Raw genomic sequence first — 55709 nt, forward strand, 5'->3', positions numbered from 1 at the left:
CCCGTGAAGCCCATGCTGAAGGCAACAACATTGCCCTGCTCGGTGCCGGTGCCAGCTCCGATGCGCACCATATCTCGGCGCCAGAGCCCGGCGGCAAGGGCGCCTTGCAGGCCATGCGCAAGGCGCTGGACAATGCCTGCCTGCAATCACAAGACATCGACTACCTGAACCTGCACGGCACCGCCACCCGGCACAACGACGCCATGGAAAGCCTGGCCGTGCATGAACTGTTTGGCAGCCAGCTGGCCTGCTCGTCGAGCAAGCCGATGACCGGCCACACCCTGGGCGCCGCCGGTGCACTGGAAGCGGCGTTCTGCTGGCTGAGCCTGGCCGCCGGCAATACTGAAGGGCGCCTGCCGCCGCATGTCTGGGATGGCGTCGATGACCCGCAGTTGCCAGCCCTGAACCTGGCCGATGCCAGCCAGCGCCTGCCGGCCAGCGGCCCGCGACGCCTGATGAGCAATTCGTTCGCCTTCGGTGGCAACAATGTCAGCCTGATTCTCGGAGACACCCCATGATCACCTGGCCACTGGCCGAACTGCTGCCGCACGCCGGCGACATGATCCTTATCGATCAGGTCGAGTCGTTCGATGAAGAGCAGATCCATACCCACCTGACCGTACGCCCCGGCGGCCTGTTCAACCGCGCCGACGGCAGCCTGCCGGCCTGGGTCGGCATCGAGCTGATGGCCCAGAGCGTGGCCGCCTATGCCGGTTGCCGCGCGCGCCAGCAAGGCCGGCCGGTGGAGCTGGGCTTTTTGCTCGGCACGCGTAAATTCGAATGCAATGTCGAACATTTCCCTGCCGGTGCCCACTTGCGCATCCATGCCCTGCGCTCGCTCGAAGACGACAACGGCATGGGCGTGTTCGAGTGTCACCTGCGCGGCCCGGGCATCCATGCCATGGCCCGTTTGAACGTTTTTCGCCCGCCGCAGGTGGCCAGCTACCTGGCCGAAGCGGGCCCTGAGGAGTCCCCCCATGACTGACACCATCCTGGTCACCGGTTCCAGCCGTGGCATTGGCCGGGCCATTGCCCTGCGCCTGGCGCACGCCGGTTTCGACCTGGTCCTGCATTGCCGAAACGGGCGCAGTGAAGCCGACGCCGTTGCCGCAGAAGTCCGGGGCCTGGGCCAGCAAGCCCGCGTGCTGCAGTTCGACGTCGCCGACCGCGCCGCCTGCGCGGCCATCCTCACTGATGACGTAGAAACCCACGGCGCCTACTACGGTGTGGTCTGCAACGCCGGCCTGACCCGCGACGGCGCCTTCCCGGCGCTGACCGAGGACGACTGGGACCAGGTGCTGCGCACCAACCTCGACGGTTTCTACAACGTCCTGCACCCGCTGATGATGCCGATGATCCGCCGGCGCAAAGCCGGGCGCATCGTCTGCATCACCTCGGTGTCGGGCATGATCGGCAACCGTGGCCAGGTCAACTACAGCGCCTCCAAGGCCGGCGTCATCGGCGCCGCCAAGGCCCTGGCAATCGAGCTGGGCAAGCGCAAGATCACCGTCAACTGCGTTGCCCCGGGGTTGATCGATACCGCCATGCTCGATGAGCACGTACCGGTTGAAGAGCTGCTGAAGATGATCCCGGCACAACGCATGGGCACCCCGGAAGAAGTCGCCGGCGCGGTGAACTTCCTGATGTCGGCCGAAGCCGCCTACATCACCCGTCAGGTGCTGGCGGTCAACGGAGGCCTGTGCTGATGAAACGTGTGGTCGTCACCGGCATGGCCGGTATCACCTCGCTGGGCAGCGACTGGCAGACCATTGCCGGCAACTTCGCCAGCAACCGCAGCGGCATTCGCCGCATGGATGAATGGGACCGTTTCGAGGAGCTCAATACGCGCCTGGCCGGCCCCATCGACGATTTCAAGGTGCCGAGCGGCTGGACCCGCAAGCAGCTGCGCAGCATGGGTCGGGTCTCGCGCCTGGCCGTGGCGGCAGCGCAGAACGCCCTGGGCGACGCCGGCCTGCTCGACGACCCGTCGATCCGCGACGGGCGCATGGGCGTGGCCTGCGGCTCGTCCACCGGCAGTACCGACGAGATCAAGGCGTTCGGCAACATGCTGCTCAACTCGGTGGCCGAAGGCCTCAACGCCAACTCCTACGTGCGCATGATGCCGCACACCACCGCAGCCAATATCAGTATCTTCTTCGGCCTCACCGGGCGCCTGATCCCGACCTCCAGCGCCTGCACCAGCGGTAGCCAGGGCATCGGCTATGCCTACGAAGCGATCAAGTTCGGCCGCCTGCCGCTGATGCTCGCCGGCGGCGCCGAAGAGCTGTGCCCGACCGAGGCTATGGTCTTCGACGCGCTGTACGCCACCAGCCTCAAGAACGACACCCCTCACAAGAGCCCGAGCCCCTACGACAGCGGTCGCGATGGCCTGGTGATCGGCGAAGGCGGCGGCATGCTGGTGCTCGAAGAGCTCGAGCACGCCCTGGCCCGGGGCGCGCACATTTATGCCGAGATCGTCGGCTTTGGCAGCAACGCCGACGGCCAGCACACCACCCGCCCGGAGCAGGCGACCATGCGCCGGGCCATGGAGCTGGCGCTGGAAGACGCAAACCTCACGCCGGCTGCCATCGGCTACGTCAACGGCCACGGCACCGCCACCGAGCAGGGCGACATCGCCGAAACCCTGGCCACCAGCAGCCTGTTCGGCCCGCGCATGCCGATCAGCTCGCAAAAAAGCTTCCTCGGCCACACCCTCGGTGCTTGCGGCGCGCTGGAGTCCTGGTTCAGCATCGAGATGATGAACAGCGACCGCTATGTGCACACCCTCAACCTTGAGCACATCGACCCGCGCTGCGGCGAGCTGGACTACCTGTGCGGCGAGTTTCGCAGCATGAGTCACGACTACGTGATGAACAACAACTTCGCCTTTGGCGGGGTCAACACCTCGCTGATTTTCCGCCGCTGGACCTGACCTCAAACCTGCTGGAGAGAAAGGAATGTCTTCATTGATTCGCGCCGCTGTCCTCGGCCTGGCCCTGGCGGGCCTGGCTGGCTGTACCTCAAAGCCGGTACTGACCCCGCAAGAGCAACTTGTGGTCGGCCACAACTACAGCCACGAGCAAGTGCAGCAGGCCATCCTCAAGGCCGTCGCCGAGCGCGGCTGGACCGCACGCACGGTCAGCCCGAACCTGATCCAGGCCGACATCCTGGTGCGCAATACCTTCTATGCCGCCATCGACATCCGCTACAGCGTCAGCAACTTTCGCATCAACTACCGCGACAGCCGCGAGCTAGGTTACAAGAACGGCAAGATTCACCGTAATTACAACCGCTGGGTGAACAACCTCGACAAAAGCATCCTGCAAGAGCTGAACAGGATGGAAGCGCAAAACATGGTGCAACGCGCCATCAACGAACAGCACTCGAACACTGTCAAATAATCAAGGAACGACACAATGCGTCTGAAAACCTGGACCGCCACCGCCACTTTGCTGCTCTGCGCCCTGCCCGGCCTGAGCCAGGCTCGCGACACCACTCACTACCTGCCGTTCGAGAAAGTCGTGGCGCAGATGACCGCCGAGAACAAGCTCGACGGTTCGGTGAAGTTCTACCTGGCCGGCGTGCAGCCAAAAGGCAAGGTCACCGTGGTCAGCCCGGCGGCGATCACCAACAAGAAGACCAACGCTTTCAACAAGTCTGATGAAGCAGCCTGCGAATGGGCCCTGCAATCGGCGCTGCTGACCATGCAGGACGCCGCGCGCAAGGTCGGCGCCAACGCCGTGACCAACATCAGCAGCTACTACAAGCGCAACGAGCGCAAGGACGCCACCACCTACGAATGCCACGCCGGCGCAGTCATGGCGGGCGTTGCACTGAAGGGCGACCTGGCCAAGGTCCAGTAACTCAGCTGCGTTACAGGGCTTGCCGGGTCAACAGCTCGGCAAACGCCCTGGCCATCGCCGACGGCGCAGCGCGGCGCTGCACCAGCCATACCGCCGTCACCGCGTCGTCGTCGAGCAAGGTCCGGTACACCACGCCATCGATACGCATGCGCTGGAACGAAGCCGGCAACACCGATACCCCCAACCCCGCAGCCACCAGGCCGATGATGGTCATCGCCTCCCCCGCCTCCTGGGCAAAATGCGGACTGAACCCGGCCTGACGTGCCAGGCTCAGCAGTTGCGCATGCAGGCCACTGCCGTAGCTACGCGGAAAAAACACAAAGGGTTCGTGGGCCAGCTCGGCCATGTGCACCCCGGCTTCGCTGCCCTCGGCCAACGGGTGAGCGGCATTGATCACCGCCACCAGCGGCTCGCGAAACAGCTCGACGGCATTCAGGCTCTCGGGCAACGCCAACGGCCGCATCAGGCCGACTTCGATCGACTCGTCGAGCAAGGCATCGGCCACGTCGCGGCTGCTCATTTCCTTGAGGTTCAGGTGCACGGCCGGGAAGCGCTGGCGAAAGGCGTGAATGGCCTTGGGGATGCTCGAATTGAACGGCGCCGACGAAGTGAAGCCGATCTTCATCTCGCCCAGCTCGCCCAATTGCGCGCGCCGGGCGACATCGGCGGCCTTGTCGACCTGCGCCAGTACCAGCCGTGCCTCTTCAAGGAATAGCCGCCCGGCCTCGCTGAGCTCGACCCGACGATTGGTACGCTCGAACAGGCGCGCCCCCAGCTCCTGCTCCAGGGCCTGGATTTGCTGGCTCAACGGTGGTTGGGAGATCCCCAGGTTCTGCGCCGCCCGGCCAAAATGCAGCTCTTCGGCGACGGCAATGAAGTAGCGCAGGTGACGCAATTCCATGGCGGCTCCAATAGGTCGTAAAACCTCTTAAACAGGTCGAACAATATATTGGAAATGATCATTAGCCAGCTATATGCTTTTTTCACTGCCTGACAGGCCGTAGCGCCCCCGAGGTCACCCGTGAAAACTGCTGTTGCGCCACACGCCCACGAATTGCCGCCTGCTCCGCTCGACGAAATCGTCGCCACCCTCAATGAAAGCTGGATCGAAAAAGGCACCCCGGCCTTTTTGCGCACCGTACTGGCGCTGTTCTGCGGCGGCTTTGCCACCTTTGCCCTGCTGTACTGCGTACAGCCAATGATGCCGCTGCTGTCGCAGGAATTTTCCATCAGTGCCGCGCAGAGCAGCCTGATCCTCTCGGTGTCCACCGGCATGCTGGCCTTCGGGCTGCTGATCACCGGGCCGATTTCCGACCGCATCGGGCGCAAGCCAGTGATGGTCTTCGCCCTGTTCTGCGCCGCGCTGTGCACCATCGTCAGCGCCCTGATGCCCAGCTGGCAGGGCGTGCTGCTGACCCGCGCGCTGCTCGGGTTGTCGCTCAGCGGCCTGGCGGCGGTAGCCATGACGTACCTGAGCGAAGAGATCCACCCCCAGCACATTGGCCTGGCCATGGGCCTGTACATCGGTGGCAATGCCATCGGCGGCATGAGCGGGCGGTTGATCACCGGGGTGCTGATCGACTTTGTCAGCTGGCACACGGCGATGTTGGTGATCGGTGGCCTGGCGCTGATTGCTGCGGCGGTGTTCTGGAAGATCCTCCCCGAATCGCGCAACTTCCGCCCGCGCTCGCTGCACCCGCGCAGCCTGCTTGATGGATTCACCCTGCACTTTCGCGATGCTGGCCTGCCGTGGCTGTTCCTCGAAGCCTTCCTGCTGATGGGCGCGTTCGTCACCCTGTTCAACTACATCGGCTATCGCCTGCTGGCCGAACCCTATCACATGAGCCAGGCGCTGGTCGGGCTGCTGTCGGTGGTGTACCTGTCGGGCATCTACAGCTCGGCGCAGATCGGCGCCCTGGCCGACAAGCTGGGCCGGCGCAAGGTGTTCTGGGCAACCATTTTGCTGATGTTCAGCGGCTTGTTGATGACCCTGCTCAGCCCCTTGGCGCTGATTATCGTCGGCATGCTGGTGTTCACCTTCGGCTTTTTCGGCGCGCATTCGGTGGCCAGCAGCTGGATCGGCCGCCGGGCGACCAAGGCCAAGGGCCAGGCGTCGTCGTTGTACCTGTTCAGTTACTACGCGGGGTCGAGTGTGGCGGGTACAGCGGGCGGGGTGTTCTGGCATCAGGCGGGGTGGAACGGCATCGGCCTGTTCATCAGCAGCTTGCTGGTGGTGGCGTTGCTGGTGGCAGTGCACTTGAGCCGGTTGCCGGCCAAGGCTTGAGCTCAGGGCCGCTGCGCGGCCCATCGCCGGCAAGGCCGGCTCCCACAGGAGCTGGCCTGCCACTGGATCAGTTGATCACTTCAACCAGATCAACATCCACTTCACGGCTCATCAGGTGCTTTTCGACTTCTCCGGTCAGCTTGACCTTGGTCTTGTCGTTGAAGGCCACCGGCGGCAGGTCTTCGTCATCGATCTCGACGGTGATGGTGCCGGTGGTGTCCTTGAACTCGTACTTGTCATCGTTGTTCACTTTCTTGATGACGTAGCCTTGCAGCACAACCGGGGTGTCGTCAGCGGCGTCGTTAGCGGCGGCCACCGTGGTCACCGACTGGGCGCCAGGGCCGGTGTAGCCGGCGGCCAGGGCAGCGGTGCTGAACAACGGGGCAAGCAGCAGAGCGAGGTAACGGGTTTTCATGGTGAAGATCCTGTCTGGGTTTCGATGGAGCCAGATTACCCAGGCAGGCTGAATTGAACCTTAATGGCTGTGGGAGCGGGCTTACCCCGCGATTGCGCTGGTTCAGTCAGGTCGCAATCGCGGGTCAAGCCCGCGCCTACTAGTGGTATTGCGCCGACAGCTCGTGCACAGCGTTGATGAACGCGCCGGCGTGCTCCGGATCAACCTCGGGGGTGATGCCGTGGCCAAGGTTGAACACATGACCGCTGCCCTTGCCGTAGCTGGCGAGGATGCGCCCGACTTCGGCACGAATGGCCTCTGGCTTGGCGTACAGCACGGTCGGGTCCATGTTGCCCTGCAGGGCAACCTTGCTGCCGACGCGCTGGCGCGCTTCGCCGATGTCGCAGGTCCAGTCCAGGCCCAGGGCATCAGCGCCGGCATCGGCGATGCTTTCCAGCCACAGGCCGCCGTTCTTGGTGAAGAGAATGACCGGCACCTTGCGCCCTTCGTGCTCGCGGATCAGGCCGCTGACGATCTTGCGCATGTAGGCCAGGGAGAACTCCTGGTAGGCCGCCGCCGACAGGTTGCCGCCCCAGGTGTCGAAGATCTGCACCGCTTGTGCGCCGGCGAGGATCTGCCCGTTGAGGTAGCTGATGACCGACTGCGCGAGTTTGTCGAGCAGCAGGTGCATGGCCTGCGGATTGTCGTAGAGCATGGCCTTGGTCTTGCGGAAGTCTTTCGACGAGCCGCCTTCGACCATGTAGGTGGCCAGCGTCCAGGGGCTGCCGGAGAAGCCGATCAGCGGCACGCGGCCGTTGAGCTCGCGGCGGATGGTGCTGACCGCGTCCATGACGTAGCCCAGGTCCTTTTGCGGATCAGGGATCGGCAGCGCCTCGATATCGGCCAGGGTGCTGACGACCTTCTTGAAGCGCGGGCCTTCGCCGGTTTCGAAATACAGGCCCTGGCCCATGGCGTCGGGGATGGTGAGGATGTCCGAGAACAGGATCGCGGCGTCCAGCGGGTAGCGGTCCAGCGGCTGCAGGGTGACCTCGCAGGCAAACTGCGGGTTCATGCACAGGCTCATGAAGTCGCCGGCCTTGGCGCGGCTGGCGCGGTATTCCGGCAGGTAGCGGCCGGCCTGGCGCATCATCCACACCGGGGTGACGTCTACGGGTTGCTTGAGCAGGGCGCGCAGAAAACGATCGTTCTTCAAGGCAGTCATGTCGGCATCCGGAAAAAAAGTGGGGGCATTTTCTCAGAGCCCAACGTAAAAGGCACGGTATCAACCGTGCCTTTTGTCTATCGACTTGTGACAGGTCAATAGATTTTGTTGAATTCATCGCGGGTCAAGCCCGCTCCTACACAGGTTCTGTAGGAGCGGGCTTGTCCCGCGAAGCTGTTTCAGACGCCCAGGTAATCCAAGATCCCCTCGGCGGCATTGCGCCCCTCGAAGATCGCCGTCACCACCAGGTCGGAACCGCGGACCATGTCGCCACCGGCGAAGATCTTCGGGTTGCTGGTCTGGTGCTTGTAGGTGTTCTTCTCCGGCGCCACCACGCGGCCCTGGCTGTCGGTCTGGATGCTGAACTGCTCGAACCACGGCGCCGGGCTCGGACGGAAACCGAAGGCGATGACCACGGCATCGGCCGGGATGATCTCTTCGGAACCCGGGATCGGCTCGGGGCTGCGGCGGCCACGGGCGTCCGGCTCGCCGAGACGGGTCTCGACCACCTTCACACCTTCGACCTTGTCTTCCCCGACGATCGCGATCGGCTGGCGGTTGTAGAGGAACTTCACCCCCTCTTCCTTGGCGTTCTTCACCTCTTTGCGCGAGCCGGGCATGTTCGCCTCGTCACGACGGTAGGCACAGGTCACGGCCTTGGCGCCCTGGCGGATGGAGGTGCGGTTGCAGTCCATCGCCGTGTCGCCACCACCGAGGACCACGACCTTCTTGCCCTTCATGTCGACGAAATCTTCCGGCGACTTTTCAAAGCCCAGGTTGCGGTTGACGTTGGCCACCAGGAAGTCCAGGGCATCGTGCACGCCCGGCAGGTCTTCACCGGGGAAGCCGCCCTTCATGTAGGTGTAGGTGCCCATGCCCATGAACACCGCATCGTATTCCTCGAGCAGTTGCTCCATGCTGACATCCTTGCCCACCTCGGTATTGAGACGGAACTCGATGCCCATGCCGGTGAAGACTTCGCGGCGATTGCTCAGCACGGTCTTTTCCAGCTTGAACTCGGGGATGCCGAAGGTCAGCAAGCCGCCGATTTCCGGGTTGCGGTCGAACACCACCGGGGTTACCCCGCCGCGCACCAGTACGTCGGCGCAGCCCAGGCCGGCCGGGCCGGCGCCGATGATGGCGACGCGCTTGCCGGTCGGCTTGACCTTGGACATGTCCGGGCGCCAGCCCATGGCGAAGGCGGTGTCGGTGATGTACTTCTCCACCGAACCGATGGTCACCGCGCCGAAGCCGTCGTTAAGGGTACAGGCACCCTCGCACAGGCGGTCCTGCGGGCACACCCGGCCGCAGACTTCCGGCAGGGTGTTGGTCTGATGCGACAGCTCCGCGGCGGCGAGGATGTTGCCTTCGGAAACCAGCTTCAACCAGTTGGGGATGAAGTTGTGCACCGGGCACTTCCACTCGCAGTACGGGTTGCCACAACCCAGGCAGCGGTGGGCCTGCTCGGCCGATTGCTGGGGTTTGAAGGGTTCGTAGATTTCCACGAACTCTTTCTTGCGTTGACGCAACAGTTTCTTCTTCGGATCCTTGCGCCCGACCTCGATGAACTGGAAGTCATTGCTGAGACGTTCAGCCATTTTCAATACCTCTTTACCGCAGTTGCTAGCTTCAAGCTGCAAGCTGCAAGACGATCACGTGGGCCGGCAAACCTCGTACTGCTTTGAACTTGCAGCTTGAGGCTTGCCGCTTGCCGCTACTGCGGGTTGGCACGGGTGCTGGACAGCAGGTTCTTCAGGTTGGCCGCCTTCGGCTTGACCAGCCAGAAGCGCCGCACGTAATCGTCCAGGTTTTCCCAGAGCTCACGACCCCATTCGCTGTTGGTTTCTTCGACGTATTCAGCCAGCACGCGCTGCAGGTGGCTGCGATAAGCCTCCATGGCCTCGCCGCTGATGCGCTGGATCTCGACCAGTTCGTGGTTGAGCTTGTCGACGAAGCTGTTGTCCATGTCCAGCACGTAGGCAAAACCACCGGTCATGCCCGAGCCGAAGTTGTAGCCGGTCTTGCCCAGAACGCAGACAAAGCCACCGGTCATGTACTCACAGCAGTGATCGCCCGTGCCCTCGACAATCGCGTGGGCACCGGAGTTGCGCACGGCAAAGCGCTCGCCCGCGGTACCGGCGGCGAACAGCTTGCCGCCCGTGGCACCATACAGGCAGGTGTTACCGATGATGGCGCTGTGCTGGGTGGCGAACGGGCTGCCCGCAGGCGGCACAATCACCAGCTTGCCACCGGTCATGCCTTTGCCGACGTAGTCGTTGGCATCGCCTTCGAGGTACATGTTCAGGCCACCGGCGTTCCACACCCCGAAGCTCTGCCCGGCAGTGCCCTTGAAGCGGAAAGTGATCGGTGCCTTGGCCATGCCCTGGTTGCCGTGCAGACGGGCGATTTCGCCGGAGATCCGCGCGCCGATGGAGCGGTCGCAGTTGCAGATGTCCAGCTCGAACTCGGCGCCCGACAGGTCGCGAATGGCCGGCAGGGCCATGTCGACCATCTTCTCGGCCAGCACGCCCTTGTCGAACGGCGGGTTGCGGTCGACTTCGCAGAACTGCGGCTTGTCGGCCGGCACGTGTGGGCTGCCCAGCAACGGGCTGAGGTCCAGGTGTTTCTGCTTCTCGGTTTCGCCGGGGAGCATTTCCAGCAGGTCGGTACGCCCGATCAGCTCGCCGAGGCTGCGCACACCCAGCTTGGCCAGCCACTCGCGGGTTTCTTCGGCGACGTAGGTGAAGAAATTCACCACCATGTCGACGGTGCCGATGTAGTGATCCTTGCGCAGCTTGTCGTTCTGGGTGGCGACGCCGGTGGCGCAGTTGTTCAGGTGACAGATACGCAGGTATTTGCAGCCCAGGGCGATCATCGGCGCGGTACCGAAACCGAAGCTTTCGGCGCCGAGGATGGCCGCCTTGATCACGTCGAGGCCGGTTTTCAGGCCGCCGTCGGTCTGCACCCGGACCTTGCCGCGCAAATCGTTGCCGCGCAGGGTCTGATGGGTTTCGGCCAGGCCCAGTTCCCACGGCGCGCCGGCGTACTTGATCGAGGTCAGCGGCGAAGCGCCGGTGCCACCGTCATAGCCGGAGATGGTGATCAGATCGGCATAGGCCTTGGCCACGCCGGCGGCGATGGTGCCAACACCGGCTTCTGCCACCAGTTTGACCGAGACCAGCGCCTGCGGGTTGACCTGCTTGAGGTCGAAGATCAGCTGCGAGAGGTCTTCGATCGAGTAGATGTCGTGGTGCGGCGGAGGCGAAATCAGGGTCACGCCAGGCACGGCGTAACGCAGCCGGGCGATCAGGCCGTTGACCTTGCCGCCTGGCAGTTGGCCGCCTTCACCCGGCTTGGCGCCCTGGGCAACCTTGATCTGCAGCACTTCGGCGTTGACCAGATACTCGGGAGTGACGCCAAAGCGGCCGGTGGCCACCTGCTTGATCTTCGAGCTCTTGATGGTGCCGTAGCGGGCCGGGTCTTCGCCGCCCTCACCGGAGTTGGAGCGCGCGCCCAGGCGGTTCATCGCCTCGGCCAGAGCTTCGTGAGCCTCCGGCGACAGCGCGCCGAGGGAGATACCGGCCGAGTCGAAGCGCTTGAGGATCGCTTCCAGCGGTTCGATCTCGCTCAACTCCAGCGGCTGCTCCAGGGTTTTCACCTTGAGCAGGTCGCGGATCATCGACACCGGACGCTTGTCGACCAGTGCGGTGTATTCCTTGAACTTGGCGTAGTCGCCCTGCTGCACGGCGGCCTGCAGGGTGTTGACCACGTCCGGGTTGTAGGCGTGGTACTCGCCACCATGGACGAACTTCAGCAGGCCACCCTGCTGGATCGGCTTGCGCGCGCTCCAGGCTTCGGCGGCGAGCAGCTTCTGCTCATTCTCGATGTCGACGAAGCGTGCGCCCTTGAGGCGGCTGGCAACGCCACGGAAGCTCAGGTTGACCACCTCTTCCGAAAGGCCGACGGCTTCGAACAGCTGTGCACCCCGGTAGGAACCGACGGTCGAGATGCCCATCTTCGAGAGGATCTTCAACAGGCCCTTGGAGATGCCCTTGCGGTAGTACTTGAAGACTTCTTCAAGATCACCGAGCACTTCGCCGGTACGGATCAGGTCGGCCAGCACTTCGTAGGCCAGATACGGGTACACCGCCGAAGCGCCGAAGCCGATCAGCACGGCAAAGTGATGCGGGTCGCGGGCGGTGGCGGTTTCCACCAGGATGTTGCTGTCGCAGCGCAAGCCCAGTTCAGTCAGGCGGTGATGCACCGCACCGACGGCCAGCGAGGCATGCACCGGCAGTTTGCCCGGGGCGATATGGCGGTCGCTCAGCACCAGCTGGGTCTTGCCGCTGCGCACGGCTTCTTCGGCCTGATCGGCGATGTTGCGCACCGCCGCTTCCAGGCCCAGGCTCTCGACGTAGTTGAGGTCGATCAACTGACGCTCGAAGCCGGGGCGGTCGAGGTTCATCAGCGAGCGCCACTTGGCGGGCGAGATCACCGGCGAGCTGAGGATCACCCGCGAGGCGTGCTCTGGGGATTCCTGGAAGATGTTGCGCTCGGCGCCCAGGCAGATCTCCAGCGACATGACGATCGCTTCACGCAGCGGGTCGATCGGCGGGTTGGTGACCTGGGCGAATTGCTGGCGGAAGTAGTCGTAGGTCGAACGCACGCGCTGCGAAAGAATCGCCATCGGCGTGTCGTCGCCCATCGAGCCGACCGCTTCCTGGCCTTGTTCGCCGAGCGGACGCAGCACCTGGTCACGCTCTTCGAAGGTGACCTGGAACATCTTCATATACTGCTTAAGCTGGTCAGCATCGTAGCTGGCCACGCCCTGGTCATCGCTGAGGTCGGCCTGGATGCGCAGGGCATTCTGGCGCAGCCAGCGCTTGTACGGGTGGCGCGACTTGAGGCGGTTGTCGATGGCATCGGTGTCGAGGATCTGCCCGGTTTCGGTGTCCACGGCAAAGATCTGCCCCGGGCCGACCCGGCCCTTGGCGATTACGTCTTCAGGCTTGTAATCCCATACGCCGATTTCCGACGCCAGGGTGATGTAGCCGTTCTTGGTCGTGACCCAGCGCGCCGGGCGCAGGCCGTTGCGGTCGAGCAGGCACACCGCATGGCGGCCTTCGGTCAGTACCACGCCGGCCGGGCCGTCCCATGCTTCCATGTGCATGGAGTTGTATTCGTAGAACGCGCGCAGGTCGGCGTCCATGGTCTCGACGTTCTGCCACGCCGGCGGAATGATCATGCGCACGCCGCGGAACAGGTCGATGCCGCCGGTGACCATCAGTTCGAGCATGTTGTCCATGCTCGAGGAGTCGGAACCGACGCGGTTGACCAGCGGGCCGAGTTCTTCGAGGTCCGGGATCAGGTCGTTGGCGAACTTGGTGCGCCGCGCCTGGGCCCAGTTGCGGTTACCGGTGATGGTGTTGATCTCGCCGTTGTGGGCGAGGAAGCGGAACGGTTGCGCCAGCGGCCATTTCGGCAGGGTGTTGGTGGAGAAGCGCTGGTGGAACACGCAGATCGCGGTTTGCAGGCGCTCGTCGCTGAGGTCCGGATAGAAGGCGGCGAGGTCCGCCGGCATCATCAGGCCTTTGTAGATGATGGTTTTGTGCGAAAAGCTGCAGATGTAGTGGTCGGTGTCGGCGGCGTTGGCCACCGAAGAGCGACGACGCGAACTGAACAGCTTGATCGCGAATTCCTGATCGCTCAGGCCTTCACCGCCAATGAACACCTGCTCGATCTGCGGCAGGCGCTCCAGGGCCAGGCGGCCGAGGACGCTGGTGTCGATCGGCACTTTGCGCCAGCCCACCAGTTGCAGGCCGGCCGCGAGGATCTCGCGGTTCATGTTGGCGCGCGCGGCTTCAGCCTTGGCGTTGTCCTGATTGAAGAACACCATGCCGACCGCATATTGCTTGGGCAGCTCAGTGGCGAACTGTTCGCGGGCCACGGCACGCAGGAACTGATCGGGCTTTTGCATGAGCAGACCGCAACCGTCGCCGGTCTTGCCGTCGGCGTTGATCCCACCGCGGTGGGTCATGCAGGTCAGGGCCTGGATGGCCGTTTGCAAAAGGTGGTGGCTGGGTTCGCCCGTCATATGGGCGATCAGGCCGAAACCACAGTTATCCTTGAATTCTTCGGGATGGTACAGACCTGTTTTCATAGACACTTTCTCACCAGGTTCGCCTCTCACCAAGGCAAATCTTTTTTTAGTACAACCACTTACCATCCACGCCGAACGAATGCCAGCTTTGCGGGGGCAATAGGGGAGCCATTGTTGCACAGCGACAGGGAAGCCCACAAATTTACGACGAATTGCCGTAAGTCCATGTCGCATTTTTGAATGTTTTTAAGCGTGCGCCGTGGTAACGGCATGGCTTGAGTCTGAAGCGTTTCAGCCTGGACTGCAAGAACGGCTTGTGGCCGGCAGTCTGGGACAGAAAAGCCTGCCGCGCAGTACGCAGCAGGCTTGACCGATGTTCAGGAGTCGCTCAGCAGGTGGCGGGGGTAGTGCCACCAGGCTATATCAGCGGGTCGAGGCCAGTTCTTGTTGGACGCTGGCGACGGTACGAGGCCAAGGTTTACCAGCCTGGACCTTGGCTGGCAAGGCCTTGATTGCAGCCAGGGCGGCATCACGGCTGGCGAAGTTGCCGTAGGTGATGACGTACAGCGGCTTGCCCTGCAGGGTTTTCTTGAAGTAGCGATAGTCGCCACCCTGAGCCTTGACGTAGGCCTGGGCCGATGCTTCGGAGCTGGTGCCGAGGATTTGCACGACATAATTGCCCGGCTTCTGCCCGGCGTACCAGCTACCACCGGCTGCGGGCTTGGCGGCCGGCTTCTCGACAGGCTTGGGCGCAGGCTTGGCGGTTGCAACCTGGGTTGGCGCAGGCTTGGCTGCAGGAGCAACCGGCTTGCTGGCAACAGGTGCTACCGACTGCTGCACAGGTGCAACCGGTTGCGCAGGGGTTGGTGCGGGGCCAGCGGTGACACCTGCCGGTGGCGCGATAGTGGTGACGGTCGGCGGAGTAGACGGCTGCAGCGCGGTTTCGCCGGCTGGCGTCGACTCTTCGCCTTCACCCATGCCGGTAGACTCGGCCAGCGGGCCACGCATGACCGGTTGCGACTGACCTACCAGCGGCAGTGGCATCGGCTGCGAATTGCCGGCGAATTCGATCGCCGGGCCGCCGTTGTTCGATTGGGCATTGCCTGGCTGACCTTCGCCCAGCGGCAGTTGCGCCTGTTCGGCAGGGGCAGTTGGCGCCTGATCACCCTTCTTCGGCATCAGCACGGCGGCCGCGACGGCGACCACGACAACTGCAGACAGCGCCAGCACATGTTTCTTCGGCATATTGAACCCCATTGATGGTCGCTTCGCCGTGGTCCGGCTGGCGATCATGGCTTCGATCAAGGTATCGCGGGCAACCTGGTTGATAGTCCCGGGCCAGCCGTCAGAGTTTTGGTGAATATCAACGATCTGCTCACTGCTGAACACTTCGATGCCCCGCCCGGCACCTTCCAGGCGCTGCTCGAGGTATTCACGGGTTTCTTCTTCGCTGTAGGGCTCAAGCTCGATGACATGAAAGCGCTCCTGCTCGGCATTGAGCTCTTCCAGCCCGGCGATCAGTGACGGCTCGCCAAACAGGAAGACATGCGGACGCCCTTCCGGGGTACCCGCCGCCAACTCCAGCAAGGCTTGGAGTGCCGACTCGCCAAGTTGTTCCGCATCGTCCACCAGCAGATAGACTTCCTGCCCGGTCAGCGCCAGTTGTACCACCTGGGCAAGGATGTCCGGGACTTCAGCCTGGGCCACGCCCAATGACTGGGCCACCTGGCCGAGCAGGCTGGCGGCATCGCTGGCGCCACGGGCGGAAACCACCACGCTCTGCACCGATTGCTTGTTGGTGCTGGCCACCAGGGCCTGGCGCAGCAGGGTCTTGCCACTGCCTTGAGGGCCAGTGACCACCAGCAGCAACTGGCTGTAGCGGGCCAGGTGGTGCAATTGGCCGAGTACCGGCTTGCGCTGGGCTGGGAAGAATTTGAAACCCGGCACCCGTGCAGCGAAGGGGTCGTGGTTCAACTGGTAATGGCCGAGAAAGGCCTCGTCGGCATGCAAACTAGTCATCGGACGCTCATCAACCTCAAAGCTGGGCCACGATCGCGCGGTAATCCGCGGCCAGCGTGGCCTGAAGAATCTCTTTCGGATAGTCGTCGGTGACCACCGCTTCGCCCATGCGGCGCAGCAGGACCAGACGCAGACGACCGTCGAGTACCTTTTTATCTACTGCCATGTGTTCCATGAACTGCGCCGGGGTCATCTCGGCGGGCGGCACCACCGGCAAGCCTGCGTTCTGGAACAGACGGATACCACGGTCACGCTCCTGCTGGCTGATCCAGCCCAGGCGCATGGACATTTCCAGGGCCATTACAGTGCCCGCCGCGACGGCCTCACCGTGAAGCCACACACCATAGCCCATGTGGGTCTCGATGGCGTGACCGAAGGTGTGGCCCAGGTTCAGCGTGGCACGCACGCCCGACTCGCGCTCATCGGCGCCCACTACCGCAGCCTTGGCCGCGCAGGAACGACGAATGGCCTCGGTCAGCGCCACCTGGTCAAGGCCGCGCAAGGCCTGCATATGCTCTTCGAGCCAGCCAAGGAAGGGTTCGTCACAAATCAGGCCGTATTTGATCACTTCGGCCAGGCCCGCCGACAGCTCGCGCGGCGGCAGGCTATTGAGGCTGCGGGTGTCGATCAGCACCGCGTTGGGCTGATAGAAGGCACCGACCATGTTCTTGCCCAGCGGGTGGTTGATGCCGGTCTTGCCGCCTACCGACGAATCGACCTGGGACAACAAGGTAGTCGGCACCTGGATGAAATCCACGCCGCGCTGGTAGCAGGCGGCGGCAAAGCCGGCCATGTCGCCGATCACCCCGCCGCCAAGCGCTACCACGGTAGTGCGGCGGTCGTGGCGGGCGGTCAGCAGCGCATCGAAGATCAACTGCAGGGTTTCCCAGTTCTTGTAGGCCTCGCCGTCGGGCAACACCACCGGCAGTACCGAATAGGCACCCAGGGTCTTGCTCAGGCGTTCGAGATAGAGGGGTGCGACAGTCTCGTTGGACACGATGGCGACCTGCCGGCCAGCGATATGCGGCGCCAGCAGTTCAGGTTGATCCAGCAGGCCTTCGCCAATGTAGATCGGGTAGCTACGTTCGCCCAATTCGACCTTTAGTGTCTGCATGTGTCCCCACAATGAACTAGGCGCGGCATCGATGGCTCGAACCGCGCGATAACGGTGTGCCCTGTCACGGCATGACTGGTCGCCGAGGATAGTCCTGGCTTAACGGGGCGGCAACTTCTGCAAGCGCTCGAGAATATCCTGCACCACCATTCGCGGTGGCCGTTCGTCGGTTTCCACCACCAGATCGGCGATCTCGCGATAAAGCGGGTCACGAACTTCCAGCAGCGCGCGCAAAGTCGCCTCCGGGTTGGCGGTACGCAGCAACGGCCGGTTGCGATCACGCGAGGTGCGTCCGACCTGCTGCTCGACCGAGGCGTGCAGGTACACCACTCGCCCGCCGGCATGCAGGGCCTGACGGTTGGCATCGCGCATTACCGCGCCGCCACCGGTAGCCAGCACCACGCCATCGAACGCGCAGAGCTCGGCGATCATCGCCTGCTCGCGGTCACGAAAGCCCGGCTCGCCTTCCTTATCGAAGATCCACGGGATATTGGCGCCGGTGCGCAATTCAATTTCCTTGTCGGAATCCTTGAACGGCAGGCGCAGCTCTTTGGCCAGCAGGCGGCCGATGGTGCTTTTGCCAGCACCCATCGGCCCCACAAGTATCAAATTTCGCACAGAATCAACGACTCACAGCAATCGCCTGGTCACTCATGATACGCGGAGTCAGGAAGACCAGCAGCTCGGATTTTTTCTCTTGTAGAACATCGCGACGAAACAGCCGCCCAACATACGGCACATCGCCGAAAAATGGCACCTTGTCGACAACTTTACTTTGCACCGTCGAGTACACGCCGCCGATGACGATGGTCTCACCATCATTGATACGCACCTTGGCGTTGACCTCGTTTTTACGGATCGCCGGCACGTGATCCAGGGCGTTGAGGTAGTCGGGCTCGTCCTTGGTCACCTTGACTACCATGATTACCCGGTTGTCCGGGGTGATCTGCGGGGTGACCTCAAGGGACAGCGAGGCCTCGCGGAAGGTCACCGAGGTAGCGCCGCTGCCGCTGGTTTCCTGATACGGCACCTCGGTGCCCTTGAGGATCCGCGCAGTTTCCTTGTCAGCGGTGACGACCTTGGGCTGGGAAATGATTTCGCCGTTGCCGGTGCGCTCCATGGCGCTCAGTTCCAGGTCGAGCAGCGCACTGTTGCGCACCAGGCCAAAGCCGATACTCGACGATGCCCGGTCCGCGCCAAGGTCGACGAAGGTATCGCCACCGCCCAGGCTCAAGCCCTTGCCCAGCTGCACCTGGCCGCCCCAGCGCACACCCAGGCTCTTTTCAAAATCGACGTTGGCCTCGACGATCCGCGCCTCGATCATGACCTGGCGTACCGGCACATCGAGTTCGCCGATCAACCTGCGCAGCTCTTCCAGACGTTCCGGCGACTGGCTGGCGACCAGGGTGTTGGTGCGCTCATCGACACTTAGCGAACCATGGCTGGCGCCGCCGGCCTCATGGGCCATCAGGCTGTGGAAAAGCTCGGCGATATCGGTGGCCCTGGCGTGGTGGATCGGTATCAGCTCGCGCCGCGACGGCGCGGACCCGGCCAGTTCGGCAAGCGGTGCGACCAGCAATACATTGCCATTCTTGCGCTGCTCCAGGCCCTTGCTGCGCAGCACCAGCTCCAGCGCCTGGTCCCAGGGCACATCCTGCAAGCGCAAGGTCACCTTGCCCTGCACCGCATCACTGGCCACCAGGTTGACCCCGGAAAAATCAGCCAGCACCTGCAGTACCGTACGCACCTCGACATCCTGAAAATTCAATGACAGCGGCTCACCGCCGTACAGTTGCTTGCCCGCAAACGCGCCGGCAGACAGGCAACAGCCTATCAGCACCGCAACCACAGCTCCCTTGCCCATCGATGACCTCCCTGGTCGGCACCTTCAGCGCAGGGCGAGAGTTCGCCGCCGCGCTTGCCAGCCTTGGCCGGCAACAAAAACCTGCTGGATGACCTCGACATGGCGCTCGCCAATCTCGGCCACCTGCCCCTGGTCACGACCCAAGCGGTCACCGACCTGCAGCCGATGCACGCGGCCATCAGCCTGGATCAGCGCGTAGCGCACGCCGCGACTGGCGAGGCTGCCGACCATTTCCAGCTGCTCCAGCGCCAGGCGCTGCAAGACATCGGCCTGCACCGCCAGCGCAGATGGAGCGAATGGATTGCGCAGCATCGCAACCGGCCGTCGCTGCGCCGCCTGTGGCTGCGCGCCAGGGGCCAACTGCGGCTGCGAGCGAGGCTGGTATGAGCGAACCTGCAATTCCATGTGCAGCAACTGCGCATCGGCCGGCTTCAGCGAAAGCCCTTGCACGGTAATCAGCCGCGGCTGCGCGGCCAGGTCCGCGAAAAATTCGGCAAGCGCCGAAAAGGCGCCACGCAAGCGCAGTTGCACGGGCAGTTCCAAGTAATGCTCAGCGGTCGACGCTTGGACTACCTGCAACTGTTCAATGGCCACTTCATGGGCCTCGGCCAGGCGGGAGAGCAACTCGAACACGGCAGGCTCGGCGCTCCCTGCCGACAATTGCCAGCGCGCTTGCTGCAAGCCGCTGTGCAATTCGGCCGTTGGCTCAACGCTGTCTGCGTTGGCGTGCGCCAAGGCATCGACCATCAGCGCCGCCTGCGTCATCAGCGGCCGTAAATGCACGGCGTAAGCCAGGCCTGCCAGAAGCGCCAGCAAACCCGTCAGCATCAACGCCTGTACTGGCCAGGCTCGACTTGCCAGCACACCGCAGAAGCTCAAGGTGCAACCTCAAGGGCTGCTACCAGCTCAAACGCATGCCCCTCCTCGACCGCACTTAGCTGCTGCAATTCGGCAGTACTGATCAAGGATGAAGACTTCAGGCGGTCTGCCAGTTCCGCAACCAGGGCAGCCGAACCGGCCATGCCGGCAAGCCTCAGCCCAGCTGGCTCCTGGCTCAGTGCGGTCAGGTACACGCCATCGGGCATGGCCCGCTCAACCTGCTCGAAGACATCCACGGCGAAATGCCGGCCAGCCTGCAAGCGTTGCAACTGCCTCAGTTCCTGCCGCAAAGCCTCGGGCTCCAGTTGCCCGCCGGGCGGGCTGAGCGACTGCTGCTGCATGACGCCACGAAAATGCTGGTCGATGAGACCACTGGCAACGGCAACCAGCAGCACAACACTTGCACAGCCTGCCTGAAACCCTCGAGTACGCAGACGCTGGCGGCGCTCGCGCCATGGCAACAAATTAAGTCGCACGCCGCCCATGGCCAGGGCGCAGGCCACGCTCAGGCTCGAGCCCGCGTGGTCCAGTTCGGCGTCGAGCGCTACTGCCGGAGCACGCCGCAGCGCCTGGCTATCGATCTCCAGCACCCGTGCATTGAGCCCGGCGACTTCAAAGGTGGCCTCAAGTGTTTCCAGCAAACCGCGATGACAGGCCGCGACCTGAACGCTCACCGCATCAGCGCCAGCCGGCGCCTGCAGCCGGTAATCCAGCGCGGTGTCTTCAAGGTCGAAGGGAATGAACTGCTCAGCGGCATCGTGCACCTGCGCAGCCACTTCAGCATCGGCCAGACCCGCTGGCAGGCTTATCGATTTGCTGATAGCCCGCGCCGCCGGCAAGGCCACGGCGGCTTGCCGACAGCGGCTGCCACTGCGCTGCAGCGCGCGTTTCAGGGCCAGGCCGACCACCTCAGGGTCGGCAATCCAGCCGTCGAGCATGGCCCCGACAGGCAGCGGTTCAAGCGCCCAGGCCCGCACGCGCCACGCGCCTTTGCGCCGGTGCAATTGCACCAGTCGGATAGACGGCGGGGCAATTTCTACCCCCAGGAGTGAACCGGCATCCATGCCGAAGCGTCCAAGCATTGGTTTTTTCCTTGCTGGCGACAGCCGCGTGCGTAACGCGGCGAGTTGAAAAATGCTTATAATGCCCAGCGTTTATCCTTTGTCCGCTGGCCCCGCGCGCAACCCATTCTTTTATCTGGACGCCCTAAAGCCTTGATACGCCTGCTGAAGTTCTTCTGGTGGTCTTTCGTCGCAGTCATCTGCGCGCTCGTGCTCGGTCTGAGCGGCGCATTTCTGTATCTTAGCCCCAGCTTGCCCTCGGTAGAGGCCCTCAGAAGCATCCAGTTGCAGATCCCTTTGCGGGTCTACAGCAGCGACGGCAAGCTGATCGCCGAGTTCGGCGAAATGCGCCGCTCGCCCATCCGTTTTGCCGACATTCCGCCGCATTTCATCCAGGCTTTGCTGTCGGCTGAAGACGACAATTTCGCCAATCACTACGGCGTTGACCCCAGCAGCCTGATGCGTGCTGCAACACAATTGCTCAAGTCCGGGCACATCCAGACCGGCGGCAGCACCATCACCATGCAGGTGGCGAAGAACTTCTTCCTCAGCAGCGAACGCAGCTTCTCGCGCAAGACCAACGAGATTCTCCTGGCCCTGCAGATCGAACGCGAACTGACCAAGGACGAGATCCTCGAGCTGTACGTCAACAAGATCTACCTGGGCAACCGCGCCTACGGCATCGAGGCCGCCGCGCAGGTGTACTACGGCAAGTCGATCCGCGATGTCAGCCTGGCGCAGATGGCGATGATCGCCGGCCTGCCGAAAGCGCCGTCGCGCTTCAACCCACTGGCCAACCCGGTGCGCGCCAAAGAGCGCCGCGACTGGATCCTGGGGCGCATGTACAAGCTCGGCAAAATTGATGAAGCCAGCTACCAGACAGCATTGGCCGAACCGATCAACGCCAGCTACCACGTGCCGACCCCAGAAGTTAACGCACCCTACATCGCCGAGATGGCCCGCGCCGAAATGGTCGGCCGCTACGGCAGCGATGCCTACACCGAAGGCTTCCGCGTCACCACCACGGTGCCGAGCGACCTGCAGGAAATCGCCAACAAAGCCGTACTCAACGGCCTCACCGCCTACGACGAGCGTCATGGTTACCGCGGCCCCGAGTCGCGCTTCCCGGGTAAGACCCGTGACGCCTGGCTGCAGGAACTGAGCAAGCAACGCCCGCTGGGCGGCCTGGAGCCGGTGATCGTCACCGAAGTCAGCAAGACCGGCCTGCAGGTGCTGACCCGCGCCGGTAACCAGGAGTCGGTGGCCTGGGAGACCATGAAGTGGGCCCGCCCGTTCCTCAACACCAACAGCCAGGGCCGTGCACCACAGCAGCCTGCCGACGTTGCCCAGGTCGGCGACCTGATTCGCGTGCAGCGCCTGGACGACGGCAGCCTCAAATTCAGCCAGGTGCCGGGGGCGCAGAGCGCGCTGGTATCGCTGGACCCGAACAGTGGTGCGATCCGCGCCCTGGTCGGCGGTTTCTCGTTCGAGCAGAGCAACTACAACCGCGCCATGCAGGCCAAGCGTCAGCCGGGCTCGAGCTTCAAGCCGTTCGTGTACAGCGCCGCGCTGGACAACGGCTACACCGCCGCCAGCCTGGTCAACGACGCGCCGATCGTATTTGTCGACGAATACCTGGACAAGGTCTGGCGGCCGAAAAACGACACCAACACCTTCCTCGGCCCGATCCGCATGCGCGAGGCGCTGTACAAGTCGCGCAACCTGGTATCGATCCGCCTGCTGCAGGCCATGGGCGTAGGCCCGACCATCGACTACATCAGCAAGTTCGGCTTCAACAAGCAGGACCTGCCGCCCAACCTGTCGCTGGCCCTGGGCACCGCAACCCTGACGCCGATGGAAATCGCCACCGGCTGGAGCACCTTTGCCAACGGCGGCTACAAGATCAGCCCATACCTGATCGAACGCATCGAGAGCCGCAACGGCGAGACCCTGTTCACTGCCAACCCGCCACGGGTCCCGCAAAGCGAACAGGTCGAAGCCGGCATCGCCGCCCCCGAGCAGCCGATCAGCACCCAGCTGCCGGGCGAAGGCCTGAGCACCGTGGCCAGCGATCCGGCCGCCGCCGTCGCCCAGCCGCCGGCCGTGGCCGAGCGCATCATTGACGGGCGCACCAGCTATATCCTCACCAGCATGCTCCAGGACGTGATCAAGCGCGGTACCGGGCGCCGCGCCCTGGCCCTGGGCCGTACCGACCTTGCCGGCAAGACCGGTACCACCAACGAATCCAAGGACGCCTGGTTCTCCGGCTACAACGCCGACTACGTAACCACCGTCTGGACCGGCTTCGACCAACCGGAAACCCTCGGCCGCCGCGAGTATGGCGGCACCGTGGCCCTGCCGATCTGGATGAGCTACATGGGCGCTGCACTCAAAGACAAGCCCAACCATGCCCCGGCCGAGCCGGAAGGCATCCTCAGCCTGCGCGTCGATCCGGTCAGCGGCCGGGCGGCGACGCCAAGCACGCCGAACGCCTACTTCGAGCTGTTCAAGGCCGAAGACACGCCGCCGTCGGTCAACGAGCTGGGTAACGGCAGCGCACCAGGCAGCCCGCTGCCAGCAGACGAAGCGGCGCCGATCGATCTGTTCTGATGACAGAGGCTCCCACAGATTCTTTGTGGGAGCTGGCCTTGCCAGCGATGAAGCCAACACCCACCCACAGACGATCCGCCACAAAAAAGCCCCGACTCTCGCGAGCCGGGGCTTTTTGTTATGACGCTACAACAGCTTAGCCGTTGAACACGTCATCCACGCTTTTCAGCGGGTAGTTCTTCGGATACGGCAGGGTCGCCACACCGGTCTCGATCGCAGCCTTGGCCACGGCATCGGAAACCACGGTGATCAGGCGAGCGTCCATTGGCTTCGGAATGATGTACTCACGGCCGAATTCCAGGGCGTCGACGCCGTAGGCTGCGCAGACTTCCTTAGGCACTGGCAGCTTGGCCAGGTCTTTCAGGGCGTTGGCGGCGGCGATCTTCATTTCTTCGTTGATGCGCTTGGCACGAACGTCCAGGGCACCGCGGAAGATGAACGGGAAGCCCAGTACGTTGTTGACCTGGTTCGGGTAGTCGGAACGACCGGTAGCCATGATCACGTCGTTACGGGTGGCGTGGGCCAGCTCCGGGGAGATCTCTGGATCAGGGTTGGAGCAGGCGAACACGATCGGGTTCGGCGCCATCGACTTCAGGCCTTCAGGGCTCAGCAGGTTCGGGCCGGACAGGCCGACGAACACGTCAGCGCCTTGCAGGGCGTCAGCCAGGGTGCGCTTGTCGGTAGCGTGGGCGAACACCGCCTTGTACTGGTTCAGGTCGTCACGGCCAGCGTGGATCACGCCAGTACGGTCAACCATGAAGATGTTCTCGATCTGTGCGCCCATGCTCACCAGCAGTTTCATGCAGGAGATGGCGGCGGCACCGGCGCCCAGGCAGACGATCTTGGCGTCGGCCAGGGTTTTGCCAGCGATTTCCAGGGCGTTGATCATGCCGGCGGCGGTAACGATCGCGGTGCCGTGCTGGTCATCGTGGAATACCGGGATGTCGCACTGTTCGATCAGCGCGCGCTCGATTTCAAAGCACTCTGGCGCCTTGATGTCTTCCAGGTTGATGCCACCGAAGGTGATCGAGATGCGCTTGACGGTGTCGATGAAGGCTTGCGGGCTCTCGGAGTCGACTTCGATGTCGAACACGTCGATACCGGCGAAACGCTTGAACAGAACGCCCTTGCCTTCCATGACCGGCTTGGAGGCCAGTGGGCCGAGGTTACCCAGGCCGAGGATGGCGGTGCCGTCGGAAATGACTGCTACCAGATTGCCCTTGCCGGTGTACTTGTAGGCCAGCTCCGGATCGCGACCGATTTCGCGAACCGGCTCAGCCACGCCAGGGCTGTAGGCCAGCGCCAGGTCGCGAGCAGTCGCGGTAGGTTTGGTGAGCTCGACGCTCAGTTTCCCCGGACGAGGTTGAGCGTGATATTCGAGAGCGGCAGTTTTCAAATCTGACATGGTGGGCATTCCGCTATTTACTGTTCTGACGGACCGCCGAGGATACGCAAAGAGCAAAGGGCCGACAAGACTGCCCGGTCACTTGTGTCAAGGCCTTTAACCTACGACTTTCCGCCAAGAGCCACGGCCTGCAAGGGTTTCGATGTGTACAATCGAAATAAAAAATGTAGACAATTTTTTATCTTTCGACCCTTTCCAGCATCGACGGATCGGTCAGGGGCAGCAACCAGCGTTGCTGTCCCGGCTTCAGGCCACCTTTGCGGGAACGATCCAGCACCCAACCGCGGGCTTCGATCGATCGACCTTTCAGATCAGTAAAGAACGAAGAGGGGAAATTGCGCTGCAGGCGTGCCGGCACCTGAAGCACCAGAGAATCGTCGATTTCGATCCAGATACCCCCGCGATTGCGCTGGATATCCATCACCTTGCCACTTATCAGGGCAAAACCGGACTGACGCACGGCGCTTGCCGGGGTCAATGGCGATTGCCGCCACAGGCCTTTGCCGGCCTGACGAGCGGCGCGCTCGGCCTGACCCTGGCAGCCGGCCAACGCGACGTTGGGGGCCACCGCAACCCGGTAGCCAAGGCCTTCACTGAGCAGTTGTGCTTCGAAATTGTCGCCAGAGCGGCCGTAGACATGCGCCAGAGTACGGCCATATTTGTCCCGCGCCTCGACGCCAGGAACCAGCCCCACCTGCCCGCCGCTGGCCTTGACCAGGGCCTGCAAGCGCTGCCGTGCAGCCTCGGCGAAGGCTTCACTGCTGCGACCTTTGCGACCGATTTCCGGTGCATTGATACCAATCAGGCGAACACTGCGGCCATCATTCAGACGCAAGGTATCGCCATCGACCACCTGGCGCACGCTGACCACCTGCGCATCGACCGGTGCCGCGCAGAATGCCAGGGCCGGCAACTGCCAGATCGCGCCCATAAAAAAGGCGCCCACGAGGGACGCCTTTTTCAGCAGCAATGCCAAACCCATCGGGCCAGCGTCGCGCAATCTTACTTCTTGGCACCGAACATGCCGAAGCGATCGGCGAACTTCTGTACGCGGCCGCCGGTGTCCAGGACCTTCTGCTTACCGGTGTAGAACGGGTGGCAGAGGTTGCAAACGTCGATCGGCAGGGCCTTGGCCAGAGTCGAACGAGTTTCGAATTTGTTACCGCAGCTGCAGGTAACTTCTACAGCTTCGTATACCGGATGGATATCGGCTTTCATGGTGTTTCCTCAGTGCTGACGTGCCGCCACTCAACACCATTGTTGAATACCGCACGCAAAATAGGGTCGGAATAATACCAGAGCAAACAGCCAACGCAAGTTGTCGCTTAGACCGGCGGTCGTCTGCTAGGCTCGCCGGACCTTGGAATTCCCCCTGCAGAGAACCTTTCGCGTGTCCGACGTCATTCTACGCCTTGCCCTGCCCTCGCCCCTGCGGCGGCTGTTCGACTACAGGGCACCGGCAAGCATGGCGCGCCAGGCACTGACCCCGGGCATGCGTATCCGCGTGCCGTTTGGTCGACGCGAGATGATCGGTATCCTGATCGAGATCAGCGACACCAGCGAGGTGCCGGCCGACAAGCTCAAGCCCGCAATCGCCCTGCTCGATCCAGTGTCGCCGCTGCCGCCGGCACTGTTCAAGCTGTGCCTGTGGACTGCGCAGTATTATCAGCACAGCCTCGGCGATACCCTGAGCTGGGCCCTGCCGGTGCTGCTGCGCCAGGGCGAACCGGCGCAAGCGCGCCAGGAGCGCTTCTGGCAAGTGGCCCCAGGCGCGCGCCTGGACGACCCGCGCATCGCCCGCGCGCCGCGCCAGCGCGAAGCCCTGGCAACCCTGGCGCAGCACCCCCATGGCGTGGCCCATACCCTGCTGAGCAAGCTGATGCTGAGCAAGGACAGCCTCGACCTGCTGCTGGCCAAGGAGCTGGTGCAGGTCGAGGTGCGCCGCCACTTGCCCCAGGAGCGCCACGAACACTGGCTGGCGCAGCCGGAGCTGCCGCTCAACGACGAGCAGCGCACCGCCTTCAATGCGGTACGCTCAGGCTTCGACAGCTTTCATGCCTTCTTGTTGGCCGGGGTCACCGGCAGCGGCAAGACAGAGGTTTACCTGCAGCTGATCCGCGAAACCCTGGAGGCCGGCAAGCAGGCGCTGATTCTGATCCCGGAGATCAACCTGGGGCCGCAAACCCTGGCGCGCTTCGAGCAGCGTTTTAACGCGCGCATCGCCCTGCTGCACTCGGCGGTCAATGACCGCGAGCGCCTGGATGCCTGGCTGGCCGCCCGCGACGGCGAGGCCGACATCATCATCGGCACCCGCTCGGCATTGTTCACACCGATGAAAAACCCCGGCTTGATCATCATCGACGAAGAACACGACGGCTCGTATAAACAGCAGGAAGGCCTGCGCTACCACGCTCGCGACCTGGCGCTGGTGCGCGCGCGCCAGGAGAACATCCCGATCCTGCTGGGCTCGGCCACGCCGTCGCTGGAGAGCCTGCATAACGCCCACAGCGGCCGCTATGGCCTGCTGCGCCTCAACCAGCGCGCCGGCGGCGCCCAGCAGCCGCGCTTCCTGCGCCTGGATGTGAAGAGCCGGCCGTTGGACAGCGGCATCAGCGGGCCGATGCAGCAAGCCATCGGCCAGACCCTGGCGGCCGGCCAGCAGGTACTGGTGTTCCTCAACCGCCGCGGCTTTGCGCCGACGCTGCTGTGCCATGACTGCGGCTGGATGTCCGAATGCCCACGCTGCGATGCGCGCATGACCGTGCACCAGCGCTCCAACGAGCTGCGCTGCCATCACTGCGGCTACGATGAGCGCGTGCCGCGCCAGTGCCCGCAGTGCAACAAAGTCGACCTGCGCCCGGTGGGTGCCGGCACCGAGCGCGCCGAGGAGCGCCTGAGCATTCTTTTTCCGGATTACCCGGTGCTGCGGGTCGACCGCGACAGCACTTCGCGCAAGGATGCGATGAACCAGTTGTTCGCCACCATCCAGCGCGGCCAGCCGTGCATCCTGGTTGGCACCCAGATGCTCGCCAAGGGCCACCATTTTCCGCGGGTGACCCTGGTGTCGATCCTCGATGCCGACGGCGGCCTGTTCTCCGGCGATTTTCGCGCCAGCGAGCGCATGGCGCAGATGATCGTCCAGGTCGCCGGCCGCGCCGGGCGCGCCGAGGAGCCGGGCAAGGTGATCATCCAGACCCACCTGGCCGACCATCCTTTATTGGTGCAACTGACCGAGCAGGGGTACTTCGCCTTTGCCGAGCAGGCCCTGAGCGAGCGCCGCGCCGCCGGCCTGCCGCCTTTCGCGCACCTGGCGCTGTTGCGCGCCGAAGCGCATAAGCCGGGGCAGGCCGAGGGGTTTCTCGATGAAGCCTGCAGCGCCGCCGAGCAGTTGCTGGCCGAACAGAACCTGCACGGCATCGAACTGCTGGGCCCGGTACCGGCGCCGATGGAACGCCGTGCCGGGCGGTTTCGTGCGCAATTGTTGCTCCAGGCCAATGCCAGGGCACCTTTGCATCGACTGATCAGCGCCTGGTTGCTAGTGTTGGAACAGATGCCGTCCGGGCGCCAGGTGCGTTGGTCGCTGGATGTCGATCCGGTGGATTTGTACTGACAGCATTGGCCCCATCGCTGGCAAGCCAGCTCCCACAGGGTCAGCGGTGACCGCACAATTTGAAAGCGCCAGAAACTCCTGTGGGAGCTGGCTTGCCAGCGATGAGGGCCGAACAGAACGCCCCAAAGGTTGGCAACCTCGCCCCGGCAACGGATAATGTCCAGTTTTTCCACCTGCGCATCGAAGCGCCGCCGCGCTTGCGGTCGAAAGAGAAGCCCATGAAAGACACCATTCGCCAGCTGATCCAGCAAGCCCTCACCCAACTCGTCACCGACGGTGTGCTGCCTGAAGGGCTGACGCCGGCGATCCAGGTGGAGAACGCCCGGGACAAGACCCACGGCGACTTCGCCAGCAACATCGCGATGATGCTGGCCAAGCCTGCCGGCATGAAACCGCGCGACCTGGCCGAGAAGATCATCGCCGCCCTGCCTGCCGACGAGCAGGTGAGCAAGGTCGAGATCGCCGGCCCAGGCTTTCTCAACTTCTTCCAGAACACCCAGGCCCTGGCCTCGCGCCTGGATGCGGCCCTGGCCGACGCCAAGCTTGGCGTGAAGAAAGCCGGCCCGCAGCAGAAGGTGGTGGTCGACCTGTCGGCCCCTAACCTGGCCAAGGAGATGCACGTCGGCCACCTGCGTTCGACCATCATCGGTGATGCCGTATCCCGCGTGCTGGAGTTCCTCGGCGATGACGTAATCCGCCAGAACCACGTCGGCGACTGGGGCACCCAGTTCGGCATGCTGATGGCCTACCTGCAGGAAAACCCGATCACCAGCGACGAGCTGTCGGACCTGGAGAACTTCTACCGTGCGGCGAAAAAACGCTTCGACGAGTCCGAAGAGTTCGCCGACCGCGCCCGTGGCCTGGTGGTCAAGCTGCAAGCCGGCGACCCGGAATGCCTGAAACTGTGGACCCGCTTCAAGGACATCTCGCTGTCGCACTGCCAGAAGACCTACGAACTGCTCAACGTCAAACTGACCATGGCCGACGTCATGGGCGAAAGCGCCTACAACGACGACCTGGCCAATGTCGTCAGCGACCTCAAGGCCAAGGGTCTGCTGGTCGAGAGCAAGGGCGCCCAGTGCGTATTCCTTGAAGAATTCAAAACCGCCGAAGGCGAGCCACTGCCGGTGATCGTGCAAAAAGCCGACGGCGGCTACCTGTACGCCACCACCGACCTCGCTGCCGTGCGCTACCGCAGCAACGTGCTCAAGGCCGACCGCGCCCTGTACTTCGTCGACCAGCGTCAGGCCCTGCACTTCAACCAGGTGTTCGAAGTGGCTCGCCGCGCCGGTTTCGTCGGCCACCCGATGCAAATGGAGCACATGGGCTTCGGCACCATGAACGGCGCCGACGGCCGTCCGTTCAAGACCCGCGACGGCGGCACGGTGAAGCTGATCGACCTGCTCACCGAAGCCAAGGAACGTGCCTACGCCCTGGTCAAGGAGAAGAACCCGGAGCTGGCCGAGGCCGACCTGCGCGCCATCGGCGAAGTGGTCGGCATTGGCGCGGTGAAATACGCCGACCTGTCCAAGCACCGCACCAGCGACTACAGCTTCAACTTCGAACTGATGCTCAACTTCGAAGGCAACACCGCGCCTTACCTGCTGTACGCCTACACCCGCGTCGCCGGTGTGTTTCGCAAGCTGGGCAAGAGCTTTGAAGAAGTCGACGGCCAGATCATCCTGCAAGCACCGCAGGAGCAGGACCTGGCTGCACGCCTGGCGCAGTTCGGCGAGATCCTCAACAACGTCGCCGAGAAGGGCACGCCGCACGTGCTGTGCGCTTACCTCTACGACGTTGCCGGCCTGTTCTCGAGCTTCTACGAGAACTGCCCGATCCTCGCCGCCGACACCCCTGAACAGCAGCAGAGCCGCCTGCGTCTGGCCGCCCTGACCGGTCGTACCCTCAAGCAAGGTCTGCAACTGCTCGGCCTGGAAACCCTGGAGCGCATGTAAGTTGGCTGCCAAGAAAAAACCCGCACCCAAGCGCGGCGCGAGTCGCTATCAGGCACCTGCCAAGCAGCCGATCCCGGGCTGGCTGTGGCTGGCAATCGGCTTGTCGGTGGGCGCCTTTGTCGTGTTCCTGATGAAGCTTGAGCCTGGCAACGGCGAGGTCAAGCGCACCAAGCCCGAGCAGCAGAAGGCCGAGAAGGTCGCCGAAGCCAACAAGACCGCACCAAGCCCGCAGCAGCCGGTGAAGCCCAAGTACGACTTCTATACCTTGCTGCCGGAATCGGAAGTGATCGTGCCGCCTGAAGCGGTGCCGGAGAAAACCCCGCCGGTGCCGGCGCAACCTCCGGTCACCCCGGCGGAAGCGGCGAAGATCGACACCGCTCGTGCCCAGGCCGCGTTGATGGGCCAAACGCCACCACCCGCACCACCGGTGATCAAGCCGGCGGCGACCACCCAGTTCTTCCTGCAGGCCGGCTCGTTCCGCAAGCAGGCCGACGCCGACAAGGTCCGCGCGCAGATCATCCTGCTCGGCCAGGCGGTCAAGGTGGAGTCCGGCACGGTGAAGGAAGAAACCTGGTACCGCGTGCTGGTTGGCCCGTTCAGCAACCGTGAGCAGCTGACCGTGGCGCAAAAGCAACTGGCTGGCAGCGGCTTCAGCAACCTGCTGTTGCAGCAGCGCCAGACCCGCCAGTAACCCCGCCGCAAAAGCCTTGTCGCATTCGCTGCGACAAGGCTTCAGGCCTTAACGCCGCTGGGCGTTGGCCAGTGACACCTGGGTATTGAGCGTCCAGAAGTCATACAGCACCCCCACCAGGAATAACCCGCCGGTGCACAGGTAGATCAGGCCGGTGATCCACTTGCCCTGGTACATGCGGTGCACGCCAAACACCCCGAGGAAGGTCAGCAGGATCCACGCCAGGCTGTAGTCCAGTGGACCCGGCTGAAAGCGCAGGTCGGCTTCGCGGTCCATCGCCGGAATCAGAAACAGGTCGATCAACCAGCCGATGCCGAGCAGGCCCAGGGTGAAGAACCAGATCGTGCCGGTGACCGGCTTGCCATAGTAGAAGCGGTGCGAACCGGTGAAGCCGAAAATCCACAGCAGATAACCGATCACCTTGCTGTGGGTGTCGTGTAGCTGACCGCCCTGTTGATAACTGTTCATTCATAGCCCCTGTGGGTTATCGATAAATTTTCTAAAGAAAAATGTGACTTTTCTGTGGCAAGCCGACGTGTGGTCATTTGCCACCCTACCCGCCGCAAACCCCTATCCTGTCTGGCCCGCGCCTTTCGAATGCAGGCCAATCGCCGCTTCTGCCGGTTTTTGCCGCCCCCTGGAATCGACCAACGGATCAGAATTTGATCAAAAAGCTGTTATAAAGTTGCGCGCTAACCAACCAGAGCCCTGCCTATGCGTCCTTTTTTCAAGACATGGCTGACCATCTGCCTATTATTGCCACTGGCTGCCCACGCCACCAATCGTGAGCAACGGTTACCCAACGGTTTCTCCGGGTACACCTCCAATTCCACTGCTGCGCGTCCACACAAGAACGTCAGCAGCAACAAAGTCCAGCACAGCCCCAAGCGCAGCGCTCGCCCGGGCAAGCCGCTGCCGGTTGCCGCGGCCATGTCGCCGCAGCAGAGCAGCGATGTGCTCAGCCGCGCGGTCAACGTGCTCGGCACCCCGTATCGCTGGGGCGGCAGCAGCCCGAGCAAGGGCTTTGACTGCAGCGGCCTGGTCAAGTACGCCTTCAACGACATCGATGAAGTCGACCTGCCCCGCACCTCCAACGCCATGGCCAGCGGCCACGGCATAAAAGTCGATCGTAACGACCTCAAGCCCGGCGACCTGATCTTCTTCAATATCAAGAGCCGCCGGGTCAACCACGTCGCCATCTACCTGGGCAACGACCGCTTCATCCACGCGCCGCGCACTGGCAAACGGGTAAGCATCGACACCCTGAACAAGCCGTACTGGAACAGCCGTTACGTGGTTGCCAAACGTGTCTTGCCAAAAAGCCAGCAACTGGCCCTGGCCAAACGCTAGAAACGCCCCGGCGCCCGCTCTCGGGCGCTTTCAGGGCTGACCAGCCCTTGACGCACCAGGCCCTGCAGACACGCGTCGAGGGTCTGCATCCCCTGTGCCCCGCCTGTCTGTATCGCCGAATAAATCTGCGCCACCTTGCCCTCGCGCACCAGGTTGCGCACCGCAGGCGTTGCCAGGAGTATCTCGTGGGCTACCAGCCGGCCGCCGCCAACCTTCTCCACCAGAACCTGCGAGACCACTGCCTGCAGCGACTCGGCGAGCATGGCGCGTACCAGTTGCTTCTCTTCGGCGGCGAACACATCCACCAGGCGGTCAATGGTTTTCGCCGCCGAGCCGGTATGCACCGTGGCCAATACCAGGTGCCCGGTTTCCGCTGCAGTCAGGGCCAGGCGAATGCTCTGCGGATCGCGCAGTTCACCGAGCATGATCACATCCGGATCCTGGCGTAATGCTGCGCGCAAGGCCTGGGCAAAACCCCGGGTGTGCCGGCCGATCTCGCGCTGGGTGATGCGGCTGCGCTGCGAGCTGTGGATAAATTCGATGGGGTCCTCGAGGGTGACGATGTGCAGCGCCCGCTCACGGTTCAGGTGATCGACCAGAGCCGCCAGGGTGGTCGATTTGCCCGACCCTGTGGGCCCGGTAACCAGCACCAGCCCGCCCGACAGCTCGGCAATTTGCCGAAACACATCCCCCAGGTCGAGTTCTGCCAGGCTGCTGACCTGCGCCGGAATCACCCGCAGCACTGCAGCGGCGCCATGCAGTTGCTGGAAAGCATTGACCCGAAAGCGCGCCAATGCTGGCACGGCAAAGGCAAAGTCGATATCCAGATGTGTTTCAAAATCCTTTTGCTGCGCCGCGGACATCACCTGTCCGAGCATTTCGTCCATGTCTTGCGGCGTCAGCGCCGGCAACTCCAGCGGCCGCAAACACCCCCCAAAACGCAGCGCCGGCACCTCGCCCGCCGCCAGGTGCAGGTCACTGGCACCGGCTTGCACAGCCAGCGCCAGCAGTTCAGTCACATCCATGAGACTCCCCAAAGGCCGCCAAGCAGGTAGAATGCCGCAGACCCAAAGAGCCGCTGGCATCGATCAATGTCCACCATAGCAGACAACCTTTCCGCGCTCGCCGCACGCATCCGTGCCGCCGCGCTGGCCGCCGGGCGCGAGCCTGCGGCCGTGCAGCTGCTGGCCGTGAGCAAGACCAAACCCGCCGCTGCCGTGCGCGAAGCCTTCGCCGCCGGGGTGCGCGATGTCGGTGAGAACTACCTGCAGGAAGCCCTGAACAAACAGGGCGAATTGACCGACCTGCCCTTGACCTGGCACTTCATCGGCCCCATTCAGTCGAACAAGACTCGTGCGATTGCCGAGCACTTTGACTGGGTACATTCCGTGGACCGTCTGAAAATCGCCCAACGCCTGTCCGAGCAACGCCCTGACAACCGTGCAGCGCTGAACATCTGCCTGCAGGTCAACGTCAGTGGCGAAGCCAGCAAGTCCGGTTGCACGCCCGAAGAGCTGCCAGCCCTGGCCAGCGCCATCGCCGCGCTGCCACGCCTGCGCCTGCGCGGGTTGATGGCGATTCCCGAGCCGACCGACGACGAGGCCGCCCAACAAGCGGCCTTCGCCCGGGTTCGCGAGTTGCAGGCGAGCCTTCAGTTACCCCTCGACACCCTGTCCATGGGCATGAGTCATGACCTGGAAGCTGCGATTGCCCAGGGCGCGACCTGGGTGCGCATCGGCACCGCGCTGTTCGGTGCCCGCGACTACGGCCAGCCCTGACCCATGCTTTTTCCCTCTTTCCCTATCAAGGACCTGACATGAGCAAGACTCGTATTGCCTTTATCGGCGCCGGCAACATGGCTGCCAGCCTGATCGGCGGCCTGCGCGCCCAGGGCCTGGAAGCTTCGCAGATCCGCGCCAGCGATCCGGGCGCCGAGCAGCGGGCGAAAATCCATGCCGAGCACGGCATCGAGATGTTCGCCGACAACGCCCAGGCCATCGAAGGCGCCGATGTGGTGGTATTGGCGGTCAAGCCACAGGCGATGAAAGCCGTGTGCGAAGCGCTCAAGCCCAAGCTCAAGCCCGAGCAACTGGTCGTCTCGATCGCCGCCGGGATCACCTGCGCGAGCATGAACAGCTGGCTCGGCGCCCAGCCGATCGTGCGCTGCATGCCCAACACCCCGGCGCTGCTGCGCCAGGGCGTCAGCGGCCTGTTCGCCACCGCCGAGGTTTCGCCGGCCCAGCGCCAGCAGGCTGAGCAACTGCTGTCGGCCGTGGGCATCGCCCTGTGGCTGGACAACGAACAACAGCTGGATGCGGTGACTGCGGTGTCCGGCAGTGGCCCGGCGTATTTTTTCCTGCTGATCGAGGCCATGACCGCCGCCGGCGAGAAACTCGGCCTGCCACGGGAAACCGCCGCCAAGCTGACCCTGCAAACCGCCCTGGGCGCTGCGCACATGGCGGTCAGCAGCGATGTTGACGCCGCCGAACTGCGCCGTCGGGTCACCTCACCGGCCGGCACCACGGAAGCGGCGATCAAGTCGTTCCAGGCCAATGGATTCGAAGCGCTGGTGGAACAGGCGCTGGGTGCCGCTGCGCACCGCTCGGCCGAAATGGCTGAACAACTGGGCAACTAAGGAGCCGAAGATGATCGGATTGAACACCGCTGCAATCTATGTGCTGCAGACCCTCGGCAGCCTGTACCTGCTGATCGTGGTGCTGCGCTTTGTCCTGCAACTGGTCCGCGCGGACTTCTACAACCCGCTCAGCCAGTTCGCCGTACGCGCCACCCAACCGCTGCTCAAACCAATGCGCCGGGTGATTCCGAGCCTGTTCGGCCTGGACATGTCGTCGCTGCTGCTGGCGATCATCATCCAGCTGCTGGTGATGGGCCTGACCCTGCTGCTGGCCTACGGCACCACCGGCAACCCGCTGCAATTGCTGGTCTGGTCGATCATTGGCGTGACCGCGCTGTTTCTGAAGATTTTCTTCTTCGCCCTGATCATCAGCGTGATCCTTTCGTGGGTCGCGCCGGGCAGCCACAACCCGGGCGCCGAGCTGATCAACCAGATCTGCGACCCGTTCCTGGCACCGTTCCGCCGTATCCTGCCGAACCTCGGCGGCCTGGATATCTCGCCGATCCTGGCGTTCATGGCGCTGAAGCTGATCGACATGCTGGTGATCAACAACCTGGCGGCGATGAGCGGAATGCCGGAGATTCTGCGCCTGCTGGTCTGATCTCTCGCGGGGCAAGCCCGCTCCCACAGCACTTCTGTAGGAGCGGGCTAGACCCGCGATGCTTTCCTTGCCGCACTTCGCAGTGGTCTTTAGACTTACGCCTCATTCAAGCGTGAGCAGGGTCGATGTCCACTGTCTTTCCCGAAGATTCGGTCGGTCTGGTAACACCGCAACTGGCACAGTTCAGCGAGCCGCTGGCGCTGGCCTGCGGTCGCTCGCTGGCCGCCTATGAACTGATCTACGAAACCTACGGCACGCTCAACAGCAGCGCCAGCAACGCCGTGCTGATCTGTCATGCGTTGTCCGGCCATCACCATGCCGCCGGCTACCACAGCCCCGACGATCGCAAGCCGGGCTGGTGGGACAGTTGCATCGGCCCCGGCAAGCCGATCGATACCAATCGTTTCTTCGTGGTCAGCCTCAACAACCTTGGCGGTTGCAACGGCAGCACCGGCCCCAGCAGCATCAACCCGCTCACCGGCAAGCCCTACGGCGCCGATTTCCCGGTGCTGACCGTGGAAGACTGGGTGCACAGCCAGGCGCGCCTGGCCGATCGCCTGGGTATCCAGCAATGGGCCGCCGTCGTCGGTGGCAGCCTGGGCGGCATGCAGGCGCTGCAGTGGACCATCACCTACCCCGATCGCGTGCGTCATTGCCTGGACATCGCCTCGGCACCCAAGCTCTCGGCACAGAACATCGCCTTCAACGAGGTGGCACGCCAGGCCATCCTCACCGACCCGGAATTCCACGGCGGCTCGTTCCAGGATCAGGGCGTGATCCCCAAGCGCGGCCTGATGCTGGCGCGCATGGTCGGGCACATCACCTACCTGTCCGATGACTCCATGGGCGAGAAATTCGGCCGCGAGCTGAAAAGCGACAAGCTCAACTACGACTTCCACAGCGTCGAGTTCCAGGTTGAAAGCTACCTGCGCTATCAGGGCGAGGAGTTCTCCGGGCGTTTCGACGCCAACACCTACCTGCTGATGACCAAGGCACTGGATTACTTCGACCCGGCCGCCAGCCACGGCGGCGACCTGGCAGCGACTCTTGCGCATGTCACCGCGGATTACTGCGTGATGTCGTTCACCACCGACTGGCGCTTCTCGCCAGCGCGCTCGCGGGAGATCGTCGATGCGCTGATCGCCGCACGCAAGAACGTCTGCTACCTGGATATCGATTCGCCCTATGGCCACGATGCCTTCCTGATCCCGACCCCGCGCTACATCACGGGATTCACGAACTACATGAACCGCATCGTCTGCTGAGGAGCCTATGAGAGCCGACCTGGAAATCATCCAAGACTGGATCCCCGCCGGCAGCCGGGTACTCGACCTCGGTTGCGGTACCGGTGAACTGCTGGCGTCGCTGCGCGACCACAAGCAGGTGGCCGGCTACGGCCTGGAAATCGACCCCGACAACATCGCCCAGTGCGTGGCCAAGGGCGTCAACGTCATCGAGCAGGACCTCGACAAGGGCCTGGGCAACTTCGCCAGCAACAGTTTCGACGTGGTGGTCATGACCCAGGCCCTGCAGGCCGTGGAATACCCCGACCGCATTCTCGACGAAATGCTGCGCGTCGGCCGCCAGTGCATCATCACCTTCCCCAACTTCGGCCACTGGCGCTGCCGCTGGTACCTGGCGACCAAAGGTCGCATGCCGGTTTCCGACTTCATGCCGTATACCTGGTACAACACGCCGAACATCCACTTCTGTACCTTCGAAGACTTCGAGGCCCTGTGCAGCGAACGCCGCGCCCAGGTCCTCGACCGCCTGGCGGTCGACCATTTGCACCGCCACGGGTGGGCGAGCAAGCTATGGCCTAATCTTCTAGGTGAGATCGGCATTTACCGTGTCAGCAGCCCCGGCCTTACCGAACACAAGGTCGCGGTTTAACCCGCACACCGGAGGAGAACGATCATGGGTCGCTTGTTGAGTTTTTTACTGACTGCCTGCCTGAGTGTGACGGCGGTCGCCGCCGATGCCATCAAGGGCGAACGCCAGGAAGTGTTCGGTGATACCACGGTGCACTACAGCACTTTCATTTCGACCTTCCTGCAACCAGATATCGCCAAGGCTGCGGAACTGGTGCGCAGCAAGAACCAGGGCGTGATCAACGTCTCGGTGATCAAGGCTGGCAAGCCACTGGTCACCCAGGTCAGCGGCACCGTCAAGGACCTGACCAGCAACTCGGTGCCGTTGAAGTTCAAGCAGATCACCGAACAGGGCGCCATCTACTACATCGCCCAGTTCCCTGTTGAACAACAGGAAACCCGGACCTTCACCATCGACGTTGGCATTGGTGGCAAGACCGAAACCATCAGCTTCAACCAAGAGCTTTTTCCAGGCGAATGATGACTTTTCAGCAAATCGTATTGGCCAGCCATAACGCCGGCAAACTCAAGGAACTGCAGGCCATGCTCGGTGACACCGTGCAACTGCGTTCGATTGGCGAATTCAGCAGCGTCGAGCCGGAAGAAACCGGCCTGTCGTTCGTCGAAAACGCCATCCTCAAGGCGCGCAATGCCGCGCGCATTTCCGGCATGCCGGCGCTGGCCGATGATTCGGGCCTGGCGGTGGACTTTCTCGGCGGCGCGCCGGGCATCTACTCCGCTCGTTATGCCGATGGCAAAGGCGATGCGGCAAACAACGCCAAGTTGCTCGATGTGCTCAAGGACGTCCCGCAGGAGCAGCGCGGCGCCCAGTTCGTCTGCGTCCTGGCCTTGGTCCGGCATGCCGACGACCCGCTGCCGATCCTCTGCGAAGGCCTGTGGCACGGGCGCATCCTGACCCAGGCCAGCGGCGAGCACGGCTTTGGCTATGACCCACTGTTCTGGGTCCCGGAGCGCGATTGCTCGAGCGCCGAGCTGAGCCCTGCCGACAAGAACCAGATCAGCCACCGTGCCCGCGCCATGAGCCTGTTGCGTCAACGTCTGGGCCTGGCATGACCGAGCGTTCGCCGGCACAGCCACTGCACCTGGGCGAGGCTGGCTTTACTTCCCAAGTACCGCGGGCGGCCCTGCCACAGCTGCCGCCCCTGGCGCTGTACATCCATATCCCCTGGTGCGTGCGTAAATGCCCGTACTGCGACTTCAACTCCCACGCCGCCACCCCCGAACTGCCGGAAGAAGCCTACGTCGACGCCCTGCTCGCCGACCTCGACCAGGAGCTAGGCAACGTCCATGGCCGCCCGATCAGCTCGATCTTCTTTGGCGGCGGCACCCCGAGCCTGTTCAGCGCCCGCGCGCTGGGGCGCTTGCTGGTCGGTGTGGAGCAACGCATACCGTTTGCCAGCGACATCGAAATCACCCTGGAGGCCAACCCCGGGACCTTCGAGCAAGAGAAGTTCAAGGCCTACCGGCAATTGGGCATCAATCGCCTGTCGATCGGCATCCAGAGCTTCCAGCAAGCCAAGCTCGAAGCCCTGGGCCGCATCCACAACGGTGACGAGGCGATTCGCGCCGCCGACATGGCGCGCAATGCCGGCTTCGACAACTTCAACCTCGACCTGATGCATGGCCTGCCCGACCAGTCGCTGGACGACGCCCTGGGCGACCTGCGCCAGGCGATTGCGCTGAACCCCACGCACCTGTCCTGGTACCAGTTGACCCTGGAACCGAATACGGTGTTCTGGAACCAGCCACCGCTGCTGCCCGAAGACGACATCCTCTGGGACATCCAGGAAGCCGGCCAGGCCCTGCTGGCCAGCCACGGCTACGCCCAGTACGAAGTCTCGGCCTACGCCCAGCCGGGACGTGCCGCGCGGCACAACCTCAACTACTGGAGCTTTGGCGACTTCATCGGTATCGGCGCCGGCGCCCACGGCAAACTCAGCCACCCGGACGGGCGCATCCTGCGCACCTGGAAAACCCGCCTGCCCAAGGACTACCTGAACCCGGCCAAGCCCTTCAAGGCCGGCGAAAAGCTGCTGCCGGTGGACGAGCTGCCCTTCGAGTTCCTGATGAACGCCCTGCGCCTGACCCAGGGCGTAGACATCGAGCTGTTCAGCCAGCGTACCGGCCTGCCCCTGGAGCAACTGGCGGCGGCGCGGCGTGAAGCCGAACAAAAAGGGCTTTTGCAGGTCGAACCGACGCGACTGGTCGCTACCGCGCGCGGCCAGTTGTTCCTCAACGACCTGCTGCAGTATTTCTTGACCTAAGGATTGCGAATGGACCTGGTACTCGACCTGCTCTCGACCGTTTCCCGCTGGAGCCGCAGCAACCTGTCGGAGATTTCCCTGGCCTTGGTGGGCTGTTTGCTGGTGCTGTTTGGCACCGACATCAAAGGCTGGGTCGAACAACGCCTGGGCGGCCTTGCAGGCGCCTTGCGCGTACCGTTCATGGCCTTGCTGGTGATGATCGGCAGCGGTGCGGCATTGATCTATGCCACCCCGTGGGTGGTGAAGGGGCTGGCGCAGTTCAACAACTATGCGTTGGCGCCGGTGCTGCTGATTGTGCTGGTGTTGATTGGCGTGGTTGCCGATCGGCGCTGAAAAGCATCGCGGGGCGACCCGACTTGCCCCGCGATTGACATCACCTACGCCAGTTTTTCGAACTTCAGATCCCACACCCCATGCCCAAGCCGCTCGCCGCGGCGTTCGAACTTGGTGATCGGGCGTTCTGCCGGACGCTCTACGCACTTGCCGTCGGCGGCCAGGTTGCGATAGCCCGGCGCCACGTTCATCACTTCCAGCATGTATTCGGCATAAGGCTCCCAGTCGGTGGCCATATGGAACACACCGCCCACCTTGAGCTTGCTGCGCACCAGCTGCGCGAATTCCGGCTGGACGATGCGGCGCTTGTGGTGACGGCTCTTGTGCCAAGGGTCGGGGAAGAACAGCATCAACCGGTCGAGGCTGTTGTCAGCCACGCACTTGTTCAGCACTTCGATGGCATCGCAGTCATACACCCGCAGGTTCTTCAGACCCTGAGTCAGCACGCCGTTGAGCAGCGCCCCGACACCCGGACGGTGCACTTCGACACCGATGAAGTCCTGCTCTGGCGCGGCAGCAGCCATTTCCAGCAGGGAGTGGCCCATGCCGAAGCCGATCTCCAGGGTACGCGGCGCCGAGCGGCCGAAAACCTGGTCGTAGTCCACCGGGCTCTCGGCCAGGGGCAGGATGAACAGCGGTCCACCCTGGTCCAGGCCGCGCTGCTGGCCTTCGGTCATGCGCCCGGCGCGCATCACGAAACTCTTGATGCGGCGGTGTTGGCGCTCTTCGCCTTCGGTGGTGATCGGCGTTTCTTGCGATTCAGTCATCAGGGGCTCTTACTTGATCAGACCATCCAGCGGCGACGAGGCGCTGGCATAGAGTTTTTTCGGCATACGCCCGGCAAGGTAAGCCAGGCGGCCAGCGACAATGGCGTGTTTCATGGCTTCGGCCATCATGATCGGCTGCTGTGCGTGCGCGATCGCCGAGTTCATCAGCACCGCCTCACAGCCCATTTCCATGGCGATGGTGGCGTCGGACGCGGTACCGACACCGGCATCGACCAGCACCGGGACTTTCGATTCTTCGAGGATGATCTGCAGGTTGTACGGGTTGCAGATCCCCAGGCCCGTACCGATCAGGCCGGCCAGTGGCATCACCGCGATGCAGCCGGCTTCGGCCAGCTGGCGGGCGATGATCGGGTCGTCGCTGGTGTAGACCATCACGTCGAAACCGTCCTTGACCAGCACTTCGGCGGCCTTGAGGGTCTCGATCACGTTGGGGAACAGGGTCTTCTGGTCGGCCAGTACTTCGAGCTTGACCAGGTTGTGGCCATCGAGCAGTTCACGGGCCAGGCGGCAGGTGCGCACGGCTTCGACCGCGTCATAGCAGCCAGCGGTGTTCGGCAGGATGGTGTAGCGATCGGGCGGCAGCACGTCGAGCAGGTTCGGTTCGCCCGGGTTCTGGCCGATGTTGGTGCGGCGCACGGCAACCGTGACGATCTCGGCGCCGGAGGCCTCGATGGCCAGGCGGGTTTCTTCCAGGTCACGGTACTTGCCGGTGCCGACCAGCAGGCGCGACTGGAAGGTACGACCGGCCAGGGTGAAGGGCTTGTCGCTACGAACGTTGCTCATCGGTAATCCTCTTGAAGGTTGAGGGACTTGCAGGTGAAGCGCGAAGGCCTAGCCGCCGCCAATGGCGTGCACCACTTCAACCTGATCGCCGTCGTTCAGCGTGGTGACGTCGTGCTGGCTGCGCGGCACGATGTCCAGGTTGAGTTCGACCGCCACCCGGCGACCCGCCAGGTCAAGCCGGTTGAGCAGGGCCGCGACGCTTTCGCCATCGGGCAATTCGAAAGGTTCACCGTTCAGTTGAATGCGCATGCGCACGGCCGCCATTATTTTTAGGGGCCCGCATTCTAGCCCTGATCAGGGCGCAAACCCAAGGCCGGGCCGCGCCATTCGTCTCGATCCGGACTCGCGGGTCAGCTCAGACGCCAGGCTGCAAGGCCCAGGCACAGCCATCCGCCGAGAAACGCCAGGCCGCCAAAGGGGGTGATGATACCGAGCTTGCCGATGCCGCTCAGGGTCAGCACATACAGGCTACCGGAAAACAGCAGGATCCCCAGGGTGAACAGACCACCGGCCCACCCGACCAGACGCCCTGGCAGGTGCACCGACAGCACTGCTACCGCGAGCAGGGCCAGGGCGTGTACCAGCTGGTAGGTGACGCCGGTATGAAAGATCGCCAGGTATTCGCTGCTCAGCCGGCCCTTGAGGCCATGGGCAGCAAAGGCGCCCAGGGCCACGCCGGTAAAGCCGAAAAACGCCGAAAGCAGCAGAAAACTACGCAGCATTGGGAAGACTCCTAGTCAGCACAGGGTCTGTATAATGGCCCGCTCCATCGCTTCGGCCAAGCCATCGCCTATGCTGTCTTCCATTTTCCGTCGCCTCACCCGTGCCCTGCTGTGGTTTGCCGCAGGCAGCGCCCTGCTGGTGCTGGTGTTTCGCTGGGTGCCGCCGCCCGGCACCGCCCTGATGGTCGAGCGCAAGGTCGAGTCCTGGTTCGATGGCCAGCCGATCGACTTGCAACGGGACTGGGAGCCGTGGGAGCGAATCTCCGATGAGCTGAAAGTGGCTGTGATTGCCGGCGAAGACCAGAAGTTCGCCAACCACTGGGGCTTTGACTTCAACGCCATCCAGGCGGCGCTGGCCCATAACGAGCGCGGCGGCAGCATTCGCGGCGCCAGTACCTTGAGCCAGCAAGTGGCCAAGAACCAGTTCCTCTGGGCCGGCCGTAGCTGGTTGCGCAAGGGGCTCGAAGCCTGGTTCACCGCTTTGATCGAGCTGCTGTGGTCGAAAGAGCGGATTCTTGAGGTCTATCTCAACAGCGCCGAGTGGGGCGAAGGCGTGTTTGGTGCACAGGCGGCCGCCCGGCACCACTTCGGCGTCGATGCCAGCCAGCTTTCGCGCCAGCAGGCCAGCCTGCTGGCCGCAGTGCTGCCCAGCCCGCTGAACTGGAGCGCCAGCCGGCCCAGCACTTATGTGGCGCGACGCGCAGGCTGGATTCGCCAGCAGATGCGCCAGCTCGGTGGTAACAGCTACCTGGCGCAGCTGGACAGCCCGCGTCGGGCACCTTGGAAGCAATAAAAAACCCGGCAAAGCGCACGCTTTGCCGGGTTTTTACTGCTTGCCCATTACTGGGTAAAGATTTTAGAACGCGCCCATGTAGTCACGCTTGCCCACTTCTACACCGTTGTGACGCAGGATTGCGTAGGTGGTGGTGACGTGGAAGAAGAATTGCGGCAGGCCGTAGGTCAGCAAATAGGCCTGGCCACTGAAGCGCTTCTCTTTCGGCGTGCCCGGACGGGTCACGATTTCAATGCCTTCCTTGCCGTCGATCTGCGCCGGCGCAATGCCGTCCAGGAAAGCCAGGACCTTGCTGATCAGCGCTTGCAGCTCGGCAAAGGTGGTTTCGCTGTCATCGTATTTCGGCAACTCGACCTCAGCCAGGCGCGCCGAAACGCCCTTGGCGAAATCAACAGCGATCTGCACCTGGCGAACCAGCGGAAACATATCCGGATACAGGCGAGCCTGGAGAAACACGCTCGGATCAATGTTTTTCGCCGTGGCGTGAGCTTCGGCCTTGTTCAGCACATCGCTCAGGGCGTTGAGCATCTGCTTGAAGACAGGAACAGAAGCGGCATACAAGGAAATGGTCATAACAGCCTCGACAGGGGTGGCGGAGAATCATGAAAAAGCCCCGACACGTCGGGGCTTTTTGGTTATTGCCGTTTTGCGAATCAGACCGCGATCAAGGCTTTGACCTTGTTCATCGCGTTCTTTTCCAGCTGGCGTATCCGCTCGGCGGATACGCTGTATTTCTCGGCCAGGTCATGCAGGGTGGCCTTTTCCTCGGCCAGCCAGCGCTGATAGAGAATATCGCGGCTGCGGTCATCCAGGCCTTGCAGGGCTTCGTGCAGGTTGCTGGTGGAGTTGTCACTCCAGTCGGCATCCTCCAGTTGACGCGCAGGGTCGTAACGGTGGTCTTCCAGGTAGTTGGCCGGCGACTGGAATGCACTGTCGTCGTCGGCTTCACTGGCCGGGTCGAAGGCCATGTCCTGACCGGTCAGGCGGCTCTCCATTTCACGCACTTCACGCGGTTCGACACCCAAGCTTTCGGCGACACGATGAACTTCATCGTTGTTCAGCCAGGCCAGGCGTTTTTTCTGGCTGCGCAGGTTGAAGAACAGCTTGCGCTGGGCCTTGGTGGTCGCCACTTTGACGATCCGCCAGTTGCGCAGGATGAACTCGTGAATCTCGGCCTTGATCCAGTGCACCGCAAAGGATACCAGGCGCACGCCCATTTCCGGGTTGAAGCGCTTGACCGCTTTCATCAGGCCAACGTTGCCTTCCTGAATCAGGTCGGCCTGGGCCAGCCCGTAGCCCGAATAGCTTCGAGCGATGTGTACAACAAAACGCAGGTGGGCGAGCACCATCTGCCGAGCCGCCCCAAGATCCTGCTCATAGTAGAGACTCTCGGCCAGTTCACGCTCCTGCTCGGGCGTCAGCAATGGAATGCTGTTGACCGTGTGCACATAGGCTTCCAGGTTTGCGCCGGGAACCAGGGCATAGGCAGGTTGCAACGAAGTGGTCATACGAAAAAACCTCCGACTCACTAAACTCGTGCCAAAGGCACTGCCAACATTGACCGGGAACCGCGAAACAAGTTCCCTAAAAATGAAAAGAGTCAATACCAGCAAAAAGACACTATCGCGGTGCAAGCTCGCTCAAGTGGCGGGCGACCGCAATCCAAGCACCGATATACCCTAACAACACCGCCCCAAGCAAGAGGGACAGACCATCGGCTGACGGAACCCCGGCCAAGGCAAAATCACTGCCGTACAGCCCGGAGAGCCCGATAACCGCGTCGTTCAGCCAGTTCAGGCCAAACGCCAGCACGCCCCAGGCCAATACCCCGGCACCCAGGCCATACAAGGCGCCCATGTACAGGAAAGGCCGGCGCACATAGCTGTCGGTGCCGCCGACCAGCTTGATCACCTCGATCTCGGTGCGGCGGTTCTCGATGTGCAGGCGAATTGTGTTACCAATTACCAAAAGCAGCGCCGAGACCAGCAAGACGGTCAGGCCGAAGACAAAGCGGTCGCCCAGTTTGAGAATCGCCGCCAGGCGCTCGACCCACACCAGGTCCAGTTGCGCGGCTTCGACCTTGGGCAGCTCGGCCAGGCGCTGACGCAGGGCTTCCAGCGCCGGCTTGTCGACCTCTGCGGGAGTCACCACCACGACCCCAGGCAACGGGTTCTCCGGCAGTTCGCGCAGGGCTTCGCCCAGGCCGGACTGCTGCTGGAACTCGTTGAGGGCTTGTTCGCGGCTGACGTATTCGGCCTCGGCAACCCCTGGCAAACCTTTGATCTGCTCGCGCAAGGCTTCGCCGTCGTGGCTGCTGGCATCGAGTTTCAAGTACAGGGAAATCTGCGCCGCGCGCTGCCACGAACCACCCAGGCGCTCGACGTTGCTCAGCAGCAACGACAGGCCCATGGGCAGGCTCAGGGCCACGGCCATCACCAGGCAGGTAAAGAAGCTGCCGATCGGCTGCTTGCCCAGGCGCCGCAGGCTGTCGAGCAGGCTTGAGCGGTGGCTTTCCAGCCAGGCGTGCAGCAGGGTACGGAAATCCGGGCCGTCATCGTCGTGGCCGCCGCCGGGTTTTTTCTTTTCCGGCGCAGGGTCAGCGGCTTTTGGCGCTACTCGTTCGGAAACCTTGGGACTACGTGTCGCACTCATTGCCCGGCCTCCCCATCGCCGATCAAGCGGCCGCGCTGCAGGGTCAGCATGCGATGGCGCATGCGCGCGATCAGCGCCAGGTCGTGACTGGCGATCAGTACGCTGGTGCCCAGGCGGTTGATATCTTCAAAAACACCCATGATCTCCGCGGCCAGGCGCGGGTCGAGGTTACCGGTGGGTTCGTCCGCCAGCAGCAAGGCCGGGCGGTGAACGATGGCGCGGGCAATGCCGACGCGCTGCTGCTGGCCGGTAGACAGGTCACCCGGGTACAGCTCGGCCTTGTCCGACAGGGCCACGCGCTCGAGCGCCGAGTCGACCCGCTTGGCCACTTCGGCCTTGGACAGGCCGAGGATCTGCAGCGGCAGGGCGACGTTGTTGAATACGGTACGGTCGAACAGCAACTGGTGGTTCTGGAACACCACGCCGATCTGCCGGCGCAGGAACGGGATTTGCGCGTTGCTGATCTGCCCCAGGTCCTGCCCGGCCAGCAGCAGCTTGCCGCTGGTAGGGCGTTCCATGGCCAGCAGCAGGCGCAGCAGAGTGCTTTTGCCGGCGCCGGAATGGCCGGTCACGAACAGGAATTCGCCCCGACGCACCCGAAAACTCAACTCATGCAGGCCAACGTGACCATTGGGGTAGCGCTTGGCGACCTGTTCGAATCGAATCATGGATGCTCCCGCTCGGCAAACAGTGCTTTCACGAAGGGTTCGGCTTCGAAGGTGCGCAGATCGTCAATCCCTTCGCCCACGCCAATATAGCGGATCGGCAGGCCGAACTGCTTGGCCAGGGCAAAGATCACCCCACCCTTGGCGGTACCGTCGAGCTTGGTCAGGGCCAGACCGGTCAGTTCAACGCTCTGGTTGAAGTGCTTGGCCTGGTTGATGGCGTTCTGGCCGGTACCGGCGTCGAGCACCAGCAGCACCTCGTGGGGCGCGTCGGCATCGAGCTTGCCAATGACCCGGCGAACCTTCTTCAGCTCTTCCATCAGGTTGTCTTTGGTGTGCAGGCGGCCGGCGGTGTCGGCGATCAGCACATCGATGTTACGGGCCTTGGCGGCTTGCACGGCATCGAAGATAACCGAAGCCGAATCGGCACCGGTGTGCTGGGCGATGACCGGGATCTGGTTACGCTCGCCCCAGACCTGCAGTTGCTCGACCGCTGCGGCGCGGAAGGTGTCACCTGCGGCGAGCATGACCTTCTTGCCTTCAAGCTGCAGCTTCTTCGCCAGCTTGCCGATGGTGGTGGTCTTGCCGGCGCCATTGACGCCGACCACGAGGATCACGAACGGCTTGCTCTGGGCTTGAATGTGCAGCGGTTGCTCGACCGGCTTGAGCAGGTCGGCCAGCTCGTCTTGCAGCGACTTGTACAGCGCGTCGCTGTCGGCCAGCTGCTTGCGCGCGACCTTCTGGGTCAGGCTCTGGACGATCACCGAGGTGGCTTCGACGCCAACATCGGCGGTCAGCAGGCGGGTTTCGATTTCATCAAGCAGGTCGTCATCGATGGCCTTCTTGCCGAGGAACAGGCTGGCCATGCCTTCGCCAATGCTGGCGCTGGTCTTCGACAGGCCCTGCTTGAGGCGGGCGAAGAAGCCGCCCTTGCTCTCTTCGCTGCGCACAGGTGCGGCTGGCTCGGCCGGGGCTGGCTCGGCAACCGGAACTCGCGCTGCAACAGCAGCGGCTACAGGCTCGGGTTCGGGTTCGGGTTCGGGCTCGGGCACTACCACTGGTTCCGGCGCTACAACCGGTTCAGGTGCAACCACCACCGGCTCAGGCGCGATGAACACTGGCTCAACCACTGGCGCGGGAGCAGGCTCCTGGCGCGGCGGAATCGGCGGCGGTGTGTGTGGCTCAAGGTCGGCGACCAGGGCAACCGGCTCTTCTGGCACGGGCAGCACCAGGCCGGCGGGCGCTGCGGGCTGGACCTCGACCGGCGCAACGGGCGCAACGGCAGCGGGCTCTGGAACAGCAACCGGTGCAGGCGCAGCACCAGGTGCTGCAGCCACCTCGACCGGGGCAACGGCAGCCGGCGTTTCGACCGGCAACGCAGCCGGTTGCTCCGCTTCAGCCGGAATGGGGTTTTGCGGCTGTTCGGCTACGGGTTGCTGCGGTTTTTTGCGCAACCAGCCGAACAGGCCTTTCTTTTCACCAGCCGCGGCCGGCGTCTTTTTGTCGTCGTTGGAACCAAACATGGAAGACGGCTATCTCAGGGTAGCGATGCGCCACTGCGGCGCTTCTTAAATTCTTTTAACGCAGAACAGTCTACTTTTAATCCGGCTCGTTCTTGCGCAGCATTTTGTCATCAAGCCTTCGGGCTGGTTCCATGACAGGCATGGTCCTCAGGCAACCGGATCAGTATCCTAGCACCTCCAAGCCCGCCGACGCTAAGACCACGCGGGCAGTCCTACAGGTTAAACAACGTATGAATGCTCTAGCCCGCCGCGCCGCTGGCCTGTTGCTCAGCACAGTTTGTCTGCCGTTCGCGGCCTTCGCCGCCGATACGCAACCCACCCACGAATTCATTCTCGACAACGGCCTGAAAGTGGTCGTGCGCGAGGATCACCGGGCGCCGGTGGTGGTCTCGCAGATCTGGTACAAGGTCGGTTCGACCTACGAATCACCGGGCCAGACCGGCCTTTCCCATGCCCTGGAACACATGATGTTCAAAGGCAGCGAGAAGCTCGGCCCTGGCGAAGCCTCGCGCATCCTGCGCGACCTGGGCGCCGAAGAGAACGCCTTCACCAGCGACGACTACACCGCTTATTACCAGGTACTGGCCCGCGACCGCCTGCCGGTGGCCCTGGAGCTTGAAGCCGACCGCATGGCCAGCCTGCGCCTGCCGGCCGACGAGTTCAGCCGCGAGATCGAGGTCATCAAGGAAGAGCGCCGCCTGCGCACCGACGACCAGCCCAACGCCAAGGCCTTCGAGCTGTTCAGCGCCATGGCTTTTCCGGCCAGCAGCTACCGCACCCCGACCATCGGCTGGATGGCAGACCTTGACCGCATGAAGGTCGAGGAACTGCGCCACTGGTACGAGTCCTGGTACGTGCCGAACAACGCCACCCTGGTGGTGGTTGGCGATGTCACCGTCGACGAGGTCAAGGGCCTGGCCCAGCGCTTCTTCGGCGCCATCCCGAAACGCGCGGTGCCACCGGCCAAGCTGCCACTCGAACTGGCCGAGCCGGGCCTGCGGGAAACCACCCTGCATGTGCAAACCCAGCTACCGAGCCTGATCTACGGTTTCAACACCCCGGGCCTGGCCACCGCCAAGGACCCGCGCAGCGTGCACGCCCTGCGGCTGATCTCGGCATTGCTCGACGGCGGCTACAGCGCGCGCCTGCCAAGCCGCCTGGAGCGCGGCCAGGAGCTGGTCACCGGGGCTTCGTCGAGCTACAACCCGTTCACCCGCGGCGACAGCCTGTTCGTGATCTCGGCCATGCCGAACCTGCAAAAGCACAAGACCCTGGCCGACGTCGAAGCCGGTATCTGGAAGCTGCTCGACGAGCTGAAAACCACCCCGCCGTCGGCTGAAGAGCTTGAGCGCGTACGTGCCCAGGTCATCGCCGGGCTGGTCTACGACCGTGACTCGATCAGCAGCCAGGCCACCGCCATCGGCCAACTGGAAACCGTCGGCCTGTCGTGGAAACTGATCGACAGCGAGCTGGACGAGCTCAAAAGCGTGACCCCGGCCGACATCCAGAACGCCGCCCGTACTTATTTCACCCGTGAACGCCTGAGCGTTGCCCATGTACTGCCCGAGGAGAACGCTCATGAGTGAACGCAGCGCACCCCGCTACACCCTGATCGGCCTCGGCCTGTTGTTGCTGATTGGCCTGCTGGCGTTCTTCCTGGCCAAACCTGCGCAATCGGATAACGCCGCGCAACCGGCTGCGGTCACCGAAGCCAAGGCGGCCAACACCCTGCAATCGCTGGCCGAGCTGGATGGCAAGGCGCCAAGCCGCCGGCAACTGAACATCCAGACCTGGAACACCGCCGAAGGCGCCCGCGTGCTGTTCGTCGAAGCCCGCGAGCTGCCGATGTTCGACCTGCGCCTGACTTTCGCCGCCGGCAGTAGCCAGGACGGCGATGCCCCGGGCCTGGCGACCCTGACCAACGCCATGCTCAACGAAGGCGTGGCCGGCAAGGACGTCACCGCCATTGCCGAAGGCTTCGAGGGCCTGGGCGCCGACTTTGGCAACGGCGCCTACCGCGACATGGCCGTGGCCTCGCTGCGCAGCCTGAGCGCGGCCGACAAGCGCGAACCTGCGCTCAAGCTGTTCGCCGAAGTGGTCGGCAAGCCGACCTTCCCGCAGGACGCCCTGGCGCGCATCAAGAACCAGATGCAGGCCGGCTTCGAATACCAGAAGCAGAACCCCGGCAAGCTGGCCAGCATCGAGCTGTTCGAGCGCCTGTACGGCACCCACCCCTATGCTCACCCGAGTGACGGCACCGCCAAGAGCATTGCGCCGATCACCCTGGAGCAACTGCGTGCCTTCCATGCCAAGGCCTATGCCGCTGGCAATACGGTGATCGCCCTGGTCGGCGACCTGAGCCGCAGCGAAGCCGAAGCCATTGCCGCACAGGTGTCCTCGGCCCTGCCCAAAGGCCCGGCCCTGGCCAAAGTAGCCCAGCCAAGCGAACCCAAGGCCGGCGCAACCCACATTGACTTTCCGTCCAAGCAGACCCACCTGATGCTCGCGCAACTGGGCATTGATCGTAACGATCCGGACTACCCGGCGTTGTCGCTGGGCAACCAGATCCTCGGGGGTGGCACCTTCGGCACCCGGCTGATGAGCGAAGTGCGCGAGAAACGCGGCCTGACCTACGGCGTATACTCGGTGTTCAGCCCGATGCAGGTGCGTGGCCCGTTCATGATCAACCTGCAGACCCGTGCCGAGCTCAGCGAAGGCACCCTCAAGCTGGTCCAGGACATCCTCGCCGACTACCTCAAGAGCGGCCCGAGCCAGGCTGAGCTGGACGACGCCAAGCGGGAACTGGCCGGCAGCTTCCCGCTGTCCAATGCCAGCAACGCCAGCATCGTTGGCCAACTGGGTGCCATCGGCTTCTACAACCTGCCACTGACCTGGCTGGAAGACTACATGCAGCAGTCCCAGCAACTAACCACTGAACAGGTCAAGGCAGCGCTGAACAAACACCTGGCTGCTGACAAGATGGTTATCGTCACCGCCGGGCCAAGCGTGCCGCAAAAACCCTTGCCGCCGCCCACTGACAAACCCGCCGAGCAACCGCTTGGCGTACCGGAGCATTAATGGCCAGTCCATCCGCAAAACCGGCCAAGCCGCACCACGGCCAGGGCCAGCTGCGCATCATTGCCGGCGAATGGCGCAGCCGGCGCCTGGGCTTCCCTGACGCGCCGGGCCTGCGCCCAACCCCGGACCGGGTCCGCGAGACCCTGTTCAACTGGCTTGCCCCGCACATCGAAGGAGCCAAGGTGCTCGACGCCTACACCGGCAGCGGCGCCCTGTACCTCGAAGCGCTGTCCCGTGGCGCGGGCGATTCCGTGGCCCTGGACAGCAACCCGGCGGCCATCGCCAGCCTGCGGCAGAACCTCGAGACCCTGCGCTGCCCTCGCGGCCAGGTGATCCAGACCGACGCCCAGCGCTACCTGCAGGGTGAGCCGAAGCTGGCCTTCGACCTGGTGTTCCTCGATCCGCCGTTCAACCAGGGCTTGCTGCCGACCACCTGCGCCCTGCTTGAAGAGCGTCAGTGGCTGGCCGAAAACGCCTGGATCTACACCGAGAGCGAAACCCCGCCATCGACCTTGCAGTTGCCCGGCAACTGGCGCCTGCACCGCGAGAAAAAGGCCGGCCAGGTCTACTACGCACTCTGGCAGCGCGGCTGAGCAATCAGCACGACCCGGCCGCCGCCGGGTCGTGCCCGCTAAATATCTAACGCCTTTCACCTTTACGCTTGCTTGATCGTGCGCCTTGTTTTCAACCACAAGGATCACTGTCATGGATCGACGCACCTCCCTCAGGAGCAGCCTGCTCGGCCTGTTTCTGCTATCCGGCCAGGCCCTGGCCGAACCCTCCATTCGCCATGAGTTCACCCTCGACAACGGCCTGCACGTAGTCATCAGCGAAGACCGCCGGGCGCCCGTGGTCACCACACATATGCTGGTCAAGGTCGGTTCGAGCCATGAGTACCCCGGGCAGTCCGGTTTGTCCCACGCCCTCGAACACCTGCTCTACCGAGGCAGTGCCAAGACCGCCCCGGGTCAGCTCTCACAGATCATCGAACGCCTGGGCGGCGAGGACAACGCCTACACCCTCCGTGACTTCACCGTGCATCATCAGACGCTCCCCAGTGATCGGCTGGCTGTAGCGCTGGAGCTCAATGCCGATCTGCTCAAAGGCGCAGTGCTGAGCGAACACGAGTTCGTTCGCGAGATCGAAGCGGTCAAGGCTGAGCGGCGAGAGAATGTCGATAACGATCCATTGCTAAGGCTCTTCGAGCAACTGCAGGCCATTGCCTACCCGCAAAGCAGCTATCACACCCCGGTGATCGGCTGGATGAGCGATCTGCAGCGCATGCACAACGAAGAACTGCGCGCCTGGTATCGCACCTGGTACGCGCCCAACAATGCCACGCTGATCATCGTTGGCGATGTGCGGCGTGATGCGGTGAAACACGAGGTTGAAAAGTATTTTGCCGGTTTCCCCCGCCAAGACCTGCCGTTCATTAAAAAGCCCCTTCAGACCGCTGCCCCCGGCCCCCGTCAGGTTACGGTCTACGAGGATTTCAGTACGCCAACCCTGGTCATGGCCTTCAACGTGCCGACCTATGCCAGCGCAGCGTCAGCAACTGACGTACATGCCTTGCGCCTGCTTTCGGCCCTGCTGGGCAAAGGCTTGAGCGCCCGCCTCAGCACCCGGCTGGAGCGCCAGCAAACTCTGCTGACACGCCCTGACGTCAGCTACGACCCGGTGGCCAGGGGCGATAACCTGTTCGAGATCCAGGCTTCAATCAACACCGTTCAGCCCAGGCCACTGGACGAACTGCAAGCGGCGATCTGGGCACAACTGCAGGCACTGAAAAAAAACCCTCCCGAACCTGACGAACTTGCCCGGGCGCGAACACTACTGCTGGCAGAAAACACCTTCGCCCGCGACACCCTCGCCTATCAGGCCGGCGACTTGGCTGCTCTGCTCGGCAGTGGCTTGCCAGCCGCTCAACTGGACAATGATGCCGACGACCTGGCGCGAATAACGCCTGAACAACTACAGCAGGCCGCCAACACCTACTTCACCCGCGAACGGCTTACGGTCGCTTATCTGCAGGCCAAGGAGGCCGATGATGAATAAGTTCACGCTAAACCTTTTACCTATCGTCCTGCTCCTAACATCTGTCATTGCATACGCCCAGAGCGCTGCATCTGAGCTGGGATCCCTGAAATCCACCGCCCCCCTGACCAGCATCCCTCAATTGCCGATCAAATCGTGGCACACGCCTCAGGGCAGCCAGGTGTTGTTTGTGCAGAACAACCATTTGCCGATGTTTGACCTGCAGGTTGTATTCGCTGCCGGCAGCGCCCGCGATGATGGCGCAGCAGGCCTGGCACAACTCACCCTGGGCATGCTCGATGAGGGCGCAGGCCAGTACGATGCCCTGCAGATTGCCGAAGGCTTCGATGCGGTCGGCGCACAGTTTCACAAGCAGGCCGGGCGAGACAGCCTGGCCGTAACTCTGCGCAGCCTCAGCAGCCAGGAGCACAGCAGCAAAGCCGTCGGCTTGCTGACAGATGTACTCGGCAAACCGCAACTTGCCGATGACAAGCTGCAGGCGATCAAGGATCAGCTCACCAGCCAGCTCATACAACGCCAGGGGGTCCAGACCTACAGGGCCACCGACCTGCTTTACCAGCATGCTTACGCCAATCACCCCTATGCGACGAACAGCGCCGGCACCAGACAGACAATTGAATCGCTAACCATTGCCGATATCCGCGCATTCCACCAGCAAGCGCTCGCTGCGGGCAATGCCCTGATCACCCTGGTCGGAGACCTTTCGCTTGAGCAGGCTCAAGCCATTGCACTTCAAGTATCGTCAGCACTGCCCAGCGGGCCGGCACTCTCACCTTTACCCGTGCCCGCTGCTTTCGAGCCGGAGATCTATCACCTTGAGCATCCGGGCAGCCAGGCGCTGTTGTTGTTTGCCATACCCGGCATCAGCGTGCACCATGCCGATGCACCGGCGCTGACCCTGGCCAATCTGATACTGGGCGGCCCCGGCGCGACTTCGCGCCTGTTCGATGAACTGCGCAGCCAACGTGGTTTGACCTACGGCGCCAGATCAAAGCTGATCCAGCACCCTGCCAGCGGCCTGTGGACCTTTACCACTGAGGTCGAGGCCAGGTACCGCGATGCCAGCATGGCGTTGCTCGAGCAATTACTTGCAGACTACGCGGCACAGGGCCCGACCGCGCAGGAGGTCGAAGACGCGAAGCACAAGCTGCGCGGCAGCTACCTGCTGGGTTCAGTGAGCAACCAGCAGATCAGCGATATCCTGATCCACACCGGGGTCAACCAGTTGCCGCTGGACAGCCGCCAGGCGTTTCTCGACAAGGTTCAGGCGCTGACCCTGGATCAGCTGAAAGTCGCGTTGAAAAAACACCTGAAGCTCGACAAGCTGGTGCAAATCAGCGTCGGCCCGACGGTCGAACAAGACGCCTTGCCGAACATCGAGCCTGCGACCGGCTGATCGGTGCGGGCAACTGCCAGTAACCGGACATACACTTGTCTGAAACAGATCTGCGAGTACGCCACGATGTGTGCCTCAACCCCCAGCCCCTTCAAACCCGCCCTGGGGCTGGGCAATCCACATATGCAGACGCTCTGGGGGCCGCTATGGCGCAAGTCAGCGGCCCTGAGCCGCCAGCGCGAACGTCTGTGGCTGGCTGATGGCGATTTCCTCGACCTCGACTGGCACGGCCCCCATGAAGCGACAACCCCGGTGGTGCTGGTGCTGCATGGGCTCACCGGCTCGTCCAGCTCGCCGTACGTCATCGGTATGCAACAGGCCCTGGCCGACCGTGGCTGGGCCAGCGTGGCGCTGAACTGGCGCGGCTGCTCGGGCGAACCCAACCTGCTGCCGCGCAGCTACCATTCCGGCGCCAGCGAAGACCTGGCCGAAGCCATTGACCATCTGCGCGCCCAGCGCCCGCAGGCACCGCTATACGCCGTGGGTTACTCGCTGGGCGGCAATGTGCTGCTCAAGCACCTGGGCGAAGCCGGCTCGGCCAGCCAGTTGCAGGCGGCGGTGGCGGTGTCGGTGCCGTTTCGCCTGGACCAGTGCGCCGACCGCATCGGCCTGGGTTTTTCCCGGGTGTACCAGGCGCATTTCATGCGCGCCATGCTCGCTTATGTGAAGGACAAGCAGCGCCACTTCCAGCATCACGGCCACCACGAAGGGCTGGCCGCGCTGGAGCGCCTGGGGCCGCTGGAAAACCTGCGCACCTTCTGGGATTTCGACGGCCGGGTGACCGCGCCGCTCAATGGCTTTAGCGATGCCAAGGACTACTACCGACGTGCTTCCAGCCGGTATTTTCTGGGCGAGAACCGCACGCCGACGCTGATCATCCATTCCAGCGATGATCCCTTCGTGTTCGCCCATAGCTTGCCAGCAGCCAATGAACTGGCGGCGCAGACCACCTTTGAGCTGCATGCGCGGGGCGGACATGTAGGGTTTGTCGATGGCAGCGTGCGCAGTCCGGGCTATTACCTGGAGCGGCGGATTCCGCAGTGGCTGGCGATAAATCGAGCTGACTGAAAAAGCATCGCCGGCAAGGCCGGCTTGTGTCTTGAGGTTG

General features: G+C 63.3%; 53 protein-coding genes (1 of these 53 running past the window's edge). 28 read left to right on the top strand and 25 right to left on the bottom strand.

Annotated elements, in window-relative coordinates; translation table 11 throughout:
- The 6 genes in view from UB48_RS02620 to UB48_RS02645 are tightly spaced (at most 25 nt apart) and all read left to right on the top strand, a layout consistent with a single transcriptional unit that may run on beyond the window.
- Positions 1–518, top strand: the final stretch of a protein-coding gene (locus tag UB48_RS02620; protein WP_045193939.1) for a beta-ketoacyl-[acyl-carrier-protein] synthase family protein. The gene continues 682 nt to the left of window position 1, outside the view; 518 of the gene's 1200 nt are visible here — the last part of the coding sequence; its start codon lies off the left edge, out of view; its stop codon occupies positions 516–518.
- On the top strand, positions 515–985 hold the full coding sequence (locus UB48_RS02625; protein ID WP_045193940.1) for a hotdog family protein: 471 nt from the start codon (positions 515–517) through the stop codon (positions 983–985). The genes UB48_RS02620 and UB48_RS02625 overlap by 4 nt, the downstream gene beginning before the upstream one ends.
- Positions 978–1706 (top strand): 3-oxoacyl-ACP reductase FabG, encoded by a 729-nt coding sequence (gene fabG / locus UB48_RS02630; protein WP_045193941.1) that lies wholly within the window; start codon positions 978–980, stop codon positions 1704–1706. Before UB48_RS02625 ends, fabG begins: the two co-directional genes overlap by 8 nt.
- On the top strand, positions 1706–2932 hold the full coding sequence (locus tag UB48_RS02635) for a beta-ketoacyl-ACP synthase (RefSeq protein ID WP_045193942.1): 1227 nt from the start codon (positions 1706–1708) through the stop codon (positions 2930–2932). Before fabG ends, UB48_RS02635 begins: the two co-directional genes overlap by 1 nt.
- Positions 2933–2957: 25 nt before the next feature.
- A complete protein-coding gene (locus UB48_RS02640) occupies positions 2958–3401 on the top strand; it encodes a hypothetical protein (RefSeq protein ID WP_045193943.1) in 444 nt (147 codons plus the stop codon).
- A gap of 15 nt (positions 3402–3416) precedes the next feature.
- Positions 3417–3863 (top strand): hypothetical protein, encoded by a 447-nt coding sequence (locus tag UB48_RS02645; RefSeq protein WP_045193944.1) that lies wholly within the window; start codon positions 3417–3419, stop codon positions 3861–3863.
- Positions 3864–3873: 10 nt separating this feature from the next.
- Here UB48_RS02645 and UB48_RS02650 read toward each other — a convergent pair whose 3' ends face one another.
- Complete coding sequence (locus UB48_RS02650) at positions 3874–4764, bottom strand: LysR family transcriptional regulator (protein ID WP_045193945.1); 891 nt, start codon at positions 4762–4764, stop codon at positions 3874–3876.
- A gap of 120 nt (positions 4765–4884) precedes the next feature.
- Here UB48_RS02650 and UB48_RS02655 point away from each other — a divergent pair, with 120 nt between their 5' ends.
- The gene (locus UB48_RS02655; protein WP_045193946.1) at positions 4885–6147 is read left to right on the top strand and encodes an MFS transporter; all 1263 of its coding nucleotides are present in this window, start codon (positions 4885–4887) and stop codon (positions 6145–6147) included.
- 67 nt (positions 6148–6214) lie between these two features.
- Here the strand turns inward: UB48_RS02655 and UB48_RS02660 are convergent, their stop codons facing one another.
- From UB48_RS02660 to pilM, 10 genes are all read right to left on the bottom strand, one after another.
- Complete coding sequence (locus tag UB48_RS02660) at positions 6215–6562, bottom strand: YgiW/YdeI family stress tolerance OB fold protein (RefSeq protein WP_038997632.1); 348 nt, start codon at positions 6560–6562, stop codon at positions 6215–6217.
- Between the two features lie 139 nt (positions 6563–6701).
- The gene (hemE, locus tag UB48_RS02665) at positions 6702–7763 is read right to left on the bottom strand and encodes a uroporphyrinogen decarboxylase (RefSeq protein ID WP_045193947.1); all 1062 of its coding nucleotides are present in this window, start codon (positions 7761–7763) and stop codon (positions 6702–6704) included.
- Positions 7764–7942: 179 nt separating this feature from the next.
- Positions 7943–9361: an FAD-dependent oxidoreductase gene (locus tag UB48_RS02670; protein ID WP_045193948.1), complete on the bottom strand. Its 1419-nt coding sequence runs from the start codon at positions 9359–9361 to the stop codon at positions 7943–7945.
- 116 nt (positions 9362–9477) lie between these two features.
- Positions 9478–13923 carry a glutamate synthase large subunit gene (gene gltB / locus UB48_RS02675; RefSeq protein ID WP_045193949.1) on the bottom strand — a complete coding sequence of 1482 codons (4446 nt, stop codon included), beginning with the start codon at positions 13921–13923 and terminating at the stop codon, positions 9478–9480.
- Positions 13924–14286: 363 nt separating this feature from the next.
- The gene (locus tag UB48_RS02680) at positions 14287–15882 is read right to left on the bottom strand and encodes an SPOR domain-containing protein (RefSeq protein ID WP_045193950.1); all 1596 of its coding nucleotides are present in this window, start codon (positions 15880–15882) and stop codon (positions 14287–14289) included.
- A 16-nt stretch (positions 15883–15898) separates the two neighbouring features.
- On the bottom strand, positions 15899–16996 hold the full coding sequence (aroB, locus tag UB48_RS02685; protein WP_010222232.1) for a 3-dehydroquinate synthase: 1098 nt from the start codon (positions 16994–16996) through the stop codon (positions 15899–15901).
- 99 nt (positions 16997–17095) lie between these two features.
- Positions 17096–17614 carry a shikimate kinase AroK gene (gene aroK, locus UB48_RS02690; protein ID WP_010222231.1) on the bottom strand — a complete coding sequence of 173 codons (519 nt, stop codon included), beginning with the start codon at positions 17612–17614 and terminating at the stop codon, positions 17096–17098.
- A gap of 4 nt (positions 17615–17618) precedes the next feature.
- Complete coding sequence (locus UB48_RS02695; RefSeq protein WP_045193951.1) at positions 17619–18860, bottom strand: type IV pilus secretin PilQ; 1242 nt, start codon at positions 18858–18860, stop codon at positions 17619–17621.
- A 24-nt stretch (positions 18861–18884) separates the two neighbouring features.
- On the bottom strand, positions 18885–19739 hold the full coding sequence (locus UB48_RS02700; protein ID WP_156160159.1) for a pilus assembly protein PilP: 855 nt from the start codon (positions 19737–19739) through the stop codon (positions 18885–18887).
- Positions 19736–20821 carry a pilus assembly protein PilM gene (pilM, locus tag UB48_RS27025; RefSeq protein ID WP_052676458.1) on the bottom strand — a complete coding sequence of 362 codons (1086 nt, stop codon included), beginning with the start codon at positions 20819–20821 and terminating at the stop codon, positions 19736–19738. Before pilM ends, UB48_RS02700 begins: the two co-directional genes overlap by 4 nt.
- Before the next feature lie 135 nt (positions 20822–20956).
- Here pilM and UB48_RS02710 point away from each other — a divergent pair, with 135 nt between their 5' ends.
- Positions 20957–23410, top strand: coding sequence for a penicillin-binding protein 1A (locus tag UB48_RS02710; protein ID WP_177329133.1), 2454 nt, complete (start codon positions 20957–20959; stop codon positions 23408–23410).
- A 136-nt stretch (positions 23411–23546) separates the two neighbouring features.
- On the opposite strand, the gene UB48_RS02715 is transcribed toward UB48_RS02710, so the two are convergent.
- The 3 genes from UB48_RS02715 to rpmE all read right to left on the bottom strand — a co-directional run bounded on the left by UB48_RS02715 (position 23547) and on the right by rpmE (position 26033).
- A complete protein-coding gene (locus UB48_RS02715) occupies positions 23547–24815 on the bottom strand; it encodes a malic enzyme-like NAD(P)-binding protein (RefSeq protein WP_045193954.1) in 1269 nt (422 codons plus the stop codon).
- A gap of 178 nt (positions 24816–24993) precedes the next feature.
- The gene (locus UB48_RS02720; protein ID WP_045193955.1) at positions 24994–25815 is read right to left on the bottom strand and encodes a thermonuclease family protein; all 822 of its coding nucleotides are present in this window, start codon (positions 25813–25815) and stop codon (positions 24994–24996) included.
- A gap of 2 nt (positions 25816–25817) precedes the next feature.
- Entirely contained in the window at positions 25818–26033 is a 216-nt protein-coding gene (gene rpmE, locus UB48_RS02725; protein WP_010222223.1) for a 50S ribosomal protein L31, read from the bottom strand.
- 172 nt (positions 26034–26205) lie between these two features.
- On the opposite strand from rpmE, the gene UB48_RS02730 reads away from it, so the two are divergent.
- The 3 genes from UB48_RS02730 to UB48_RS02740 all read left to right on the top strand — a co-directional run bounded on the left by UB48_RS02730 (position 26206) and on the right by UB48_RS02740 (position 31071).
- The gene (locus tag UB48_RS02730) at positions 26206–28425 is read left to right on the top strand and encodes a primosomal protein N' (RefSeq protein WP_045193956.1); all 2220 of its coding nucleotides are present in this window, start codon (positions 26206–26208) and stop codon (positions 28423–28425) included.
- Between the two features lie 218 nt (positions 28426–28643).
- Positions 28644–30380 (top strand): arginine--tRNA ligase, encoded by a 1737-nt coding sequence (gene argS / locus UB48_RS02735; protein ID WP_045193990.1) that lies wholly within the window; start codon positions 28644–28646, stop codon positions 30378–30380.
- A gap of 1 nt (position 30381) precedes the next feature.
- A complete protein-coding gene (locus tag UB48_RS02740) occupies positions 30382–31071 on the top strand; it encodes an SPOR domain-containing protein (protein ID WP_038997644.1) in 690 nt (229 codons plus the stop codon).
- A gap of 48 nt (positions 31072–31119) precedes the next feature.
- On the opposite strand, the gene UB48_RS02745 is transcribed toward UB48_RS02740, so the two are convergent.
- Positions 31120–31539, bottom strand: a complete 420-nt coding sequence (locus UB48_RS02745) for a TM2 domain-containing protein (RefSeq protein WP_045193957.1) — start codon at positions 31537–31539, stop codon at positions 31120–31122.
- A 246-nt stretch (positions 31540–31785) separates the two neighbouring features.
- Between UB48_RS02745 and UB48_RS02750 the strand changes: the two genes are divergently transcribed.
- On the top strand, positions 31786–32421 hold the full coding sequence (locus UB48_RS02750; RefSeq protein WP_045193958.1) for a C40 family peptidase: 636 nt from the start codon (positions 31786–31788) through the stop codon (positions 32419–32421).
- On the opposite strand, the gene UB48_RS02755 is transcribed toward UB48_RS02750, so the two are convergent.
- Positions 32418–33446: a type IV pilus twitching motility protein PilT gene (locus UB48_RS02755; protein WP_045193959.1), complete on the bottom strand. Its 1029-nt coding sequence runs from the start codon at positions 33444–33446 to the stop codon at positions 32418–32420. The two genes, UB48_RS02750 and UB48_RS02755, sit on opposite strands and share 4 nt — an antisense overlap.
- 66 nt (positions 33447–33512) lie before the next feature.
- Here UB48_RS02755 and UB48_RS02760 point away from each other — a divergent pair, with 66 nt between their 5' ends.
- The 9 genes from UB48_RS02760 (at position 33513) to UB48_RS02800 (ending at position 40146) form a co-directional block, all read left to right on the top strand.
- A complete protein-coding gene (locus tag UB48_RS02760) occupies positions 33513–34199 on the top strand; it encodes a YggS family pyridoxal phosphate-dependent enzyme (protein ID WP_045193960.1) in 687 nt (228 codons plus the stop codon).
- Between the two features lie 38 nt (positions 34200–34237).
- Entirely contained in the window at positions 34238–35056 is an 819-nt protein-coding gene (gene proC / locus UB48_RS02765; RefSeq protein ID WP_045193961.1) for a pyrroline-5-carboxylate reductase, read from the top strand.
- A 10-nt stretch (positions 35057–35066) separates the two neighbouring features.
- Positions 35067–35657, top strand: a complete 591-nt coding sequence (locus UB48_RS02770; protein ID WP_045193962.1) for a YggT family protein — start codon at positions 35067–35069, stop codon at positions 35655–35657.
- 125 nt (positions 35658–35782) lie between these two features.
- Positions 35783–36922, top strand: coding sequence for a homoserine O-acetyltransferase (locus tag UB48_RS02775; RefSeq protein WP_045193963.1), 1140 nt, complete (start codon positions 35783–35785; stop codon positions 36920–36922).
- A 7-nt stretch (positions 36923–36929) separates the two neighbouring features.
- A complete protein-coding gene (metW, locus tag UB48_RS02780) occupies positions 36930–37550 on the top strand; it encodes a methionine biosynthesis protein MetW (protein WP_038997652.1) in 621 nt (206 codons plus the stop codon).
- A gap of 24 nt (positions 37551–37574) precedes the next feature.
- On the top strand, positions 37575–38009 hold the full coding sequence (locus tag UB48_RS02785; protein WP_045193964.1) for a DUF4426 domain-containing protein: 435 nt from the start codon (positions 37575–37577) through the stop codon (positions 38007–38009).
- Positions 38006–38602, top strand: coding sequence for an RdgB/HAM1 family non-canonical purine NTP pyrophosphatase (gene rdgB / locus UB48_RS02790; protein WP_045193965.1), 597 nt, complete (start codon positions 38006–38008; stop codon positions 38600–38602). Before UB48_RS02785 ends, rdgB begins: the two co-directional genes overlap by 4 nt.
- Positions 38599–39813, top strand: coding sequence for a radical SAM family heme chaperone HemW (gene hemW / locus UB48_RS02795; protein WP_045193966.1), 1215 nt, complete (start codon positions 38599–38601; stop codon positions 39811–39813). Before rdgB ends, hemW begins: the two co-directional genes overlap by 4 nt.
- Positions 39814–39822: 9 nt before the next feature.
- Positions 39823–40146 carry a DUF3392 domain-containing protein gene (locus UB48_RS02800; RefSeq protein WP_010222202.1) on the top strand — a complete coding sequence of 108 codons (324 nt, stop codon included), beginning with the start codon at positions 39823–39825 and terminating at the stop codon, positions 40144–40146.
- A gap of 44 nt (positions 40147–40190) precedes the next feature.
- On the opposite strand, the gene trmB is transcribed toward UB48_RS02800, so the two are convergent.
- The 4 genes from trmB to UB48_RS02820 all read right to left on the bottom strand — a co-directional run bounded on the left by trmB (position 40191) and on the right by UB48_RS02820 (position 42439).
- A complete protein-coding gene (gene trmB / locus UB48_RS02805) occupies positions 40191–40913 on the bottom strand; it encodes a tRNA (guanosine(46)-N7)-methyltransferase TrmB (RefSeq protein WP_045193967.1) in 723 nt (240 codons plus the stop codon).
- A gap of 9 nt (positions 40914–40922) precedes the next feature.
- Complete coding sequence (locus UB48_RS02810; RefSeq protein ID WP_045193968.1) at positions 40923–41717, bottom strand: thiazole synthase; 795 nt, start codon at positions 41715–41717, stop codon at positions 40923–40925.
- Between the two features lie 48 nt (positions 41718–41765).
- Positions 41766–41966 (bottom strand): sulfur carrier protein ThiS, encoded by a 201-nt coding sequence (gene thiS, locus UB48_RS02815; protein WP_045193991.1) that lies wholly within the window; start codon positions 41964–41966, stop codon positions 41766–41768.
- 101 nt (positions 41967–42067) lie between these two features.
- Entirely contained in the window at positions 42068–42439 is a 372-nt protein-coding gene (locus UB48_RS02820; protein ID WP_045193969.1) for a DUF423 domain-containing protein, read from the bottom strand.
- A 34-nt stretch (positions 42440–42473) separates the two neighbouring features.
- Between UB48_RS02820 and mtgA the strand changes: the two genes are divergently transcribed.
- Positions 42474–43232, top strand: coding sequence for a monofunctional biosynthetic peptidoglycan transglycosylase (gene mtgA, locus UB48_RS02825; RefSeq protein WP_177329130.1), 759 nt, complete (start codon positions 42474–42476; stop codon positions 43230–43232).
- A gap of 63 nt (positions 43233–43295) precedes the next feature.
- Here the strand turns inward: mtgA and UB48_RS02830 are convergent, their stop codons facing one another.
- The 5 genes from UB48_RS02830 to ftsY form a co-directional block, all read right to left on the bottom strand.
- Positions 43296–43805: a DUF1993 family protein gene (locus UB48_RS02830; protein ID WP_045193971.1), complete on the bottom strand. Its 510-nt coding sequence runs from the start codon at positions 43803–43805 to the stop codon at positions 43296–43298.
- A gap of 80 nt (positions 43806–43885) precedes the next feature.
- The gene (rpoH, locus tag UB48_RS02835; RefSeq protein ID WP_010222193.1) at positions 43886–44740 is read right to left on the bottom strand and encodes an RNA polymerase sigma factor RpoH; all 855 of its coding nucleotides are present in this window, start codon (positions 44738–44740) and stop codon (positions 43886–43888) included.
- Between the two features lie 112 nt (positions 44741–44852).
- A complete protein-coding gene (ftsX, locus tag UB48_RS02840; protein WP_045193972.1) occupies positions 44853–45884 on the bottom strand; it encodes a permease-like cell division protein FtsX in 1032 nt (343 codons plus the stop codon).
- Positions 45881–46552 carry a cell division ATP-binding protein FtsE gene (gene ftsE / locus UB48_RS02845; RefSeq protein ID WP_010222191.1) on the bottom strand — a complete coding sequence of 224 codons (672 nt, stop codon included), beginning with the start codon at positions 46550–46552 and terminating at the stop codon, positions 45881–45883. Before ftsE ends, ftsX begins: the two co-directional genes overlap by 4 nt.
- Complete coding sequence (gene ftsY, locus UB48_RS02850) at positions 46549–48072, bottom strand: signal recognition particle-docking protein FtsY (protein ID WP_045193973.1); 1524 nt, start codon at positions 48070–48072, stop codon at positions 46549–46551. Before ftsY ends, ftsE begins: the two co-directional genes overlap by 4 nt.
- A gap of 230 nt (positions 48073–48302) precedes the next feature.
- Here ftsY and UB48_RS02855 point away from each other — a divergent pair, with 230 nt between their 5' ends.
- The 6 genes from UB48_RS02855 to UB48_RS02880 all read left to right on the top strand — a co-directional run bounded on the left by UB48_RS02855 (position 48303) and on the right by UB48_RS02880 (position 55669).
- Complete coding sequence (locus tag UB48_RS02855) at positions 48303–49658, top strand: pitrilysin family protein (RefSeq protein WP_045193974.1); 1356 nt, start codon at positions 48303–48305, stop codon at positions 49656–49658.
- Positions 49651–51150 (top strand): pitrilysin family protein, encoded by a 1500-nt coding sequence (locus UB48_RS02860; protein ID WP_045193975.1) that lies wholly within the window; start codon positions 49651–49653, stop codon positions 51148–51150. The genes UB48_RS02855 and UB48_RS02860 overlap by 8 nt, the downstream gene beginning before the upstream one ends.
- A complete protein-coding gene (gene rsmD / locus UB48_RS02865; RefSeq protein ID WP_045193976.1) occupies positions 51150–51743 on the top strand; it encodes a 16S rRNA (guanine(966)-N(2))-methyltransferase RsmD in 594 nt (197 codons plus the stop codon). The genes UB48_RS02860 and rsmD overlap by 1 nt, the downstream gene beginning before the upstream one ends.
- 112 nt (positions 51744–51855) lie before the next feature.
- Entirely contained in the window at positions 51856–53205 is a 1350-nt protein-coding gene (locus tag UB48_RS02870; protein WP_045193977.1) for a pitrilysin family protein, read from the top strand.
- A 169-nt stretch (positions 53206–53374) separates the two neighbouring features.
- On the top strand, positions 53375–54601 hold the full coding sequence (locus tag UB48_RS02875; protein WP_177329131.1) for a pitrilysin family protein: 1227 nt from the start codon (positions 53375–53377) through the stop codon (positions 54599–54601).
- Positions 54602–54667: 66 nt separating this feature from the next.
- Positions 54668–55669, top strand: a complete 1002-nt coding sequence (locus tag UB48_RS02880; protein WP_045193978.1) for a hydrolase — start codon at positions 54668–54670, stop codon at positions 55667–55669.
- Positions 55670–55709: the final 40 nt, after the last annotated feature.

Source organism: Pseudomonas sp. 2(2015), from assembly GCF_000955865.1.
GTDB lineage: Bacteria > Pseudomonadota > Gammaproteobacteria > Pseudomonadales > Pseudomonadaceae > Aquipseudomonas.

What these genes read in the sequence shown, in the direction of transcription:
- UB48_RS02820 (WP_045193969.1), bottom strand. Translation starts at nt 42,439, where the DNA reads ATGCTGCGTAGTTTTCTGCTGCTTTCGGCGTTTTTCGGCTTTACCGGC.
- UB48_RS02695 (WP_045193951.1), bottom strand. Translation starts at nt 18,860, where the DNA reads ATGGGCAAGGGAGCTGTGGTTGCGGTGCTGATAGGCTGTTGCCTGTCT.
- UB48_RS02855 (WP_045193974.1), top strand. Translation starts at nt 48,303, where the DNA reads ATGAATGCTCTAGCCCGCCGCGCCGCTGGCCTGTTGCTCAGCACAGTT.
- UB48_RS02625 (WP_045193940.1), top strand. Translation starts at nt 515, where the DNA reads ATGATCACCTGGCCACTGGCCGAACTGCTGCCGCACGCCGGCGACATG.
- UB48_RS02880 (WP_045193978.1), top strand. Translation starts at nt 54,668, where the DNA reads ATGTGTGCCTCAACCCCCAGCCCCTTCAAACCCGCCCTGGGGCTGGGC.
- UB48_RS02755 (WP_045193959.1), bottom strand. Translation starts at nt 33,446, where the DNA reads ATGGATGTGACTGAACTGCTGGCGCTGGCTGTGCAAGCCGGTGCCAGT.
- UB48_RS02645 (WP_045193944.1), top strand. Translation starts at nt 3,417, where the DNA reads ATGCGTCTGAAAACCTGGACCGCCACCGCCACTTTGCTGCTCTGCGCC.
- ftsE (WP_010222191.1), bottom strand. Translation starts at nt 46,552, where the DNA reads ATGATTCGATTCGAACAGGTCGCCAAGCGCTACCCCAATGGTCACGTT.
- UB48_RS02860 (WP_045193975.1), top strand. Translation starts at nt 49,651, where the DNA reads ATGAGTGAACGCAGCGCACCCCGCTACACCCTGATCGGCCTCGGCCTG.
- UB48_RS02745 (WP_045193957.1), bottom strand. Translation starts at nt 31,539, where the DNA reads ATGAACAGTTATCAACAGGGCGGTCAGCTACACGACACCCACAGCAAG.
- pilM (WP_052676458.1), bottom strand. Translation starts at nt 20,821, where the DNA reads ATGCTTGGACGCTTCGGCATGGATGCCGGTTCACTCCTGGGGGTAGAA.
- rdgB (WP_045193965.1), top strand. Translation starts at nt 38,006, where the DNA reads ATGATGACTTTTCAGCAAATCGTATTGGCCAGCCATAACGCCGGCAAA.
- ftsX (WP_045193972.1), bottom strand. Translation starts at nt 45,884, where the DNA reads ATGAGTGCGACACGTAGTCCCAAGGTTTCCGAACGAGTAGCGCCAAAA.
- UB48_RS02750 (WP_045193958.1), top strand. Translation starts at nt 31,786, where the DNA reads ATGCGTCCTTTTTTCAAGACATGGCTGACCATCTGCCTATTATTGCCA.
- UB48_RS02830 (WP_045193971.1), bottom strand. Translation starts at nt 43,805, where the DNA reads ATGACCATTTCCTTGTATGCCGCTTCTGTTCCTGTCTTCAAGCAGATG.
- UB48_RS02680 (WP_045193950.1), bottom strand. Translation starts at nt 15,882, where the DNA reads ATGACTAGTTTGCATGCCGACGAGGCCTTTCTCGGCCATTACCAGTTG.
- UB48_RS02715 (WP_045193954.1), bottom strand. Translation starts at nt 24,815, where the DNA reads ATGTCAGATTTGAAAACTGCCGCTCTCGAATATCACGCTCAACCTCGT.
- UB48_RS02770 (WP_045193962.1), top strand. Translation starts at nt 35,067, where the DNA reads ATGATCGGATTGAACACCGCTGCAATCTATGTGCTGCAGACCCTCGGC.
- rpmE (WP_010222223.1), bottom strand. Translation starts at nt 26,033, where the DNA reads ATGAAAGCCGATATCCATCCGGTATACGAAGCTGTAGAAGTTACCTGC.
- fabG (WP_045193941.1), top strand. Translation starts at nt 978, where the DNA reads ATGACTGACACCATCCTGGTCACCGGTTCCAGCCGTGGCATTGGCCGG.
- rpoH (WP_010222193.1), bottom strand. Translation starts at nt 44,740, where the DNA reads ATGACCACTTCGTTGCAACCTGCCTATGCCCTGGTTCCCGGCGCAAAC.
- thiS (WP_045193991.1), bottom strand. Translation starts at nt 41,966, where the DNA reads ATGCGCATTCAACTGAACGGTGAACCTTTCGAATTGCCCGATGGCGAA.
- gltB (WP_045193949.1), bottom strand. Translation starts at nt 13,923, where the DNA reads ATGAAAACAGGTCTGTACCATCCCGAAGAATTCAAGGATAACTGTGGT.
- trmB (WP_045193967.1), bottom strand. Translation starts at nt 40,913, where the DNA reads ATGACTGAATCGCAAGAAACGCCGATCACCACCGAAGGCGAAGAGCGC.
- aroB (WP_010222232.1), bottom strand. Translation starts at nt 16,996, where the DNA reads ATGCAGACACTAAAGGTCGAATTGGGCGAACGTAGCTACCCGATCTAC.
- UB48_RS02635 (WP_045193942.1), top strand. Translation starts at nt 1,706, where the DNA reads ATGAAACGTGTGGTCGTCACCGGCATGGCCGGTATCACCTCGCTGGGC.
- UB48_RS02775 (WP_045193963.1), top strand. Translation starts at nt 35,783, where the DNA reads ATGTCCACTGTCTTTCCCGAAGATTCGGTCGGTCTGGTAACACCGCAA.
- UB48_RS02650 (WP_045193945.1), bottom strand. Translation starts at nt 4,764, where the DNA reads ATGGAATTGCGTCACCTGCGCTACTTCATTGCCGTCGCCGAAGAGCTG.
- argS (WP_045193990.1), top strand. Translation starts at nt 28,644, where the DNA reads ATGAAAGACACCATTCGCCAGCTGATCCAGCAAGCCCTCACCCAACTC.
- UB48_RS02640 (WP_045193943.1), top strand. Translation starts at nt 2,958, where the DNA reads ATGTCTTCATTGATTCGCGCCGCTGTCCTCGGCCTGGCCCTGGCGGGC.
- UB48_RS02660 (WP_038997632.1), bottom strand. Translation starts at nt 6,562, where the DNA reads ATGAAAACCCGTTACCTCGCTCTGCTGCTTGCCCCGTTGTTCAGCACC.
- hemW (WP_045193966.1), top strand. Translation starts at nt 38,599, where the DNA reads ATGACCGAGCGTTCGCCGGCACAGCCACTGCACCTGGGCGAGGCTGGC.
- UB48_RS02800 (WP_010222202.1), top strand. Translation starts at nt 39,823, where the DNA reads ATGGACCTGGTACTCGACCTGCTCTCGACCGTTTCCCGCTGGAGCCGC.
- ftsY (WP_045193973.1), bottom strand. Translation starts at nt 48,072, where the DNA reads ATGTTTGGTTCCAACGACGACAAAAAGACGCCGGCCGCGGCTGGTGAA.
- UB48_RS02810 (WP_045193968.1), bottom strand. Translation starts at nt 41,717, where the DNA reads ATGAGCAACGTTCGTAGCGACAAGCCCTTCACCCTGGCCGGTCGTACC.
- metW (WP_038997652.1), top strand. Translation starts at nt 36,930, where the DNA reads ATGAGAGCCGACCTGGAAATCATCCAAGACTGGATCCCCGCCGGCAGC.
- UB48_RS02670 (WP_045193948.1), bottom strand. Translation starts at nt 9,361, where the DNA reads ATGGCTGAACGTCTCAGCAATGACTTCCAGTTCATCGAGGTCGGGCGC.
- proC (WP_045193961.1), top strand. Translation starts at nt 34,238, where the DNA reads ATGAGCAAGACTCGTATTGCCTTTATCGGCGCCGGCAACATGGCTGCC.
- mtgA (WP_177329130.1), top strand. Translation starts at nt 42,474, where the DNA reads ATGGCCCGCTCCATCGCTTCGGCCAAGCCATCGCCTATGCTGTCTTCC.
- hemE (WP_045193947.1), bottom strand. Translation starts at nt 7,763, where the DNA reads ATGACTGCCTTGAAGAACGATCGTTTTCTGCGCGCCCTGCTCAAGCAA.
- UB48_RS02760 (WP_045193960.1), top strand. Translation starts at nt 33,513, where the DNA reads ATGTCCACCATAGCAGACAACCTTTCCGCGCTCGCCGCACGCATCCGT.
- rsmD (WP_045193976.1), top strand. Translation starts at nt 51,150, where the DNA reads ATGGCCAGTCCATCCGCAAAACCGGCCAAGCCGCACCACGGCCAGGGC.
- UB48_RS02870 (WP_045193977.1), top strand. Translation starts at nt 51,856, where the DNA reads ATGGATCGACGCACCTCCCTCAGGAGCAGCCTGCTCGGCCTGTTTCTG.
- UB48_RS02785 (WP_045193964.1), top strand. Translation starts at nt 37,575, where the DNA reads ATGGGTCGCTTGTTGAGTTTTTTACTGACTGCCTGCCTGAGTGTGACG.